Source organism: Acinetobacter sp. NRRL B-65365 (assembly GCF_001605865.1).
Lineage (GTDB): Bacteria > Pseudomonadota > Gammaproteobacteria > Pseudomonadales > Moraxellaceae > Acinetobacter > Acinetobacter vivianii.
The window spans coordinates 1-50,461 of record NZ_LRPD01000025.1; the positions used below are offsets into that span (position 1 = coordinate 1).

Below are 50,461 nucleotides of genomic sequence, written 5' to 3' on the forward strand. Positions count from 1 at the left end.
CTACTATGCAGTTAGAACCACTCAATTGAGCAATTTTGAAAATATTATTGTCAGCTACTATTCAATGATGAATAACAAGACTTATATTTATATATTGCTTGCTATTTTATACCTTTACCCTGTCATTTGTTTTTTCAAGAAGGTATTTGGCAGTACAAAATATTTCTATATTTTTATTTTTTGTCTATCACCACTTGGCTTATCAATCATAGCATTTGATTACTTTAGATGGTTAACATTAGCTTTCTTTAACCTAAGTATTTTAAGCTTTTATTTAATCATTTCTGAAAAAACTAACAACCTTGAAATTGGACACTACCTTATTGAAAGAAAAAATAAAATTCTAGCATACGGTCTAGTTTCCTTATTGATAGGTGCTCTAGGTGTAGTTAATTTTTTTCCTGGATTAAATAACACTGGGGGGTTCTCAACATCTCAGGTACCAACAAAAATTTTAAATAAGGTTAACTTCCCAACAGATACAAATAGCCAGTTATTTGAAGTAAATAGAAATATTAAAGGGTGGGAAATAGAAACAGATCTTAGTCAATATAAAAATATTGATTTAGCTTTACATTGGTACGAAATGGAAGTAAAAAAAGGGAATGCGTTAGCTAAAAACAATTTAGCAATGATTTATATTAGAGGCGGGGAAAAGGATATAAGTTATGAAAAAAGCTTTTCTTTATTCAGAGAGGCTAGCAAATCTAGTCCTGAAGCATTAAACAATTTAGGGGTTTTGTATGCAAATGGTCTTGGTGTAGATAAAAATTACAATAAAGCCTTGTCTTCTTATATACAAGCCGCAAAAAATGGTTCTGTCACAGCAATGTATAATATCGGTATTAGCTATTCAAAAGGTCTAAATGGATTAGACAAGGATAAAGTTAAAGCTAAATATTGGCTTGAAAAAGCTAAAGTCCATAATTTCTCACCAGCATTGCATGAGTTGAAGCATGGGAAATGGTAAATTATAAAAGCTCTAGAGTATATTATTTACTGAATAACTAGAACAATTTTGCTAAAGCCAATGATTCTAAAAACTGAATCATTGGCTTAATTATATAAAAAAGCTAAAACTATTCTGATCGTCTCGGTATAGAATATCGAAAATAACTATAAAAATTTTACGTGAACACTTAATTGGCGTCAGCGTACTGAACTTAGGCTACCTTGCCAGTGAATACGAGATCGACAAATCGACTCAAGCCATTTTAGAAGAAACTAAATATTCTCTGATTCCATTATCAGATGTGATTCAGGCGATTCATTTTATTATTTCAACCAACAAAGCAGCTTGCATCAAAGAAATACTCATGCCTGCCATGCTGGATAAAAATATCTAAATTCTTAGAACAACTTGAGTCTCGGAATAGAAACTACAACTGTTTCATCAAGGCGAATAAACGCGCCATATCGTATTTCCGACATCATCCGCAATCAACAGAGCACCAGTTTTATCTTCTGTGAGGCCGACTGGTGCACCGTATAAAGATTTTTCATCTTTGGAATAGAAACCATTGACTACAGTGACAGGCATGCCATTTGGTTTTCCATCTTTAAATGGAATAAAGATGACGTTATAGCCATTGAGAGGGTCTCTATTCCAACTGCCATGATTACTCACAAATGCGCCATTTTTAAACCGCTCAGATAGCTGAGTGGTATTTGAAGCAAACCATAAGCCTAAAGGTGCAACATGAGAGCTTAATGCATAATCAGGTTTAATCGCTTTGGCAACCAGATCTGGTCGTTGAGGCTGAACACGCTCATCGACATGCTGACCGAAATAGCTATACGGCCAGCCATAAAACCCTTTTTCCTGCACCGAGGTTAAATAATCAGGCACCAAGCTAGCGCCAATTTCATCACGCTCATTGACAATGGTCCATAACTTTCCAGTTTCTGGTTCCCATTGCAATCCGGTTGGATTTCGAATCCCGCTGGCAAAAATACGACTCGCCCCGGTGGCAACATCAACCTCTAAAACAGTTGCACGGCGATATTCGATCGCCAATCCATTTTCGGTAATATTACTGTTTGAGCCCACACCCACATATAATTTTTGCCCATCTTGACTCGCCAATAAAGCTTTCGTCCAATGATGATTCACCGTATCTGGCAAATCAGACAATTCAACACCTTGGTCGGTAATCTTGGTCGCATTCTCCTCGTAGTTGTATTTCATAATATTATTGGTATTTGCCACATATAGGTGATTACCAATTAATTGCACACCAAAAGGAGAATGTAAGTTTTCCAAGAATTTATATTTCTTCCAATGTCCATCTGCTTCCAGTCTAAGTAAAGTGATGCGATTCCCGCCTTTACCGCCTTTTCCTGATGATTTTTTAACAATACCAGCAATCGCCTGTTTCGGTGAGGTCAGTGGCGCCTCTCCTGGACTATTAGATTCAACAACGAGAATATCCCCATTTGGCAAGGTATATAGTTGACGCGGGTGCTCAAGCTGATCTGCGATCTTTTCAATTTTTAAACCCGCAGCAACCGTAGGTGTTTGCTGAGCTTTCCAACCTACTCCATTCGGTACTTTCATCGGGGGAACAAGGAAATTCTGGGCTTCAGGTAATTGTGGGTCTGGGCCATATTGTGTTTGAGGATCAAGCGGTTTCCCACCAGAACAGCCGAATAATCCAACGCTAACTAAAGCTGAAAAGAAAAATGTATTTGATATTTTCATATTTATTCTCCAATCAGCTTATTTTGTATATGAGTGGATTGATATAGATAATGCAGAGCAATAAGAAGGATCGTCAGCGTTGATAGAATAATATTTGCTGGAACGATGGCAAAAGCATCACGGCTATGTATAAAGGCATTAAAGGTCGCTGCAATAATCGCAAAACCATAAAGCCAGAACCCCACAACATCTGGCCTCCTTTGCTCTATCACTGGCCGAAACCAGACATAAAATAGATTGATAAAACGTGGAATAATACAAAATAGCAATCCAAACGTAATACACCATGCGGCTGCCTTTGCCCATAAGACCTCAGCAGTTTTATTATAAAAAATATCAAAAACCCAACCCGCAACAAAGAAACCAAAAGGCAATGGATTCAATAACATATAAATGGAATATAGAACGCCAGATCTTGGATTGTTTTTTTTCATTCAAACTTCTTCCTTTTAGATTATTTATAGGTGTTCAATAATGATTTAAGTGAAATGCGCTTATAATTTACTGAAACACCAGTCTGTATAATTTTCATCCACTATATGTATTCTATGAAATAGCTGTCAAAATTCATCAAATATTGATTCCCAAAAAACTTTTGGGAAATAAATAAAACTGCTTCCATCTCTATGGCGAAAACAGACATTTTTGAGTTTTTTACTTAACAATAGGTTTCAAAATAAAAATAGATTCTGGTTTTTTTATGCTTTCGTAATTTTGTTTTTATTTAGCGTTACAGCTGAAGGTGATTTGTTCTTATACGATTACCGAGTAATAAATTGTAAACTCTCTCATTATGTTAAATAAAAGAGACTATTTTGTAAGATTAAATAGTCACCTTCTTTCAAAACTTTCAATTTTTCTGATTGACCATGCATATGTGAAATATTTCATAATAAAAAAGGAAGCCTCAGCTTCCTTTTTTACATCTAAAACTTAGATGCCATATTTTTCGCGATAAGCCTGCATATTGGCTAGAGCTTCTTTCTCGCCTTTGGCATCCAGATAATCCATCAAATCTTTCATGGTAATTAATGCATGCACTGGGATTTCGAGTTCTTTTTGCACTTCCTGAATCGCAGAAAGTTCACCTTGACCACGTTCTTGGCGATCTAGAGCCACCAAGACACCTGCAATTTCAGCACCTGCATTTTTCAAGATAGTCACCACTTCACGAATCGCAGTTCCTGCCGTGATCACATCATCAATGATCCAGACTTTCTGACCTGCAACTGATGCACCAACCAACACACCGCCTTCACCATGATCTTTGGCTTCTTTACGGTTAAAGCCCCACGGTACACTTTTGCCATGCACTTGAGACAAAGCCACTGCTGTAGCAGCCACAAAAGGAATTCCTTTGTATGCTGGACCAAAAATCACACCAACATTGTCACACTGTACCAGTTTATCGGCATAGCCTTGTGCCAGCAAAGACAGTGCTTCACCATCGTTGAGTAAACCCGCGTTAAAGAAATAAGGACTGACACGGCCTGATTTTAAGGTAAACTCACCAAATTTAAGCACACCACGTGATAATGCGAGTTCGATAAAAGCTTGCGGATGAAATGACACAGGCGTTGTCATATAAGGTGCTCCAAATTCTTTAATTGAGGTTAAACAGACGTATGATACCAAAGGATAGCTATCCAAGTGATGTAAAAATTCTTCGAGTCGTTTCAATTAACGTAAATGGCCTGCGTGCTTCTGTCACCAAAGGCTTACTCGAATGGTTAGAACAGTCAGGTGCAGATGTGGTGTGTATGCAAGAAAGTCGCATTACACATGAGCAATGGACGGATAAATTTAAACCTGAAGGATGGTACACCCACTTATTCCCAGCTGAGCGTGCAGGTTATGCGGGCACAGCAATTTATAGCCGCCTGCCTTTCGTCTCCGTCACCAACGGCTTAGGCTTTGAACTGGCAGATACTCAAGGCCGTTTTATTTCGGCTGAATTTGATTTAGGCCTGTCACAAACCGTTCATATTGCCTCGTTATACTTGCCATCAGGATCAAGCGGTGATGAAGCACAAGCACGCAAAGATGTGTTCTTACAAGAGTACGCCCAAATACTAAAACAATGGCGTGACGAGAATAAATCAATCATCGTATGTGGGGATTATAATATCGTGCACAAACGCATCGATATTAAAAACTGGTCAGGTAACCAGAAGTCATCTGGCGTATTGCCACATGAACGTGCTTGGCTCGATCATATGTATGATGAGTTGGGCTATGTAGACACCTTCCGTGAGGTGCGACCAGAAGCAGAGTTGTACTCATGGTGGTCAAATCGTGGTCAGGCGCGTGCGAAAAATGTCGGGTGGCGTATCGACTATCATTCATGCTCTCCAGACTGGAAAGCGCGTACTGCGAATGCATGGGTCTATAAAGAACAATGGTTTAGCGATCATGCACCCGTCATTATTGACTACAAAATACACGAATAAGTGAACACTTGTTCACTTTACCCGCTTCTTTAGCTTACAGAACTTGTCGCTTTTGTGTATTTTTATTTACCAGCTAGAACGGCATTATAGCTTCACGGCACAGGGAAGCGGTCAGGATGACCAAAAAGGGATAGGACGCCGTAGGAAGATAAAATAAACTTGATTCAAGTTTATTTGCATGGATGAGACATTGGACGTTGAAATGAGACCCGCATAATCAGGAAGATTAAATGCGGGTTTTCTCTTTTCTAGATATTAGATATTTTCTCTTCATCTTGTCGTTAGCACTTTTGCTCAAAAAGTATGATCGTTTTGATCATTTCATTACCTCTTAAAACCCTCTACCGATTAACTTAATAAAAAATTTCAACTGGCACATCACCTGCTTTTTACGTTAGGCTTTGATCCATATTTTTCATTCTTTCTATGGTTTTTTCACATGTTTAAAATTTATGGTATTAAAAATTGTAATTCGATGAAAAAAGCCTTTGATGCATTACAGGCAAAAGGAATTGATTACGAGTTCCATGATTACAAGAAACAAGGTATTGATGCTGCAACGCTAGCAATCTGGCTAAAAGAGATTGGTGCAGATAAAGTCCTGAATAAAAAAGGCACAACATGGCGTAAATTGACTGCTGATGAGCAAGCGCATGCAACCAGCAATGAGCAAAACCTGATTGAAACACTGATTGCTCAACCAAGTCTGATTAAACGTCCTGTATTGCAAACGCCAAAAGGCTTTGTGATTGGCTTCGATGAAGCAACTTATCAAGATCTATCTGCTTAAATCTAAATAAATAGCAGATACAAAAAAACCGAGTCATCAGGCCCGGTTTTTTTATGTTTATCTTGTGCTTAGTTGGTACGAATCCAGGTTTGGTTACGACCTAAAGCTGCAACGCCAATATAACCGCGTAATTTCAGCTTTTTACCACCTTCGATAATTTCAGCTTTTAATTTGTAGGTTTTGCCATTTTTAGGATCGATAATTGAACCACCATCATAATTCACACCACCTACATTTTTAAGGCCATGTACAATGGTCACGCCTTTAAGTGGTTTGTTGTGATAAGTTCCTTCACATTTAGAGCATGCATTTTCCTGACCTGCTACTAAATATTTTTGAATAGACGCGGTGAGGGTTCCATCCTTTTGCTCAGTGAACTTCACAATCGCCTTCGGCTGTTTTGTTTCATCATCGATGGTTTGCCAAACACTGCCATTCAGCGCATCCGCTGCATTGGCAAAAGTTGTTAAACCGAGCAATCCAAATGCTAGAGCAATTTTCTTCATTTTTGTAATATCCTTAAGGGGTCTTTCAAACTGAAAGTATTGAGAAGTTCAATCAATATTGCAATTCTTGATTATGACTATTTGGTATAACCTGCGTAAGAGTGACATAGCGCACAATTTTTCAGTTTTTATCATGATGTCTAGGCGCTACTTATATTCAAGAATTTTCTTATCGGTATACTCATCTAACAATATGGAAAAATTATGAAATTTGCTACTGTTTGGAAATATTATTTTACTGAATCTTTACTTAAAGCGACGATTCGGACACCGAGCCAATTTAATTTGGCGCCCAATGCTTTACGGCCGTTACTGGATCAACTCTGTCGCATATTTCCACAAAATCCAACAGTACAAATTCGACCATTACGCTTAGCGGGTATCCGTGGTGAGGAAATTAAAGCTCAAGCTTCGGCAACACAATTAATTTTACATATTCACGGCGGTGCTTTTTTCTTGGGTAGTCTCAATACCCATCGTGCATTGATGACCGATATTGCGGCACGTACGCAAATGCAGGTGATTCATGTTGATTACCCACTCGCACCCGAACATCCTTTTCCTGAAGCCATTGATGCGATTTTTGATGTCTATCAAGCATTGCTGGTTCAAGGTATTAAGCCCAAAGATATCATTATCTCAGGTGACTCTTGTGGCGCGAACCTTGCCTTGGCATTGTGCTTACGCCTGAAACAACAACCTGAACTAATGCCAAGCGGCCTGATTTTGATGTCTCCTTATCTGGATTTAACCTTAACCAGTGAATCGTTACGTTTCAACCAAAAACATGATGCATTACTCTCCATTGAAGCTTTGCAGGCTGGTATCAACCATTATTTAACAGATGGTATTCAGACAGATGATCCCCGCGTTTCACCGCTATTTGATGATCTGACAGGCTTACCGCCTACTTTGGTACAAGTCGGTTCTAAAGAGATTTTGCTGGATGATTCAAAGCGCTTTAGAGAAAAAGCTGAAAAAGCCGATGTAGAGGTGAACTTTAAACTCTATACAGGCATGTGGCATAACTTCCAGATGTTTAATGCCTGGTTCCCTGAGGCTAAACAAGCCTTGGCAGATATTGCTGAATTCGCACATGCCTTAGATCGCGACTAAGCATCATCAAAATATGTGTAAAAAATGGTCAGCTTAGGCTGGCCATTGTCACTCTTCATTCAGTTTGGTCATCATCAAATAAAAATCATTGAATATTCTGATAACAGCTTATTTTTCAAAATATTTTTCCCGTCCTGATTTGCACTAAATCCTCCAGATGCAGACTTTTTCTCATTCTAAAGATGCTATTGTTATTTGAATAATCGTTCCTCCGTATTTTGATGACGGATATACAGTTCCTAGGAATCTCATTGCATAAAAGGATGCATGCCAATGGTGAAGATTCATTTTAATAGGTCAACTGACGCGAAAAGATGGGGCTTTCGGCTTTCTTGGGAACATCATATTGTCGTCAATTGGACCATGCTTAAAAAAAGCATTTTATTACTGATACTTGCTGCATTAATGAATCTGTTCTGGATCAGTTGGGACATTTTCGTACTCATGAATCCTGTTTATTCAGAATGGGTACATCTCAAGCTGGTCCGTTCACAATTATGGACCAGCCTGATTATGCTGGTGGTTTTGATCCTGTTGGTTATTCCCTGCCATCTGTTCAGGGAACAACACTGGGCACAGGAAGTCCTCCCGATCCTCAGTGTGCAGGTCTTTACCGCGATGCTGTGCCATAACAGCTATCTGGTCGGCAGCTTTAGTCCTGCCACCATGGTGGGCTATGTCAGTGTCGTGGGTGTCGGTCTGGTGCTTTTCGACCGCCGTATGGTGTATTGCGCTCTCATTCCTGCCACGCTGGCCTTGTTCTTTTGTAATTACCTGAGCATGGTCGGGATACTCACCTACGCGCCATTATTTAACATGCAACATCTGAATCAGGTCGCCATGCATCCATTTTGGGTAGGCAGCATGATGTTTTTTCTGGTGCCCATTTTGCTGGCCTGTTTATTTCTATTTGAAATCTTACTGACCCAATGGCGTACCCGTGAAATGACCATCCAGATTTTAAGTCGTCTCGATCCTCTGACCAATGTCCTGAACCGGCGCAGTATCGGGAGTTATTTAGAAAGATTGCATCAGCAGCCTGATCAGCAATATTCAATTGTGCTGCTCGACTTAGATCATTTTAAAAATATTAATGATCACTTCGGACATAGCATGGGAGATCAGGTACTGATTCAAGTCGCCCAATGTCTGGCAACCCATCTCAGAGAGCAGGATATTATTGGGCGCTTTGGTGGGGAGGAGTTTATTTTATTGCTGCCCAATACCAATACAGCTCAAGCACAAAAGGTTGCCGAGCGCTGCCGGCAAGCCGTATCACAATTGCGTTTTATCACCGAACATAAGCAAGAATTCAGTATTAGTGCCAGCTTCGGAATTAGCAGCTCACTCAGTGCCGATGAGCCACATCTGATTATCAGTCAGGCGGATCAGGCCCTGTATGCTGTAAAAGCAGCGGGACGCAATCAGGTAAAAATCTTTACCGATCTGATCACCCACTAGCAAAGTGAAGGCAGTGATTTGCCTTCACTTGAGCCCCAATCAGGCTTTTAAAAATTCTTCCCGATGTTGGCGATAAGGCTCATCAAAAAGCACAAACGTCTGTTCTTGCTTGGCTTCAGCAATCCATTGTTGTACTGAAGGCAAAGCCAATATTTTCTGCATATAGTTTTGGCTAGAAGCCGAGATGGGTAATTTATAACAGTCGAAACGCATCACCACAGGTGCGTAAAATGCATCAGCAATACTGAATTCGCCACACAAAAAACTGTTATCGTCTGGACGTTCTGACCAGATCTGATCAATTCGGGCAACATCAGCACGTAATTGGGTATGCTCTGCCCATAACTGCTTGCCAATATGTGTTAGCTCAGCTTCGACATTCATAGGACAAAGATTGCGTAATCCCTGAAAGCTACTGTGCATCTCGGCACTGATACAACGCGCTCTGGCACGCAGGGTTTTATCTTGCGGCCATAAGGCATGTTCAGGATGTTGTTCTGCCAGATATTCACAAATAGCCAGCGTATCCCAAACCACCAGATCACCATCCACAAGTGCAGGCACTTTCCCGGTTGGATTAAGCTTTAGAATTTCTGTTTTAAACTGGCTATCTGCTTCAAAGCTATCAAACTGAATCAGCTGTTCCTGAAATAGAATACCAGCCTGTTTCAATAAGATCCATGGACGCATTGACCAGGTCGAATAATTTTTATTGCCAATCAAGAGCTGATACATATTTATTATTTTCCTTTAAATAAGGCGAGTTGTTGTAATAGCTCGGCTTTCTGGAACGCACCAGTTAAACGTAGCGAGCGAATTTCTTGTTGTTGCTGATCGAGGAATAAATAGGTCGGTGGCCCCAAGATATCCCACTGCGCTAAAAGTGCCTGATGCGATGCATCATAGTGGCTTAAATCCAGTTTAATCAGATAATAACCCGATAACGCCTGCTGGACTTCGGCATCTTTTAAAATACGATGCTCAATCGGCTGGCAAGCGACACACCAATCTGCATAGACGTCAATCACGATACCGCGATCTTTGGGTGCATTGGCGAGAATATGCTGAAACTCATCCGCAGTTTGTGCCACATGCCATTCAGCAAGTTTATCTGCCTGAACCGAGCTGAGACTTTGAATATGCTGGTATTGATTAAAGGCCAAGGCCGGAATGACCAAAATCAGCAATATCGCATACAGCCATCGCAGCTTGGATTTCTGCCCAAACAGACGATAAACCGCATAGATAATAAATGCCAGACCCAGAATTAAACTCAGGATTTGAATCGCTAATTCTGGCAATAAAGGACGAATAAAATAAAGACTTAAGGCCAGCATTAAGAAGGCAAAAATCACCTTGATCTGATTCATCCAGTCGCCAGCTTTCGGTAAGGCTTTCGCGCCCAATACACTTGCCAAAAGCAAAGGTATACCCATACCAAAGCCAAGCGTAAAGAGTAATAATGCACCTTGCCATTGACTCTGTGTTTGCGAAATAAATAGCAAAACCCCAGCAAGTGGTGCAGTCATGCATGGCCCCACCAATAACGCTGAAATCATGCCCATTACACTGGCACCCACCAGCGTGCCGCCTTTTTGATTGGATTGCATCTGATCCAGTCGATTGACCCAACGCTGTGGCAATTTCAGTTCGAACAGGCCAAACAGATTGAGAGCAAACACCACAAACAATAAGCTAAATGCAATCAATGTGGCGGGTTGCTGTAACCAGCGCTGAAAATTCAAACCTGCTGCGGAAGCAATCAAACCCAGTACCGCATAGACCAGCGCCATACTGACCACAAAGGTCAGTGCAATTGACCATGCTTTAACACCTTTATTGTCACGTACGATCAACGAGGTCAGGATCGGTAACATCGGTAATGAACACGGCGTAAAAGCCAATAAAATCCCTAAACCTAAGAATAACAGGATGCTATAAGCCAGTGAATGCTGCTCAAGTGCACTCGACCATTTCTGGTCTTGGGCCATTACACCTGAATTGTCTTGTGAGGGTGATTCTACGCCTGCTTCAGCCTGTACTTCATCACTTGTGGGTTGTTGAGCATTGAATGTGCTAGATGAACGCGCCACGTCCAGAAAGCTTTTTTGGGTATTAGAACTGACATTTTGAGCACTCACCAAACCATCGGCGTCAGTCTGAAATTCAATATTTTGGGGTGGATAGCAAATTCGGTCTTTGGCACAACCCTGCCACGTCACACGATAGTGTTGTGATGCTTGAGTAGGAATACTGAATTCAGCTTGTTGATAATAAACCTGGCTATGGCCATAGTTTTCATCATATTGCTCAACTGCTTTAGGCAAATTTAACGTAACAGGCTGATTGCCCTGCTGGACTTCAAATTTATGCTGATATAAATAGTAATTGGGCTGAATCGACCAATGCAAACGTGCCTGATTCGCTTGCGTCGATTCAACCGTAAATGCAAATGCCTGTTCAGGACTGAGTAAAGGTGCCGATGAATTCTCTTGGGCATAGGTCAGTGACCCACATAACAACAATAACGTCCCAAGAAAATAACGCATCAATGCAAAACTTTCTCCATCTCGAACAGACATTTTCATTCTCATCTCACTATTTTCTCCCGAATCTCTCTCCCACTTATGCAGAAGTGAATTTAAGAGAATTCAGGAGCATTATTATTAGAATAAAACCGATACGCCGAAGCCACCGTTATAGCTTTTCTGATTGCCATTGAGATCCACCCCAATGCTAGCGTCCAGCTGTGTGCGGTTATTCAAGGCATAGACCAGACCCGTGCCGAGACCATATTCATAATCCTGACTTTCTGCTTTACGGTAAATAAATTCAGAGAAACCAGATAATTTACCCGCGATCTTATAATCAATGGTTGGTACAGCTGTAACTGCCCAATCGCTGTTTTGCGCTTCATAACGCATGGTAATAGAAGTACCAATCAGGTCGCTGAACTCATAAGCAACAGCTGAGGTTAAGCTATAGATATCATCATGGTTGGTGAACTCATCGTTACCTGTCGCAATGATTGCTTCTGCTAACAAAGCCATTGATAAGCGGTCATCTTTTAAATCAATCGCTTTTTTCAAACCAATGCTGACATCACCTAAACCATTGCTTTCTTTTTTCATGCCAGCACGCTTGTATTGCTGCCAGACTGGGCCTTGCCAACCCAATTGCAATTCAAGGCCATCTGCCAGACCTGTACGCAATAACATATCGCCATTTAAGGTCAGGGTTTTATCTTTTACTCCATCGACATTACCTTCTTGGTAGCTGATGCTCGGTAAGCTTTGTTCCCATGCCAATTTTCCAACAGGTGTAATACCTGTGCCCATGCCCGCTCCAGGACGGTCAAAAGAAAAATCAGCCGCAAAAGCGCTGCTTGCCATCATCGATACGGCAATCACGCTTAAAGTTTGAAAAGTTTTCATCATGTTCCTCTTTCTCTTGTATCGGCTGGGCTTATGCGCCTAGCTCTTTTGACATCTTTGCACCATGCTGACGTAACAATTCCAGTGTCGCACGTTCTTCTGGCAATGATTCTGACCAGTCAATTTCATCAAATTCACAATCAAAGAATAATTGGCTAATTGAAGATAAAACGGTTAAACCTTCTTCATCACGAGTATTTGGATCTACTTTTTCTTCGAGTAAACGTTGTACCACAGGTACACAAGCCGAACTTGCTGCATCCCAAAGCGGGCCATAAAATTCTTCAGCATCCCATAAGTGCAAATTGGCTTTGGCCTGAATCAGGGCATCTAAAATATCCAGATAAACTTGAAGCGATTGTTGCTTTTCTTCTTCGCTTAATGGCTGGCCTGCTTCATACGCTTCACAAATTGCTTCCCACCATGTGAATAAACCATCACAAATCACTGACACAGGCGGCCCTTGTTCAGGATCAATAAAATTCGGGTCGAGTCCTTCAGCAAGTAAAGATTGCACTTGGTCTAAATCGAGTTGTTGTATGGCTTGCACCAAGGCCTGCTGTTGCTTATTTAACATGACCAATTCTCACAATATTTTTTAATGAATGTATTATGCCGAATATCCTGACAGGATTTTATAAAACCATCTAAAAAATCATGTAGAAATTTGATACAGGCATAAAAAAAGCCCCAAATGAGGCTTTTTTTATGCGTTTATCTTTACGCTTCGTCATCTACTTTGACGTCTTCATCTGCATCGACATATTCTGGCAAACCACCACGGTGATGATCTTTTTTCTCATATAGATGCTCCAGACTGCGTTTTAATTTATCAATCGCACCATGAATCGAGTTATCAATATTTGTCGCTTTATGTGTCACTGCAACAGGTTTCATTCCTGCTGGACGAGCCTCAATCATACAACGTTTGTCGTGATCGCCCGTTTTATCCCCATTTTCATCACTAATATGAACCGAAAAGTGCGTAATACGCTCGCTATAACGTTGGAATTCCTGTGTAAGTTCTGCACGAACATAACTAATTAAACGTTCACTACCTTGAATGTTTTTATCTGTACGGATTTCAATATTCATAAATATCTTCCTCTCTTTTCTGTGAGACGGTGCTACAAAACTTTCTTATTCAGCACACTTTGAGCATGCGATCATTCAGTGCAGTTGTATATTTTGATTATGTAAATGCTTGTGGTCTCCTCGCTTAGCATCTGTTGATTTTCAGTATGTAAGAAGATCTTCTATAGTTCCAATATCTGTCTTTCGTTAGAAATATGCAAGCTGATTTTTGACATTTTTATTAAAACTTAAACAAAAACTACTTTAACTTTACACGACTTTATTTTTGGCCCGACCTCTACAATTATTTTGTACCTTTGGTCAAATTTGGCTTTATTTTTGCTTAATACCTTGTATGCTTTACACGCCTTTTTGGGGGGAGATTTTTAAATGCAATTGAAGCAACTTGCAGCAACATGTTTATTGGTATCTACAGCAGCTTTCGCTCAGGCAAAGCCAATCTGGCAGGACTTTAGCCTGACTGGTTTGTATGGGGAAAACTACGAAGTTGTTGATGAAAAACAAACAACTTTAACAGTTGAATATGCGGCAAAAGTGAAATATGCCGATGTGTTTTTCTTTATGGATCGTATGCGTGGCAACGAAGATCATAAAGTTACCTATTTCGAACTCTCTCCACGTTTAAGCTTGGGTGAGATTTCTGGTCAAAAACTTGCTTTTGGTCCAATTAAAGATGTGTTGATCTCAACAACATGGGAAAGCAACAATGATGACTTTTCTAGTTTTGACAACTTCTTATACGGCGTAGGTTTTGATCTCGCAGTTCCATATTTCCAATATGCAAATGTGAACTTCTACCGTGCCAACAACGAAAATACCTCTGATGACTATCAAATGACGATTGCCTATGCATTGCCATTTAAAGTATCAAATGAAGATTTCCTTGTAGATGGTTTCCTTGACTGGTCGACAGGTGAAAAAGATCACGCAAGTGAACTGAACTGGACGACACAGTACAAATGGAATGTCGGTAAACACATTTCACCAGATACACGCCTTTATTTAGGTGTTGAGCATTCAGTTTGGAATAACAAGTTCGGTATGAAAAACCGTGACGAAAACAACGTCAGCGCTTTGATCAAATATCACTTCTAAGCTTTTTAAAGATGTGAAAAAAACAGCAAGGAATTCCTTGCTGTTTTTGTGTGTATCACCGAATATAAATTTGAGATGAATGATCACTGTATTCAATATTCATCTCTAGTTTTTGCCTGATTTGATGACCTGTGCCCATGCCCGTAAATCTTCCACTTGCACCTTATACGCTCTCCCCCCATTTCCAGATTCGCTTTGCGACAGTCGATGATCTAGGCGCGATTCTTGCGATTTACAATGCTGAAATTCTCAATGGAACAGCCAACTGGAATGATGAGGCCGTTTCTTTGACGGAATATCAGCAACGCTTTCAGAGCATGCAACAGCAACACTTTCCAATGATCGTGGTGGAAGACCTGAATACCCATCAAGTTGCTGGTTATGCCTATTACGCAGCGTTTCGTACTATCAGTGGTTACCGTCAAAGTATCGAGCATTCTGTTTTTATTGATCCAAACTATGCACGCCAAGGTCTTGGCAAAGCCCTTATGCAACAACTCATTCATCTCGCCAAACAGCAAAACATGCATATTATGGTCGCTGCCATTGATAGTGAAAACAAAGGCTCTATCGTATTGCATGAACAACTGGGCTTCATTCAAACAGGCTATATGCCACACGTGGGACAAAAGTTTGGGCAATGGCGTGATCTTGTCTGGATGCAACTGCAACTCACAGAAGCCTAATAAAACATCACTTTTGTAATACGTTTCTAACGGCAATTTTTGATTTAAAATGAAAGATATACTTTATTTCAAAAATAGCCACAATGATTAAAACATCCCAACTCGGTCTATGCCTCACAATCGTACTTGCTTCAAGTGCCAGCTTTGCAGAACTTTCCTTCGAGCAAGAATTGCAACAGGGCTGCGCCAAAGTGAAACAATATGCGCAAGCTGGTAAAAATTTTTACGATCAAAAACAATATCTCAAAGCAGCCAAGCAATTCGAAGACCAAGCCGCATGGGCACATTTCTGTCAGGCCAATGCCGAAGAAAGCGGGATTCAGGTCAGTGATCGTGACCTTGAAATCGCCAATAATAATGTGGGGTTAAGTTATGCCAAACTCGGTAAGCCACAATGGGCCAGAGTCTGGTTTTTACGTGATAAAGACTCTAAAACCAGCCAATACAACTTAAAACAACTCCCGAAGCCCAAAGTAACTTCTGATTTACAAGGGACTTATGTTCGCGCCAATGGCTTTGGGCAATGGGACTACATCAATGTCAGCAAAAAACAGAATAAATATGCGATTGCTTTTGATGGCTATTACTTTGGGCTGCGCGGTCTGATCTATGGCCCCAATATGGGACAATTTGAAACCAGCATGCCAATCAAGTCAAAACAGGCTAACTATCGCAATGAAGACTGTGTGATTAAGCTTCAATTTGCCAATGATGCAAAACTTGGTCAAAAAATTGAAGTTGAACAAAAAAATGGTGAGTCCTCATGCGGCTTTGGACACAATGTCTATGCAGGCGGAACGTTCTATAAAGTGGAAAACAAATGAGTGATCTTTACACCAAAACTCAACAAAAAATTTAAGAAAAAGTATGAGACTCGGAAACGTCATTCACAACCTGCATGATCTTTGAAAGATATTGTTTCTGCGAAACAATAGAAAAAATCCAAGAATTGAACAGGTTTTGTGAATGACAATGCCTTTGGTTACTTTGGGCAAAACCAAAGTAACTCCAGCCGAAGGCTTATTTAGAAATTAGAAAACTACTTGGTATGACTCCGTAAAGATAATCATTTTTTTAATATCTACTTTTCTAAATAGTGATATGTAGAGATTAATACTAAATCGCCACCAACTCCCGAATCCCCTTCTCTGGCATCTCCTCACCCCGCCCTTGCGCAATCACCTGCCCACGCGCCATCACCGTATAAGCATCTGCCAACTCTTCGGCAAAGTCATAAAACTGCTCCACCAAAATAATCGCCATCTCGCCCTGATCAGCCAGTTTACGAATCACCCGACCAATATCTTTAATAATCGATGGCTGAATCCCTTCAGTCGGCTCATCTAGAATCAATACGCGTGGTTCAGAAGCCAACGCTCGGGCTATGGCAAGCTGCTGTTGCTGGCCACCGGATAAATCACCACCACGGCGATGTTTCATTTCATCCAGTACAGGGAAAATCTCATATAAATGGCTTGGCACCTTACGCGTCTTAGCCCCTGAGAATTTAGCCATGCCAATTAAAATATTTTCTTCTACCGTTAAAGTCGAAAAGATATCACGACCTTGCGGCACATAGGCCAAACCGGCACGTACCCGTTGTTCAGGGGACATTTTGGCAATATCTTTGCCATCGAGCAGGATTTTCCCTGATTTAATCGGTAGAATGCCCATCAAGCACTTCAGCAAGGTGGTTTTTCCCACTCCATTACGGCCCAATACCACACTACATTCACCGACAGGCGCATTAAAAGACACATCACGCAGAATATGACTGCCACCATAAAACTGATTAATTTGTTTCACTTCCAGCATGTGTCTCTCCTAACGCCCTAAATATTTTTCAATCACATCTTCATTGGCCTGAACTTCCGCCAATGTGCCTTCTGCCAAGATCGCACCTTGGGCCAATACCGTGACTTTTTCACTGATGGTGTCAATAAAACTCATGTCATGTTCGACCACCACAAGAGTGTGATTTTTTTTCAGTTCAAGGCAGAGTTCAGCAGTTCGCTCGGTTTCAGCATCGGTCATGCCAGCAACAGGCTCATCCAGCAAAATCAGTTTCGGTCGTTGCATCAATAGCATGCCGATTTCCAGCCACTGCTTTTGTCCATGCGACAGCAAACCTGCTGGCTTCTGTACAAATTCTTTTAAACGAATTTGTTCCAATGTTTCATCCAAAGCCAACTGCGCTTCTGGATCTAAACGAGAAAATAAGCTTTTTTTCACTCGTTTATCGCTTGGTGCAGCCAGTAGCAGATTTTCCATCACGCTAAAATTTTCAAATACTGTTGGTTTTTGAAATTTGCGACCGATGCCTGCTTCGGCAATTTGCTCGGTACTCATTTTGGCTAAATCATAGTTTTGTCCAAAAAATGCCGTTCCAGTAGTTGGACGGGTTTTACCTGTAATCACATCCATCAAGGTGGTTTTTCCTGCGCCATTCGGCCCGATAATACAACGTAGCTCACCCTCAGCAATATAGAGAGACAGATCATTCAAAGCCCGAAATGAATCAAACCAAACGCTGACTTTTTCCAGATATAAGGCAATGCCATGACTAAAGTCAGCCCCTTGTGGTTTGGCACGTCCATACCCTTCACCGAGTTGACCACCATGTTGAGCAGCGTCAATTAATACATCACTCATTTAGTCACGCTCCTTTTTAAAACGGTCAAATATGCCAATCACACCTTTCGGCAGGAATAAAGTCACCACAATGAAAAGTGCTCCCAAGATCAATAACCATGCTTCTGGTGCAGCCACAGTGAAATAAGTTTTCACGGCATTAATTAGACCTGCTCCAAGAATTGGCCCGATCAAAGTGCCACGTCCACCCGCAGCGACCCACACTGCCATTTCAATCGAATTGACGGGATTCATTTCACTCGGATTAATGATGCCTGCCTGCGGCACATACAGCGCGCCAGCAATACCCGCAATCACCGCAGACAAGACCCATGCCGACAGCTTGTACCACAGCGTGCGATAACCCAGATATTGCAAGCGATTTTCACTGTCGCGAATGGCTCCCAATACTCGACCATAAGGACGATTCATCAGTTGTCGTAAGCCAATAAAACACAGCATCAACACCAGTGCAGTGACAAAACACAGCGTGGCACGCATTGATGCAGAGGTAATGTCAAAACCGAAAATGGTCTTGAAACCAGTAAAGCCATTATTGCCCCCAAAGCCTGTTTCATTGCGGAAGAACAATAACGCTGCGGCAAAAGTCATGGCTTGGGTAATGATGGAAAAATACACACCTTTGATTTTGGAGCGAAAGGCAAAAAATCCAAAAATAAATGCGATCAAACCTGGGATTAGCACCACCAAGGCCAAAGCCCAAGCAAAATGCTCCGTCCCGACCCAATACCACGGCAATTCAGTCCAGCTCAGGAAGCGCATAAAATCAGGCAGCCCATCACCTGCAGATTGACGCATCAAATACATCCCAAAGGCATAACCACCCAAGGCAAAATACAAACCATGACCTAAACTCAGAATCCCTGCATAGCCCCACACCAGATCCAGCGCCAAGGCGACCAAAGCCAAACACATGATCTTGCCTATTAAAGTAATCCAATAAGCAGACAGGTAAAATGCAGAGTCTGGAGACAGCAAATGTAACCACGGCAACAACAGCAACACTGCAAAACAACAGGCAATTGCGACAGTGCTATACGGTTTATCTGCGAACACAGAAGTGATTTTCATTGGCTTACTCCACAAAACGGCCTTTGATGGCAAACAAACCTTGTGGACGCTTTTGGATAAACAAAATCACAAGAACCAAGAGAATAATTTTTGCTAAAACCGCACCTAAACCAATTTCCAGCACCGTTCCACTGATACCTAGTCCGAGTGCTGCAAGTACGGCACCCCACACTTGACCGACACCACCGACCACAACAACAAGGAAGGCATCAATAATGTAGTTTTGACCGAGATCAGGCCCGACATTACCGACTTGTGCCAAGGCACAGCCTGCTAGCCCTGCCAAGCCAGAACCGAGGCCAAACGCCATCATGTCAATCCGTGCAGATCGAATGCCAACAGCACGTGCCATTTGACGATTCTGTGTGACCGCACGAACGAATAGACCAAAGCGAGTTTTATTCAGTAAGAACACCAGCAGTAATAACACCGCAACGGTAAACGCAATGATGGCAATACGGTTATATGGCAGCATCAGGCTTGGCGTAACCGCAATCCCGCCACTCAACCAGCTCACATTTGAGACTTCGACATTCTGTGCACCAAAAACCATACGTACCAATTGCATCAGAATCAGACTCACCCCAAAAGTGGCAAGTAAGGTTTCCAATTGACGGCCATACAACGGACGAATAACGGTGCGCTCAATCAACATACCAATCAAGGCACTGACCAGAAAAGCCGCAGGAATCGCAGCGATGAGATACCAATCCACCAGTCCAGCAAAATGGGTTTTAAAAAAGCTCTGGATCACGTAAGTGGTATAAGCGCCAATCATGATGAGCTCGCCATGCGCCATGTTAATCACACCGAGCAGGCCATAGGTGATTGCGAGTCCCAGTGCAGCAAGCAATAAAATACTGGCGGTACTTAAACCTGAAAATACATGCCCCGACCATTCACTGATTTGTAAACGGGTTTTAATTTTATTTTGTGCATCCAGCAAAGCTGCCTTTAAAGTTGGATTCTGTTGCGGTTGTTCTAAAGTCTGGGTGATAAGCGCGAATACATCTGGACGATTTGAATCTGCCAATATTTTCACGGCTTCAAGCTTTGTAAACTCATCAGAACTATTAAAATCCAGACGTGCCTTAAGTTGCGCTAAACGGGCTTTGACCTGATCATTTTTTTCATTGACATAGAGTTGTTTCACGGTCGCCAGATCTAGCTCAGCCAGATTATTTTCTAAAATATCAACCGCGGCTAATCGCTGTGATGCATCATTGGAGCTGAGTTTAGCTTTGGCTTGCCCAAAATTCAGTGCCTTACGTAAAGTATTGACCAAAGTCACTTGGGATAAATCCGCAGGCCATTGCTCCAGTGCTTGCTGTGCAGGGTAGCTGAATAATTTGTCATCATTTTTCAGCAAATAGGTATTGCCCGCACTATCGGTATACAGCTCATTGTCATCGATATACGCCACCAATTGATCCAATTGTTCAATACTGGCAGGCCATTGATTGAGCATGGCACGACGTGTGGCAAAATCAGCTTTTACGAAAGTTTGAATGGCATCTTGAGAAGCTGTAGACGTCACGGTTGCTGTGGATGTGGCCTCTGCCCATGCTGGAGTAAATATCAGCTGCGCCATGATGCAGAGCAGTGCCAAAACATAATGCTTCGCCATAGAACTCCCCTTATTTTTACGGTTTAAATAGATCAAACAAAAACAGAATGAAAAAACCTGCTGCCAAGACAACAGGCCTTAAGATAATTATTTAGGGATATACGGACTCCAAGGCTCCGCCTTGATGGTTTGCGGTGTTTTGTAGACCACATCAAATTGGCCATCACCACGAATTTGCCCAATCATCACAGGCTTATGCAAATGGTGATTGCTTTCATCCATTTTGAGCGTGTAGCCAGATGGTGCAGCAAAGGTTTGACCTGCCATCGCATCACGGACTTTGTCGACCTCAGTCGTACCTGCTTTTTCAACCGCCTGCTTCCACATATTGATGCCCACATAAGTCGCTTCCATTGGATCATTGGTCACCACTTTGTCAGCATTTGGCAGTTTGTATTCGACCGCATATTGTTTGAATTTATTCACAAACTCAGTGTTTTTAGGATTCTTCACCGACATGAAATAGTTCCACGCGGCTAAATGCCCCACCAATGGTTTGGTGTCGATGCCACGCAACTCTTCCTCTCCTACCGAAAAGGCCATGACTGGAATATCGGAGGCCTTGATGCCTTGATTGCCCAGTTCACGATAGAACGGCACGTTAGAATCACCATTGATGGTCGAGATCACCGCAGTTTTTTTACCAGCAGAGAATTTTTTAATATTGGATACAATGGTTTGATAATTGCTGTGACCAAATGGCGTATATTCTTCCATGATGTCAGCATCAGCGACGCCTTTGGACTTCAAGAAGGCACGCAGAATTTTATTGGTGGTGCGTGGATACACATAATCGGTGCCAAGCAATACAAAGCGCTCAGCTTTACCACCTTCATCTCCCATTAAATATTCAACCGCAGGGATCGCTTGTTGGTTGGGTGCAGCACCGGTATAGAAGATATTTTTCGATTGTTCTTGGCCTTCATATTGCACTGGATAGAACAACAAACCATTCAGTTCTTCGACCACAGGGAGCACAGATTTACGCGAAACTGATGTCCAGCAACCAAAAATAACCGCGACTTTATCTTGGGTAATCAGCTGACGCGCTTTTTCTGCAAACAGTGGCCAATCTGAGGCTGGATCGACAATCACAGGTTCTAATTTTTTACCCAATACCCCGCCATTGGCATTAATTTCATTAATGGTCATCAGTGCGGTATCTTTCAGCGAAGTTTCAGAAATCGCCATCGTGCCTGAAAGCGAATGCAGAATGCCGACTTTAATGGTGTCGCCACTTGTTGCTGGCGCTGTTTTAGCTTCCGTTTTTGTTTGTTCTGTTTTTTCGGCTGGTTTTGAACATCCAACCAGACCAATCCCCATCATGGCTGCCATCAGTACAGACATCGACATTAATTTATTCTGCATCTTTATTCTCCACACCTTGAATATTGTGATTTCTACTAGGTGGGGTTATTCAATTTTTATGCCAACACGGCAAGCATATGTTTTTATTCTGTTTTAATAAATTTCACTGATGATTTTTTTGATCTTGTATACAACATTGCATACAAAAAACACCTCCTGACCTAAAATGATGCAAATTTGTTCAACCCAAATCCCCATACTTTAAACAAAGAAAAAGCCAAGCATTGGCTTGGCTTGGCTTTAATCTATAGATTTTTTCGGGAACTTAGACGCTAATATCGGCTAAATTACCTTTTTGCTCTAACCAGTGTTTACGGTCAGCTGAACGCTTTTTCGCAAGTAATTTATCCAGCAATCCAGCCGTTAAATGCGCATCATCCAGATCCAGTTGCACCAAACGACGGGTATTTGGGTCCATGGTCGTTTCACGTAACTGACTGGCATTCATCTCACCCAAACCTTTGAATCGGGTAATTTGTGGGTTTTTATTGCCCTTCACTTTCTTCAAAATCGATTCAAGTTCGTCATCGTCCAAGGCGTAATACACATCTTTTCCAATATCAATACGATACAGCGGTGGCATCGCGACAAATAGATGACCTTCCTCAACCAGTGTCGGGAAATGTTTTACGAACAATGCGCACAATAAAGTCGCAATATGCAGACCATCCGAGTCCGCATCGGCAAGGATACAGATTTTGCCATAGCGCAATTCAGACAAATCATCACTGCCCGGATCAACACCAATCGCAATGGCAATGTCATGTACTTCTTGCGAAGCCAAGACTTCATCTGAAGACACTTCCCACGTATTCAGGATTTTTCCACGAATCGGCATAATCGCTTGGAAATTCTTGTCACGTGCCTGCTTGGCGCTGCCGCCCGCAGAGTCCCCTTCCACAATAAACAGTTCACTGTCTTCACGGGTTAAACCAACACAATCGGCTAATTTTCCTGGTAAGGCTGGGCCTGCGACAATCTTCTTACGTTCTACTTTTTTCGCCGCTTTGAGACGACGCCCCGCTTTGGCAATCGCCATTTCAGCCAGTTGCGTCGCAATCTCGGCATGCTGGTTTAACCATAAAGCAAATGCATCTTTGGCAATGTTCAGCACAATATTTGATGCTTCACGGCTGGATAGACGTTCTTTGGTTTGTCCTGAGAATTGTGGTTCCTGAAATTTCAACGATAAAATGAAATTCACGCCATCCCAGACATCTTCCGCAGACAATTTCATATTACGTGGCAATAAATTGCGTAATTCACAGAATTCACGCAGTGCTTCAGTTACACCTGAACGCAAGCCATTCACATGCGTTCCGCCTTGTGCGGTTGGAATCAGGTTGACATAACTTTCCTGAATCTGTTCGCCACCTTCCACGTTCCAGCAAATCGCAAATTCACACGCTGCACGATCCGCTTGCCCACTACTCACAAAAGCAGGATCAGGTAAAATTTCGCGATCTTGCAGTTCATCCATTAAATAGTCGACCAGACCATTTTCAAACTGCCATTCAATTTTTTCTTTATTGATTTTATCGTCATAAATAATTTTCAAACCTGCTGCTAACACAGCTTTGGCTTTTAAATTATGTTTGAGAGCTTTCAGCGCAAATTTAGGACTATCAAAATATTTCGTTTCAGGCCAGAAACGAACGGTTGTCCCTGTCGCACGCTTTGCCACCTTGCCTTCCAAGACGGCTAATGGTGCAACTGGCTCGCCTTGTTCAAAGGCCATTTGATAGAGATTGCCTTGACGTTGGACAGCAACTTCAACACGGGTCGATAAGGCATTGACCACCGAAATCCCGACCCCATGCAAACCACCTGAGAACTGATAGTTGTCGGTACTGAATTTACCACCAGCATGTAACTTGGTCAGAATAATTTCGATACCGCTTTGCCCATATTCAGGGTGAATATCGACCGGCATCCCGCGTCCATTATCTTCAACTGACAACGAACCATCTTCATATACGGTCACACAAATCTGGTTGGCATGGCCTGCAAGTGCTTCATCGACTGCATTATCAATCACCTCTTGCGCCAAATGGTTTGGACGCGAGGTATCGGTATACATGCCTGGTCGACGACGCACTGGATCTAAACCAGAAAGAACTTCAAGGGATTGGGCCGTGTATTGTGTCACTTGGTCTGACTTCCTTATTGGAGGGCTGCCGATAAAAATTCGAGAACTAAAGGTAATTTTTCTTCAAAATCATCCATTGCATGATTACCACCAGCGTCAGTTAAAATCAATGAGGATGGATGAACTGCACTATAATAGCGTTGAGCCTGACGATAATCCAAGACTTCATCGCCTTGTTGCAAAAGCACGAGAATTTTATCAGCATGCTTTAACTTCGTGTCAGCAATCGATTGTAATTGCTGCAATTGATCTGTATCAAGTGTCCATGATTCAGTGACTTTGAGCGGGATTTGTTCAATGCCGAATAAATCTTGAAATAATTGCCATGGTTGCATAGCAGGATTAATCAGTACAGCAGGACAGCCATACTTTGCGACAAGGTATGTCGTATAAAAGCCACCAAGACTGCTTCCCACCAAAACCACTTTATCACGTGGTAAACTTTCGATAAGCTGAGAAAGCTGTGCAAGTACCTGATCAGGTGTCCGATTTAAATCAGGTAAATGCACCTGAACATGATCGAGTCCTGCACAATATTGTTGCAATAATTGCCCTTTTATCGACATCGGGCTACTTCGAAAACCATGTAAATAAATAATTTGCATATGCACCAAAAGAGACAGCGGCTTGACTTATAGTGAAATAAATCACATTATTTTGCTTAATCGTTATGCAAATAACAATATTAAATACAGATAAGCTCAATATTGTCGGACATAAAAAACGATACTGCACTCCGTTCATCAGTATTCTAAAAAAACTACTTATGAAAGATTTAAGATGTAAGCGTTTGTTGTAGTTTATCTAAATAGTATAACGTGAATCACTTCAAACCTTCGGTATATATCAAGGATGGGGAAATCAATATGCCAAGTTTAACACCTCTGCATGAAACCTACTGCAAGTGGGATCGTACGCCCCCGAGTCAGGCAGATGTTCTGGAGGGTTTAGCCCAGCTCGTCAGCACCAGCTTAAGCGGGGTACACGAATTGGTGCAACTGGTACAAACTGAGGTATTACGGACAACGCTCGGTTTAAGTGCACAAAAAGCCAAGAATTTACAAAAACACCCGCAACTGCAAAAGTTCTACCAGTTTTCCTATGTGGCTCTACAAAAATATGGCAGTCATTTTCTTGCCCCTAATTTACGCCGCATTATCGCCAAATTCCCTATTCTGCATGACAAGCCACTGACGCCGACATTACATTTTGCAGTAGGTGCATTGAACGGTATTTTCGGTGATTTCTTTTTAAAGCAACATAATCCAATGGCATTGCCAATGGTGCTTTACGACCACTATGGGTCTTTGCAGCAAGGAGAACTGACGGGCCGTGTCGTGATCCTGACACATGGTTTATGTATGAACCATCTAACTTGGTCTAACCATCGTTATGGTGGGATTGGGGAACGTCTGCTGGCTCAACGTGATAACAACACCATGTTGTATCTGAACTACAACACAGGGCGTCGGATTTCAGCCAATGGTCGTAGTTTTGCCAACACCTTAGAAGATCTGGTCCAGCGTAATCCACGTATTACCAGTATCGACCTGATTGGACACAGTATGGGTGGACTAGTTTCTCGCAGTGCCCTGTTTTATGGCAAGCAGAATCTATATCAATGGGTACATATGGTCGAGAACCTCGTCTGTATCGGCTCGCCACATCATGGTGCAGTACTGGAACGTTTTGGCTTTGTATTGCAGGATAAACTTGGTGCATTTCCATTTATCAGCCTGATTGGTCAGTTGGTCAATGTACGCAGTAACGGCATCCTAGATCTACGCCACGGCAGCGTTCGTGATGATGACTGGGAACATAATGATGCACGTATTGGTTTTGCAGATGACAATCGTAAGCCCGCACCACTCCCATCACATATTAATACTTTCCTGATTGCAGGAACTTTAGAATTTGAGAAACTTCGTAATAAAGCACTCTCTGTGATTGGGGATTATCTGGTCAGTGTCAAAAGTGCCTTGGGTGAACATCCAAATCCACGTTTTCAACTTAAGCTACCAGACACACATAAAGCGGTTTTTTATGGGCTGAACCATTTTGAAATTCAGTATCACTCCAGTGTCGCCGAGCAGATTACGCGTTGGTTATATCCTGATGCGAGAGAAAAAGTGGAAGCTGGGGTACAGACACATATGATCAATGTACCAAACAATTATACCTTTGATGATTTAGAAGGCATTGTTGAAACTTAAATAGATAAGCCCAGCTTTATAGCTGGGCTTTTGTCCTTAAATAAGCTAATTTTCAACAGATAGAGTGCATATATTTAAAAAATTTTTAAATAATTCAATCCTCATAACAATCTATATGATCGTTAGAAAATAACCCAATAGATTCTACCTTCTCATCTTGACCAACAGTATAAATATAATAAAATTTAGAATCCTGTGGAGCTAACTTATATTCATAATAAGCCTCACCTTCTTGATTATCTATTTTCTTTGTTTTATCAATAGCTTCTAATTTTGATAATTTACGTACATTTTCCCCAACGCTTATTCCATTCCCATCTATAACCTTTGGATTCGTTGTATTTATGGCCGTTAGAAAACCTTTATTATTAATATCTAAGTTCGTCTCATTATTATCAATAATAATATTTTTCCATTTTCACAACCTATTATACTACTAATATCTTTGTAGTTTTGAACAATAATATCATCTTTATATTTTTTTAAAATATCTTCCAAACTACTCCCTAAAGTAATTCCATTCAATTTATTAAAATTCAAACTATCTTTACCTAAAGCATGAACTTCGATTTTTGCACAACCAACTAATAAAAATAGTGAAAAAAATAACCCAGATTTTTTCAAAATTAAATATCCTCTATATAACTTCAACACCTATAAAAGTATAGTTACTCTTCACAATCCGACATAGAGAAATCTTTTTCCTGTAAATGAATTCCTTGTATTTCACTATTTACTATATCAAAAGCTAAAATATTATTCTTTTGCTCACTATCAAAAACCTGATAGTTAAAATCTTGCTGAGAATCCCCAGCACCTTCACTTTTAATTTTTATGACTTTATACCCTGCTTTATAATTATTATTTATATTCTCAGCAGTCATCCCATTACTAATACCTTTTGATGTATACACACTTTTATTTTCATACTTAATTAACATTTCAACTAACTTTTTAGAATGGAAAGTATATGAAATAGCTAAGTTAGGATTAAAAATAGTGGTACAACTCCCCATCTCACTCATTAAATTATCTTTTGAAGAAAAATTAATTTCAGAGTATTTATCACCAATAGAATAAACCTTTCCATTATAATATAAAGAATTAAAATCTATAACATTTTTCTTACTTTCAATTTCATTAGCATGATTACATGCCATCAATATTGAACATAATGACAACAACAAAAACCTATTCATAATAAGTATTTCAAAAAATTGGCTTTTAAAAAACACGATAAACACATAGCTTCACTCCTACTATTTATATTAATTATTATTCTAGGGTTTAGGTATTAAATAAAACCCTAGAATAAAATTTTAGTTATTTAGTTTCTTTTTCAGCTGCTAAAACACCTGTAGTTTCACAACCTAAGGTTGATGAAATACATTTTAGATTAACGTTCAAAGTAATCTTGAATGGCGAAGTTTTTCCATCTTTATAAGTTTTAACATTTGCAAGATACGTATACTGGCCTTTCTTAGCATCATATGTTACTTGGTCACCCATTAGTAGATCTGTTTTCTCACTACCATCTTCACTGTTAGAAAGAATTACGGGTATTTCGGTAAAATTATTATTTTTTATATTATAAAAATAAGTTGTGACCTGATTTTTTTTAAAAGGAACTCTCATGTAATCTACAGTACTAATTTCTCTCATTCTAAAAGCAACAATATCTTTATCATGATATAGCAAAGTAAAATCAACATTAGATTTCAAAGTAACTGTTGTTTCAAATACATTATACACATATTTTCCATTTAAAACTTGAACCCCATATTTCTTTAATGTGTAGTTAATATTTTTCTTTGTTTTATTAATATTACCAAAATCAGTTAATTTTATTTTAAAATTAGGACTAATAACAGAATATTTATTATATGTATCTATATATTCCACAGGTGATTTTACTTGAGTAGAATCTTGTAAATAATCATTCCAAGAAGAATTTTCTTTTGCATAACAAACATTAAAAGAAACACCACAGGCGATTATCATTGCAAAAGTGTTCATAAATTTCATAAAAACCTCAAAATCAATACGGTAAATTCGCATTTATAAATGGTATAGGGTCAATCCTTCCATCCAATCCAACGCCTAATAAAGGAGCGCTCCTTGCTTCAAAATGAAGATGAGCTCCATTGGAAATTGCCGTCATCTTATTCGCATTGCCAGTTGAACCTGTCTTTCCAATTTCCTCTCCTGTATCCACTGGATCATCTTTATCCACATTAATATCTGACAAATGAGCGTAAAAAAAGTAGACATATTGATTTTTTGTAAGTTTACTCTGAGCATATTTTTTTTGTTTTTCCGCTAAGTCATTTATATCAACCCTTAAAACAATAACTTTACCATACGCACCACCAGAGTCCTTAGCAAAAACAATCACCCCTCCACAGACAGCATATATTTTTGTGCCGGGATTAGCTTGTAAGTCAACGCCTTGGTGATTTTTGGTTCCATTATTTCTTACTTTACCAAAGGTTGCGCCTTTTGCGTTAGCTAAGCCAGCTGTCCGCAACTTACAATCACGTAAAGGATTATGCCAACCTTCATCCCCTCCCACAGTTTTCTCATCACTTTGAACTTGAGGTTTATTACTCTCACTCTTTGGTGCTGATTGTTGAGTATTAGTAGTTTGTGTCGCTACCGGTGAGGTTACTTTTTGCTCTTTAGAAATAGGGGATGGTACTGATTGTCCTTTTAATAGTTTAATTGTTTCCTCCATGCTTAGGTTTATTCCCGAAGTTTTACTCTTATCGACGACATACTGATAAATATTGATGTGCCCATCAATATAATTTCTTAGCCATGCTCCATAAGCTGCTTTCGCATCACCTTTATACCTTTTTAAGAATTCTTCAGCCTGTTTAGTGCCATTTTTACCAAATTGAATAAACAATAGTTTCTTAGCTCGTTCTGAGCTTAAAGTATTTAAGACGAAATTCTTTCCTCCTGAAGCCCCCTCATGGTGTAACAAATAAGCAAACTTTGCCATTGAACTTGGCTCAGTTAAATTCTGATAAGGAAGACCAGAAGTTTTAAAATTACTAACAGCATATGCAGCGGCAGCATCAATTGCCATTTCTGCATTGAACCTCAAATTTAATTTTTGCTCTTTAGTTAATTTTGGATTATTTTTTACATATTGCCCAACTAATGAATTCCTATCATTACACATAGCGAGCCATGTTCCATCTAAGAATTGAGTCAACCCAGCAGCAGAACTAGAATTTGCTTTACTATTCACATTCCACTCCCCAGTTTTTTTTATTTTTGCAGCTTCGGCATCGATAACAGCTGCTAATGAATGTGCAGTAAAACCATGTCGCTTAGCGGCGCTCACAATATAAGCTCTATATTTATTATTAACTGGCTTTAATAAAAAATTATCTTCTGTAAATTGTGCAGCAATTATATGTGTACTATTACCAGCATCTGTTCGTTTCTGTTCCTGTCTTTCTTCAGGTAATTGATTTTTTTCTTTAGATGCTACTCTTTGGGGCTGATGAGGATTTTTTGTAGTTGATAAACTTTCAAGCACTGAAGAGACTCCATCGACTATCGGCTTACCCACCCTTTTTAAACTATTTTTAATTTCAGATGCAGTCTCGTTAAGTAAGCCTTCTTTTACATAATGTGATCCTTCTACTTTAATTTTTCTTGAAGTTAATTTTAATACTTTCCGACCTAAGGGAAGCGTTTTATGGTCAGCAATTAAATCAAAGCTGCCATTTATATTTTTGAAGAATACTTTTAGCCCCTTAGAATGGTCTTCTATTCCTATATCATCAAATATACCATTAGTTGTATTCTTTATGATTTTCTTGCCATCAAAATCCAATTGAATTGTAGCTTTTAAGATTGATTTGAAAGAAAGATCCATTAAAACTATTTTTAATTGGGTTTCATATTTATGACCGCTACTAGACTCATCTTTTAAATGAATTTTCTGCCCTATTTTCAAGTTATGAATCATTCTGCCTGATAATGAGTTAATTCTCGCAAGCTCTTTTACTGTAATACGATGTTTTTTTGAGATTCCCCAAAGAGTATCACCAGATTTAACTATATAAACATTTGACATATAGACTTACCTATTGTTCCAAATCTTTTTTTTCAGCTTGCAAACCATGCTCACCAATTTCAAATTCATCTTCATTTTCTTCTTCGAATTTATCCTCATCATCAAAGATACTTGACCATTCATCAAAACCAATCAATGCTTCGTATCGTTTTGATTCTTCTTGCATTGATAAATCGCTTTTCCCTGTTGAATTCGTTACCCCTTCCCAAATAATTTCTTTTTTATCTGGCTCATACATCTGTATTTTTGCATTTTCTATCCCCGTACCTGCTAAACTTGAGAATAAGAAATCAACAGCATACGGTCCTATTTTTGGTAATTCAGGAACCTCGTATGAAACCTTAGCCCCACTCACAAACAAATGCTGCCCAGCCTTACTTTCAAACTTACCACCTGTGGTTGAAAACACCCCATTGGCATTAATCTTGAGTTGAGATCCACCGGCTGTCAGTACAATCTCTTTCGGACTGGTGATTTCAATCTTATCTTCTGTAGAAATTAACTTAATGACCCTCTTGGCAATCGCTTCAATCGCATCATCCTGCGCCTGCAACTCCAATTTCCCTTTTGCGGCATAAGCTCTAAAGCCTTTCTGTGCTGCAAATAGGCTAATCTTGTCTTGTGCGTGTCCAATAATATTCTTCTGTGCGCTTAGGTTAATTGAACCGCTGGCACTCTCGGCAATATCCTGAGAGGCCTGCAAAATAATATTTTCAGGCGTGGTTAACGCAATTCCATTCGGCGATGCCAACAACATCAGCGCCTGCCTGAAAATCTTACCTTGCTCTTGTTGCTTGGCATCGGAACTACTTTCCAAACCTTGGGTATATCCCTCCATAAAGCCCTGTAACGAGCCCAATGCTTTAGATGGCGTGATTTCTAACTTGCTACCTTTACTAAAGGTCCCACAGGCACTCATTAGCTCAAAGTCTTTAATATCGACATTGGCTAAAACCTTTCCAACCTCTTTAATACTCTCAAACGGGTTCTGCTGAATCCGATCTTTGATACTGGCAAGTTTGCCTTTGATCATATCAGCGCCATGCTCTTCAATATTTTCAATAAATGCCTTAAGGTTCTCTACAGCATCTTTGGCATCACCAAAGAACGCATTAAACTCTTCTACGGCGCCTTTAGCATCGCCGCCGAGTGCCCCAATATCCTCAATAAAACCACCGCAATCTTTTAAGGCATGGATCGGATCACTATTCATTCCTTCTTTAAACAGATTCAAGGTACTATCCAGTGCCTGTCCTGTGGTTTTAAGTTCTAAAGACTGAATAAACTTCGGTAAACGGTTAATCACATTCAGTGCATCGGTCTGCTGTTTCGCAGCAACTTCACTAAGCATTTTCATACTGTCATAGCCTTGGGACAGTAAAGATTGTGCTTGAGCAGCTTCCAGATGATCAGCAATCGCCTGTTCTTGGGAATACGTACTAATCAGCATACCCTTACCTGCCCGCACCGCACCCCAAGCATCAGTTCTAAGCTCAAAACCTTCACCACGGCCATCACTGGTCTCTTGTGTTTTAGGATGACTTAAATTACCAAGATTGAGCTGTGTTGCTGCATGGCTACTTTGTAACTGCGTGCTGATTTGCCCAGTCGTATCGTCAAATCGTAACTGGTTAAATCCACTTCCATTGACTTCCTGACTACGAATACCACTGAGTTTTTTGGTATCTGGAAGCTGGCCTTTAATATCGAACTTGGTTGGAGAACGTTGTGCTTCATGGATGCGTCCTGTAACAAAAGGACGATCGATATTGCCATCAAAAAAGTCGATGACCACTACCTCACCAATACGTGGCAGAAAACGTGCGCCATAACCTTCGCCTGCCCATGGCGTCAACACATCAACCCATGCCGAGTCAGTGTCGTTGTCATTGCTACCCGCACCGCCATCATGCCCATTGTCATCGCTACGAGTGAATAAAAACCGGACCTTGATCCGTCCCCACTCATCCACATGAATAGCTTCACCTTCTGGACCAACAACTTTAGCGCGTTGCGGATAGGCAATCGGACGATACTGTTCTGGATCATACTCAGGTGTGGTCTTAATTTGACGGCGAATCAAGGTCAGTTCATTTCCTTGCCGTTCAGAATCCTCAAGACTGTGTTTATCCCAGCGACTGAGCATCAATAGCTGGCTCACCTGTTGTTGAAGGTCTTTGGGTAAATTATTCTGGTTATAGAATTTTTTGGCAGTGATTAAAAACTCCTGATCAGCACCCTCATGCTGATTAATTTCAGGATGTTCTCTTAAACTAAACCAATAACCGACCTGACTATCACGCACAGTACTGTAAGCCTTAAAATACTTGGCCTGACTGGCATACATATCATTCAACTGCTGATTTAATTTTTCTAACTGGTTCCCACCTGAAGCAGTGGCCTGATCGTCACCCTTTAAATCCTGCATCCAGGCTGGACTGACATGCCATGCCTGCTCAAGACTTAAACTAGCTGAGTCAAAACTTTCTGAATGCTGATGCGTCGTCACAACGGAACCTGCACCTTCTTCCTGCGTTAATGCATCTGGCTGCCAACGCTGGACATGAACTGCGGTCGGTTGCAAGCTTCTCACCGCAATAAAGCCAGTAATACTATCTTGATATTCTGTTGCGCTGCTTCGATGAAAACGAATACTACGACGGTCTAAAGCCCGATATTGGCTGTTATCATCAATCAATCTGAGTTTCTGCGGCTGCACAGGCACAGTAGCATGTAAAACAAAAAGTTCCGCTTCATCAACTAACCAGCTGATTCCTTCACTGCGCCATAAACGTGTAAGAAAATCATAGTCAGATTCATTGTGCTGCATAATGAAGGGGCGAATATCATAATTCTGACTTAATCCATCAAGATCGAGTCCTAAACTTGCTGCAAAAAGTGGGCTTTTCTGTTGCCATTCCTTGAATAAAACTTCAGTGACTTCCACGATGCTTTTATTCATGAAAACACGGCTGTTACGGCGCTGATGCCATAAACTGGTCGCGTCTTTTATAGTTAATTTATAGAGCGTTAAGGCACCATCACTTTGCCCGTAACTGGCTTCCGTTACGATTCCCGTGGTTCGGAACAATTGCCCCGAATCAGTCACCTGATCAACTGCAACCTGAACGCCGATAAATTGTTTTAGAGGAATTTGGGCATTGGTGGACAGGCAAATCAAATCAGCCTCTAAACCCGCATTCAGCTGATGTTGGCCTTCGATACGCTGTAAAAAAATTTGGTTATTGAGGAGTTGATTAGAAAATTGTACGTGGATGGCACGCTTTTGTGCATTTAACCCTATTTTTTCTAATACATTAAATATATTAAAAGGCATTTTTTATAATCAGATCGTACGGGGAATCGCCAGAACTTTATAAAAAACAGAACGCACTGTCTACAAAAAAACGACCTTTTTTAGCAAAAAGTTACACTTTTGTTAGTGTATGACAAAACAAAACCCGAAATATAAATCCTATATTTCGGGTTTTAGGGAAACTAAATAGTTGTCTCTTATTTTTTAACCACACTATAATTTCTAAATAACTGCCATAAGCAGATCAATAAAATTAAACTGAAATACAATAAAGACCACACTGGAAGTGATTGTCCCAAGAAAGTCCAGTCCACCACCGCACATTCGCCCGAACCCGAAAGTACTTCTTGCAGTACAGTTTTCATTGGTAAGGCATCAACTAGATAATCCAGACCCGGACCACAGCTTGGTACTTTATCTGGTGGTAAACTTTGCAACCAGACATGACGTGCCGCCACGCCAACTGACCAGCCAATCGATAAGGTCGCCAAGAACGCATAAAAACGTTTGAAAGCACTTGAAACAGGGTTATGAATAAATGCAACCAGTGCAATTAATCCCATTCCAATCAAGCCAAGGCGCTGGAAAATGCAAAGTGGGCAAGGATCCAAACCTTGCACATGTTCTAAATACAACGCAAATGAGATACCAATGATGCTCGTCAGTACCAACAACGCACTCACTAAGCGGTAATTCCAACGCATGGGAAATCCTCTAAAATATTAGGGTCTGTTGACCTGTTGCTCGTTCAACAGGCCCTAGCGATATTGTGCAAGATATTGTTCAAAACTCATGTCGTTATCTTGTTCAAGTTGCGCCTGTTTTTGCAATGAAGTTTGCGCTAATTGCGCAAAGTAATGTTTGGTTTCTTCACTCAGTGGATGCTGGTCATAGTGATCGACGTGTTGCTGGGCCATCACACTACCAAAGTTCCAGGTTCCGCCATGTTGTAAGGTATCTGCAATCACATGGGCTGAAAGTGTCTCTTCAACATGGTCCAAACGCTGCTGCATAATCTGGATCGCATCCTGATAAAGATGCGTATCTTCCATTTGATCTAATAAAATCGCGCAACCTTGAATTGCATTTAAATGACGTTGTGCCCAGTCTTTTAACGCAATCGAATTTGAGCCTTCTTCAATCTGTGCATCTCCTGCACGACCACGATTGACCACTTCAAGTTGATTACGATCAATCTGTTCCTGCTCTTCCGCAAACAGATCTGGGCTGTCATTCAATAAACAGTAGAGCGCTAGACTTTCCAGAAAACCAGCCGAAATCTCGTCAATACCAATCGCGCTATATGGGTTCACATCCACAGCACGCAATTCTACATATCCAACACCACGGTTTTTCAGTGCCTGAGATGGTGTTTCACCTGCTTGAGGCACCTGTTTTGGACGAACCAGACTATAGTATTCATTTTCAATCTGGAGCACATGGTCATTGATCTGAATTGGCTCACCCTGCTCATCATTTAAACCTAAATCGGTAAATGCAGGATAAGGGGTATGCACGGCTTTCTGTAATCCATCCAGATAATCATGCAAGTCATTGTAGTGAATCCCCAGTTCTTTCTGTGCCGAGTTCTGATAACCCAAGCGTCCCATCCGCAAGGCGGTCGCTTCTGGTAAATATAAAGTTCCTTTTACCAAAGGCTGCAAATGATGTTCACGACCTGTCAGGAAACAGCGACATACCGATGGACTCGCGCCTAACATATACATGACCAGAGGAATTAAGCGGATAAAATTCCGGATCAAGCCAAAATAGCGATGACTACGATAATCTTGCAGGCTGAGCTGTTTTAATTGTTCATCTTGCTCATGCTGCTGTAAGGCAATAAATAACTGGTCTGGAAAAGATAAATTATAGTGAACCCCTGAAATGGTCTGCATACGGCGACCATAACGCACGCCCAAGCCACGGCGGTAAAGCGTTTTAAAACGGCCAATATTGGAAGAACCATATTGAGCCAGTTTAATATTTTCTTCGTTATCATCCAGCATACAAGGCATGGATAAAGGCCACAGTCGTTCGCCTTCTTCCAGTTGCTGATGCACGACACTATGAATATCACTTAACTCATTTAAAGCTGCGGCAATCGTCGTTTGAGGAGTGGTAATAAACTCCATCAAGGCTTCTGAATAATCGGTGGTGATATGTGGATGTGTCAGTGCCGAACCCAAAGCTTCTGGATGATTTTTTTGTGATAAAAATCCATTACTTTGCATACGTAAACTTTCACGCTCAATCCCGCGTAACATCCCTTTTAATAGCGATGCATCTACCCAAGTTGGTATCACAGAGGAAGTAAGTGTGCTGGGTTGATTCATATTATAGGCTCGCTTATTCAAGATCAGCCGACCACATAAAAGGTAGCGACTTCGTCGACCATACAGACATCATGACAATGCCAATCCCTTCGACTCAGCCAATTATAACGACAATTATGATCTAGTCATCTAGGCTCTGTTAACATTTCATAAATGCTTGTGACAGAAATCCCTGTTTAGTTTGGCAATTTTTATCACAATCTTGTTACATAAGACACGCTGAAATTGTGATTTTATTGAAAAATAAATCTTCTAGAGGAGGCTCGCCCATGCAAGCGCAAGACATTCTGAATTTTTGGTTTGACCCTGACCACCGCTCACTCTGGTTTGCCAAAAGCGATGATTTTGATGCAAAAATTCGCGAGTCATTTCAAGAGATTCATCATAAGGCAGCTCAGGCGGAACTTTGGTCATGGCGCAAAACTCCTGAAGGCCGTTTAGCTGAAATTATTGTACTTGACCAGTTCTCCCGAAACTTATATCGAGATCAGGCACAGGCCTTTGCTTACGACAGTCTGGCCTTGGCACTGTCACAAGAAGCGATTAGCTTACAATTAGATGCTCAACTCAGTCCTGATCAGCGCTCATTTTTATATATGCCCTTTATGCATAGCGAATCCAAACATATCCATGAATTTGCATTAAAATTATTCCAGCGCTTAGGCAATGAAATTAATTTAAATTTCGAGAAAAAGCATAAAGTGATTATTGATCGCTTTGGACGTTATCCACATCGAAATAAAATTTTAGGGCGTGACTCGACACCAGAAGAACTGGAATTTTTAACACAACCGAATAGTAGCTTTTAAGTCGATCGCCCTCGACACTGAACATAGGAAAAGCATATGAAATCTTTATTAATATGCACACCGCTCCTTGTCGCACTGACATTTGCAGGATGTGCAACGGTTCCTTCCAAACCCAGAACATTTGACCAACTCGGTCAATTCACCGCTTATCCGTTAAATAACAAAACTTACCGTGTCGGTTTTCAGGCGGATAACAATTTGAGTTATGGTACAGCAGAGGAAATTACCTTGCTCAAAGCAGCGCAAACCACCGTTAAAAATGGTTTCCGTTATTTTAGTGTGGTGGATGACCCAAGTAATGCCCGTCATAAAGCACCACGTCAGGCTGTGATTTATCCGACACCATCGTATTATCCTTATGGTTACTATCGTCGTCACCCAGCCTTTTGGCCTGATCCATTCTACGATACCCCACAAGTGGTCAATATTGATCCAATTCAAGTGTCGTATACTATCGAGTGTTTCAAGACTCAGCAGCAATCGCCAGATGCCTTTGATGCACAACTGATTTTGCAATCTTTGGGGCCAAAATACGGTTTGAGTCCAACAGGAGAAGTGTTGCAGCCACCTGCACCACCTCAAAATAAAAAGTAAGTTAAAAGGATGGCTCAATGAGTTCAGTCGAAGAAATCCACGTACCTAGCCTACAAAGAAGTAAATACTTCGCCACCATGGCCCTGATTATTGCCGTGGTGTCATGGATTGCTTTAATGGTTGCGGCGCATTTTCTCCCTGAATATAAATGGCTCATCCATATCTTTATGCTGGGCGCAGAAGCAGGCGTGGTGGGTGGCTTAGCCGATTGGTATGCGGTCACAGTATTGTTCCGTAATCCTTTTGGCAGAATGCCTCTACCCAAATTATTGCGTGACCACACCGAAATTATCCCACGGAACAAAGCCCGTATTGCCGAGTCGATGGGACGTTTTGTGCAGGAAAACTTCCTGTCGCCGCAAATTGTCGAACGCAGTTTACAAAATGCCGATATTAGTTTGGCCGTTGGACAATGGTTAGCCAATCCAAAAAATAATCAGCATGTAGTGCAAATGATTCAGCACACTGTGCCAAGAATTTTTGAATTTGTTAGTCAGGATCAAATTGCACACTTTGTTCAGAATAACAGTGTGCAATGGGTCAGAAGCACCAAGGTCAATAAGCTGGCCAGTGAAATGCTACGGGCAGTACTGGAAAATGATTTCCATCAGGATGTATTACAACGCGGACTGGATCTGGCACATGAATGGATGGTATCTCATCCTGAAGAAGCACGCGATTTATCACGTAAACTATTTCAAGAGCTTGGTGTCTGGAAACTAGCCAAAGGCGCTAGCTGGATCGGGATTGATGTCCAGCAACGTACCATCGATTCGCTGATAGAAAAAGTTGAGTCGATGCTGGCCAATCCTGATCATCCGTGGCGTCAGGATATTGAAACAACCACACACAATCTGATGCTGGAACTGGCAGATACCGAAAGCGAAGCCAGCCAACGTTTAAACCGTGGCAAAGATGCGTTACTCGATAGCCCGCAAGTATTGAACTTTATTAGTGGTGCGGTCGCGATTCTATGTGATGCAATCAAGACCGATTTAATGCAGGAAGATTCAGGGATTGCGACTAACTTACAGGCGGCGATACAGCAACTAGGTGAAAGCCTGATTCAAAATGAAAAAGTACGTCATGTGTTAAATGAAAAAATGATCGGCTTAGCGACCAATTTCAGTGAGCAATACAGCGACAAGATCATTCGCTATATCAGTGAACGTATCCATGAGTGGGATTCTCGTGAAATGATTGCCAAAATCGAAAGCGAGGTTGGCGGTGATTTGCATATGATCCGTGTTAACGGCGTGATTGTCGGGGCTTTTATCGGTTTAGCACTCGGTGTTATACGTGCTATTGTGGAAAATGTTTTGTAAATAAATCAAATCGTAAAGTTCTCTAGCTCAATTTAAGTTGGGATCAACTATCGTGACGGCGGCATGGATGCCGCCCGTAGTGCTGCGGCCTCAAGGATGGACCGTCAGCACTACAAAGGATTTTTGTTACTTTTCATCCTTGAAAAGTAAAACATGCCTATGCAAATTACATATAATTTCTCACAGCATATGAGGCTGTGCAGAGTCATCGTAAAAAAGAAATTAGATATTAAAAAGGACATCCGATGTTGCAACTTCAGTCAAAACTCCCAAGCCAAGGCATTACCATCTTTAGCGTAATGACTGAACTCGCACACCGCCTCAATGCCCTCAACCTGTCACAAGGCTTTCCCGATTTCCCAGCTCCACCAGCATTACTTGAAGCGCTTAGCCAAGCGACGCTCTCAGGCCATAACCAATATCCAGCAGGTGATGGTGTGCTGGCTTTACGAGAACAACTCGCCACACAATTTTTACAACGCGATCAAATACAACTTAATCCTGCCACTGAAATCACCATCACGTCAGGCGCAACCATTGCGATCTTTTGCGCCATTCAAGCCTGCATCCATGCAGATGATGAAGTGATCATTTTTGATCCCAGCTATGACAGCTACGCCCCAGCAGTTCAACTGGCTGGTGGAAAATCCATTCATATCAACTTGGAAGCACCCTCTTTTCAGGTGGATTGGCAAAAAGTCAAAGACCGTATCAATGCGAAAACCCGCATGATTATTGTGAATACGCCGCATAACCCAACGGGTGCAATCTGGTCAGAACAAGACTGGCGACAACTGATTGAACTAATTCAAGATAAAAATATCGTGGTGCTGTCAGATGAAGTCTATGAACATCTGGTATTTGATGGACAAAAGCACTTTAGCGCACTGCAATTTCCTGAATTACGCGAACGCAGTTTTGTGATTGGTTCTTTCGGTAAAACCTACCATGTCACAGGCTGGAAAACTGGTTATTGTGTTGCCTCTCCGCAGCTGATGCGTCTGTTCCGCCAGATCTATCAGTTTGCCAATTTCTGTGGCAATACCCCTTGCCAGTTAGCCCTTGCCCATTACATGCAACAGCACCCTGAACATATCCAAGAGCTACCTCATTTTTATCAGGCAAAACGCGATCTGTTTAATACACACATTCAAGATTCACGTTTTCAATTCCTGCCTTCCCAAGGCACCTATTTCCAGAATCTGGATTACAGCAACATTCGTCCAGATCTAAATGATGTTGAGATGTGCCAGTTCCTTGCGGAGCAACACAAAATCGTGGCGATTCCCATTTCAGTATTTTACCGACAAGCGCCAGAATCACTGCGCTTGATCCGATTCTGCTTCGCCAAGACTGATCAGACACTACAACGTGCAGGTGAAATCCTCCTACAGTGTTGATCAACAAAAAATAAACCGAACGATAAAGTTCCCAGCATCGCTTATGATGGTATGTTGAAAAAAATAGATACGCTTCAGGATGAAGGGTGAAGGAAACTGAATGACTCCACGTCAACCTCTGGTGATGCAACCAAATCTCTGGAAAACATTTTTTGTGTTTCTGGTGCCTTTGATTGCCACCAATATTTTACAAAACCTATCGGGAACGATTAATACCATCTTTGTCGGTCAAATGATGGGCGTAGATGCGATTGCGGCTGTTTCCGTATTCTTCCCGATCCTGTTCTTTTTGCTTGCCTTCGTGATCGGTATTTCTGCTGGGACAACCGTACTGGTGGGACAGGCATGGGGCGCACAAAACCTTGAAAAAGTCCGCTGTGTAATTGGTTCGACCTTATTTATGACCATGATCGGCGGATGCATTATCGCGGTGCTCGGTCTAGTATTTGCCAAGCATATTCTGGAATTATTGGGTACAGATCCAAAGGTGATGCACCTCTCCTTGCCTTATGTGCAATGGATGCTGGTCGGTAGTCCGCTGTTGTTTGTTTATATTATTTATACTTCGATTCTTCGCGGTGTCGGTGATAGCGTCACACCTCTGATTGCCTTAAGTCTGACCAGCCTGATTGGTCTAGCCGTAACGCCAGTTTTACTGAAAGGTTATTTTGGTTTCCCTGCATTGGGAATTGTCGCGCCCGCGATTGCAACCATTATGGGCTATGCCTTTGTGCTGATTTTTTTAGCCGTTTATCTGAACCATAAAAATCATCCATTAAAGATAGATCGTCAATTGTTGCAACATATCCGCCACGATGCCGAGCTCAGTAAATTAATTCTAAAACTTGGGATTCCAACAGGCATTCAGATGGTCACGACGTCACTGGCGGGACTGGTGATTATTGGTCTCATTAACCATTACGGCGCGCATGCCACCGCTGCCTATGGTGCCGTGAATCAGGTGCTGAACTATATTCAGTTTCCAGCCTTGTCGATTTCGATTGCGGCCTCGATTTTTGCGGCTCAAGCAATTGGTGCAGGTAAACCTGATTTATTGGCCAAAGTGACTCGTACAGCTTTGGGCATGAATTTCTTGTTTACGGGAACATTGATTGTTCTGGCCTATTTATTCTCAAAATATTTAATGGCGCTGTTTATTACCGATCACAGCGTAATTGTATTGGGACAACAATTGCTGTTTATTGTGTTGTGGTCAATTTTATTTTTTGGCGCCAGTGCAATTTTTGCCTCGATCATGCGTGCCAGCGGTACAGTCAATATCCCGATGCTGATCAATATTTTTACCATTATCCTGATCGAAGTACCGTGTGCCTATTGGTTCAGTTCATTGTGGGGCTTAACGGGTATCTGGATTGCCTATGCGCTGTCCTTCGTGAGTCTGTGCATCTTCCAAGGTTTTTATTATCAATTCTTCTGGAAGAAATCAAAAATCAAAGTCCTTATTTAACCTGAGTTCGAGGCTGAATATGGTACTTGGAAACGTCATCTACAACCTGCGTGGTGTAAACAAGGTAATGTTTTTGCGATATATTTTAATAAATCCACGAATAGAACAGGTTTTGTAGATGGCCATGGTTTTGCCTACTTTTGCCAAAACAAAAGTAGGGCGAGCCGCAGGCTGATCCTAAAATTGGGTGAGAACATGGTAAGATTCCACCAAGCTAATTATTTTCAATAGCTTAGAGGGTAGTCAAACCGAACTCAGATTGTTTAATATCTGCTTGTTCTGACACAAATAAAAAAGCCATTCACAGAGAATGGCTTTTTTATGCTGTAATGACTTACATCATCTTGGTTGCAAAGGCGGCAATACGTTGATAACCCGTTGGGAATAAACGCTGGAAAGAATCCACAATACGTGCATCTGTACCAATTAACAGACGGCGTTTATCTTTCTGCACTGCATTCAGAATTTGACGTGCAGCTTCTTCTGGCGGCGTACGCAAGAACTTATCAAATTGTTTGATTGATTTGCTCGGATCCATGCCCAAACTCTTCAAGCTGTCATTCATTTTCGCTGCTTTGGCAATATTGGTACGAATCCCGCCAGGATGTACACAAAGAGAGCTGACACCGCCCTTCTCAATATCCAGCTCCTGACGTAATGATTCAGTGAAACCACGTACTGCAAATTTGGTTGCGTTATATGCAGATTGGGTTGGCTGCGAGGTTAAACCAAAGATACTTGAAATATTGATGATATGACCATCTTTGGTTTGTTTGATAAATGGCAGGAATTCTTTGGTGCCATACACCACGCCCCAGAAGTTGATGCCTACGATCCACTCCAAATCTTCATAGCTTGCACCTTCCACAGTTGAGCCAAGTGCTACACCTGCGTTATTGAAGATCATATTAACCGAACCATGATCCTGTACCGTCTCTTGCGCCCACTGTTTCACCGCATCACGGTTTGACACATCAAGTACTTTCGTCGTCACTGTTACAGGGTATTGCTTCAATAATTCAACAGTTTGTGCCAAACCTTTTTCATTGATATCACTTAAAGATAAATGACAGCCTTGTTTCGCTAACAAGATCGCCAGTTGTTGTCCAATCCCAGAACCAGCACCCGTGATCGCTGCGACTTTATTTTTAAAATTTTTCATTGCCTATCCTTTGTGTTGCGAATGATATGCACAATATTCGCCCCAATCATGCGTTGTCATGTGCTGTTTAACCTGTAACCAATATAATTTTGACAATACAGGTTGTCAATATAGTACACTCAAGCTTTAAGACAAATGGCAATAACCGACACCTAACATGTCATAATAGGCCTATTTACATTCTTGATCGAAGATGTTTAAAAGAGACAATGCATATTTTCAAAATTTAGTTATGCTAGATCAACAGCACATAGTAGCTATGTAAAAAAGCACGAGATATACGATTTAGAGAATTTTAGGGAACGGTTTTTCAATGGCAACTCAAGAGCAAGCGACAGACAAGAAAAAAAAGACAGCAGTGAAAGAGCGACAATTCAAGGGTCTTTCTTTAACTGAGCGCAAAGAAGCACGTCGTGAAAAACTGATTGAAGCGGGTATTGCGACTTACGGTACACATGGCTTTTTCTCGGTGACCGTTAAAGATGTCTGCAATGAAGCCAAGCTGACTGAACGCTACTTTTATGAATCATTTAAGAAAAGTGAAGATCTGTTCCAGACTGTGTTTCTGAAAATGATCGAAAAAATGCAAACCTGTCTGACTCAGGCTGTACTCATGGCAGCGCCTGAACCTAAAAACATGGTGAATGCAGGCTTATCAGCACTCCTGAACGCCATTAAAGATGATCCGCGTATGGCACGGATTATTTATATCGATGCCATGCTGGTTCAGGACCTGCATAATCAAGCCACGATTCAGGAAACCTTGACCCAGTTTGACCGTATTATTCAAGGCTTTGTGATGATTACCATGCCCAATGCGCCGCAAAGCACCGAAGAAGTGTCTTTAATGGCAACGGGCTTAAATGGTTATGTGACCCATATTATTATTCGATGGGTCTCAGAGGGCTTTAAACAGCCGCTTGCAGATGTGCTTTCAGCTTGTTGTGCTGTCTTTTTGTCCTTTATCGAAACAACATCTCAAAAAAATTAAAATCGTTTTACAGTTTTGTGACATGAAAAGCAGTTCCATGACAAATTGATTAACTCAATGAATTTATTTGCTTTATGCCTAGGCAAGCTGTCATCATTTGGTCATTGCGCTGCCCCACAATTGTCACAATTTATTGCTAAATTCGACTTTATTCCCTCTTTTGCAATGATATTGTCATAATTAATCTTTGTAATAAGCCTGTCATAACAACAAAACGGTTAAACCGTTACGGAATTTAAGGGTATTGCGCTGTGAAAGATGACTATATTTTAATTGTCGATGATGAGTTACCGATCCGCGAAATGATCCATACCTCTTTGGATATGGCAGGCTTCCAATGTTTACAAGCTGAGGATGCTAAACAAGCGCATCAGATTATTGTTGATCAGCGTCCTGCACTTATCTTGCTGGATTGGATGTTACCAGGTGGTGTGAGTGGTGTAGACTTATGCCGTCGCCTTAAACGCGACGAGAACCTGTCTGAAATTCCTGTAATCATGCTGACGGCACGAGGTGAAGAAGACCATAAAGTTCAGGGTCTTGACGCAGGTGCAGATGATTACATGACCAAACCCTTCTCGACACGCGAACTGGTTTCCCGTATCAAGGCGGTATTACGTCGTGCCAATGCACTGAGCGGTGAAAAAGTGATTGATGCCAATGGCTTATTGCTGGATCCTGTCAGTCAGCGTGTTAGCTTTGGCAATAGTATTTTAGATATGGGTCCAACAGAATATCGTTTACTGGCCTTCTTTATGACTCACCCAGAACGCGCTTATACACGCGCCCAATTACTTGATCAGGTGTGGGGTGGCAATGTCTATATCGAAGACCGTACCATTGACGTGCACATCCGTCGTTTACGCAAAGTGTTAGAGCCTTTTGGCGTTGACCGCTTTGTCCAAACGGTTCGTGGCACAGGTTATCGCTTCTCGACACGAGCAGATTTAGCAGTAGGTTAAAAATCTTTTATGTATGAACCTTATCCCGTCCCTGAACTGGCACGTGAACACCAGCGTTTTCGCTACAGCAGTTTATGGACGTTTGCAAAACAAGATTTAAGACTGTTACTTTTTTTCTTATTGATTGCAAGCTTAGTTGGATTTGGGGTTGGATACTTTTGGAGCTGTATTTTTATTGCTTTTGTGGTGTTTTTCGCCCTGCAGCTCCGCTCGCTTTATCTGGTCAATGAATGGATTTCAAACCGCCCCTATGATGTCCCGCCCAACTTAAACGGGATCTGGGGTGCATTACTGTTCAATGTTTATCGTGCACAACGTCAGGAACGCATTGTTCAAGCGGAAATGGTTGGTCTCATTGACCGAGCCCAGTCTTCTCTGGTTGCTCTGGCAGAAGCCGTGGTTCTGATTGATGACCAACATCAAATCGAATGGTGGAACCCCGCAGCCGAAAAGCTATTGAGTATTAGTCCTCTCGACCGCGGACGTAACTTATTGTCGATTTTACGCCAACCAAGTTTCATTGAATATTTTAACAACCCGGATCAATCTCCTGATGGGATTCGTCTGCAAGCGCAGATGGAAGAAGAGCGTTATGTGCACGTCAAACTCACCCGTTTTGGGGGAGAAAGTCGTTTATTGGTCGCACATGACACCACGCGCGTCCATAATCTGGAACAAATGCGTAAAGACTTTGTCGATAATATTTCACATGAATTGCGTACGCCGCTGACCGTACTCAGTGGTTATATCGAAACCTTTACCGATCAAGATGACATTACACCGCGCTGGAAACGTGCTTTTACGCAAATGCAGTCCCAGACCAAACGTATGAATGCCTTGGTCAATGATTTATTGTTGTTATCGAATTTAGAAAATAATAAGAAAGTCGCAAAAAATCAGATTATTGATATGGCAAATCTGATGAACCAGATTTTTGATGATGCGCGTGCTTACAATCTTGATTATGGTCATACTTTAAATCTGGATATTGATAGCCATTGCGACCTGATTGGCTCGGATATTGAAATTGCCAGTGCTTTCAGTAATTTAATTACCAATGCAATTAAATATACGCCGCCTGGTGGCATCATTACCATTGGTTGGCATGAAGCAGGTGACCATGCCTCCTTTACGGTACAGGACAACGGCATCGGGATTGATCCAAAACATTTACCACGCTTGACTGAACGCTTCTATCGTGTCGATAGCGCGCGTAGCCGTCAAACTGGTGGTACAGGTTTAGGACTTGCCATTGTAAAACATGTACTCATGCAACATGGCGCTCATCTAGAAATCACTTCTAAAGAAAATGAAGGCTCAACCTTTACTGCGATCTTCCCTAAAGAACGCCTTTATCGAATGCTGTAAAAGTTTAGCTTCAATAAAAAAGCCGATCCTTCTCGATCGGCTTTTTAAATTCTGGATCATTCCAATCAACTACTTGCTTTCGCATTGAGCTCTGTCGACTCGACCAAATGACTTGGCAAGCCAAAGATATGGTCAAAGAAGTAATTATAAACAAAGGTATAACATGGGATCAGTACCATCAAACTGAAGTCCAGCAAGAATGCTTTGACTAAACTGATTTGCATCCACCATGCGATCAATGGAATCAAAATCATGACCAGCACAATCTGGAATCCAATCGCATGCGCAACACGTCTCAACACGGTACGCTTTTTCGACGTTTGAGTTTTTTCCCACATCTCAAACACGTAGTTATAAAAAAAGTTCACTGTTACGGCGATGACCGCAATTAAAATCGACAAAGGCCCTGTATGGCTAATGGTGGTACCTGAAAGTACTGCCAGCACCATTGCACAGATAAAAAAGCTAAAAACTTCATAGAAAAAGACGTAGGTGACTCTTCTCTTGGTTCCTTGCATTACAACACCTTGAAATAAATAATGAGTGGATTTTACGCTTTAATTTTGATAAAAAAAGTCAATCGTTATCAGTACATCTGACAAGTGAATTAAGATGAAATTGACCAGTGAACAACTTGAACTGATTCTTGAAATTATTGATCGTGGTAATTTTTCGGCGGCTGCCCGAGCACTGAATCGGGTTCCTTCCGCAGTCAGTATGGCGATTGCTAACTTAGAGGCAGAATTAAATTTAAAATTATTTGAACGCAGTAAAAACCATCTTGCTCCCACTGAAATTGCTTTGTCCATCGAACCCCATGCCCGATTGATTGTGACTAAATTGCGCCAGCTGGAAATGCATTTAACTGAACTTTCAACAGGACTGGAAACCCGTATTGCGATTGGGATCGCTGCGGATATCAACCAGAAGCTGCTCTTGGCTGGTATTGAACATTTGATGCAGCGTTATCCGCTTCTGGATATTGAAATGGTCAGTGCGCCACAACAAGAATTAAAAGCACGTTTACATCAAAATGAAATTGATCTTTATATTGCCTATAGCTCATCCGAACTCGACCTGAATGAACGATTCCGACTGCTCGGAACTGAAAAATTTGTCGCGGCGGTTTCCCCTAAAGATGCGCAACAGCTTAAGGACAATAATAAAAATGAACTCACCATGCTCTCTGAACTCAGACAGATTATTGTGGCAAGCAAACACTATCCCCTTCCAGATAGTCGCGTTCTGGTTTCTGATTCCTGCTGGTATACCGATAGTTTATTTATGGCGATTAATATGGTGGAACAAGGCTTCGGATGGGGAAATTTTCCGCTCTCGATCGTGCAAGAGCATTTTGCGAAAGGCAGTTTGATTCGACTCGAATTTCGTGACACAACAAATCGACTGGATATGCCGATTCATGCAATCTGGCCGAGTCACAAACCTTTAAGTCAAACAACTCAGATGCTCATCGAACTCTGGACAAAAGAAATCAATATTGAATAAAAAAAGCCCGACATCCTGTCGGGCTTTTTCGTATTCCTTTCACTAGGTACAACTCCTGTCATACCTCACATCCTGATGCCTGAACTTATCATTTTTGTTTTATGTTCTGGAACTTCCTGTTCCTGATGTGTTCATATTAGGCAATTCAACCTAGGTTGAAAATGGGACATTTCCGTTAGTAAATGTAAGTAAAAGCGTACACAATTTTTATGTTATTCATTAAATGAAATCTGCTTAAATACAATAGTAATACTTCAAAATACGCAGTCCTATTAGTTTATTTAATGATAAAGTAATTAAACGTAGAGGGATTTTCTTATCTCATTTTACTCAAGATATGAAATAGATTATTTTTTCTTCTTAGGGTTTATTAAAAATATAGCGGAAAAGAGGGTTAATTTGCGTGTTAACTGAAATAGCTATTGCAGATGCATATGGTGCAGGATTTGAGTTTTGTGCCACAGAAAAAATTAATGCTCATAATAACTTAGTGTCATATTGCCAACATGAGTTATATGATATTTCAGGTCAATATACAGATGATACTCAAATGTCGATTGCTATAGCTGAATTTATCTTGTCTGGAGCAGAATGGAATAAAGAAAATATAGCCACAAAATTTATAGAATGTTTTCAAAGAGATATAAGGGTTGGATATTCTGAAGGTTTCTACAATTTGTTAACTCAAGTTGGATCTGGGAAAGAGTTACTTAATAAGCTGATCTCAACCAGTGAAAGAAATGGTGCAGCTATGCGTTCAGTACCTATCGGTTTTTTAAAGAATAGGAGTGATGTTATTACGTTTGCTACATTACAAGCACAAATAACACATGACACTAAACTAGGGATAGCATCTAGTTGTTCAGTAAGTTTAGCAGCATATTTTGGCTTACAAGAGAAAGGTAGATTAGCAGAGTTAAAGAGTTTCTTAGAATGTGAAGGCTTGGATGAATGGGATTTTAATTGGCAAGAAAGAGTTTCTTTAAGTGCATATGATACCGTTAGTGCGGCTTTTACCTGTTTATTAAAACATGACTCAATGAGTTCACTTTTGAAAGCATGCATTCAATTAGGTGGAGATACTGATAGTGTTGCTTCTATAGCTATAGGTCTAGCCACATGCTTTACAGAATATAAGAATGATTTACCAAATCATCTTTTTAAAATGCTAAAAGAAAATGACTATGGAATCCCTTTTCTAAAGAGCTTGGATAATGATTTAATTAATTTACTAAATTCTACTGATGATCATTAAAAAAGCCCGACATCCTGTCGGGCTTTTTCGTATTCCTTTCACTAGGTACAACTCCTGTCATACCTCACGTCCTGATGCCTGAACTTATCATTTTTGTTTTATGTTCTGGAACTTCCTGTTCCTGATGTGTTCATATTAGGCAATTCAACCTAGGTTGAAAATGGGACATTTCCTCTAATCAGTGTAAGCAAAAACGTACATCAGCATGCCCTCATCTCATTTTTCCAATTAGTCATAATATAAAAGATAATACGAGCACTTCTCTAATCGCCAGCTAAATCAGCCTGCTGCGATATCACCTGCACTCCCATATAGCTGTCATAACTTTGCGCCAATAGACAAATCATCACAAAGGCAACTAAGGTCAAAATCTGCTTTTTCATTCTCATCATTTGCTACCTCATTCAAGCATCTATGAAAAAGGTATAAGATTTTTTCCATCTCATCTAATATAGAAAAAACCAGCACTGATCTAATTTTGAGATATGTGGACATTAAAACAATTTAATTATCTAATCACGATTGTAGAAACGGGCGGTTTCATTGCCGCCTCAGAAAAGCTGTTTATTGCCCAATCCGCCTTAAGCAGGCAAATTAAAAATTTAGAAGAAGAACTAGGCTTTGAAATTTTTGATCGTTCCGAGAAAAAAATTAAACTGACCACTGCGGGAGAAGCACTCTATAAAAGTTTAAAAACCAATATTGATCATTTAAAAAGTTCAATTGTCAGCGCCCAAAGTATTAGTCGTGGTGAAGGTCGGATTATTAAGATTGCCCATTCCAGCAGTATTGTACTTGATCAAAACAAACTCGAAATCTTTGAGCAGTTATGTGATAGCCATACCATTGATATTGAAATGAATACTTTATCATCTGAGTTACAACTCGAATATTTATTGAATGGCACAATTGATCTGGGTTTTATCCGGCCGCCGATTTATCACAATTTAGATGAGGTCAATTCGATCAGCCTATATACCGCCCCATTATATGTGGCTGCCCATATTGCCGATCCGGTTTTAAGTGAAAAAGAAAATATTTCGATACGCGAATTAGCCTCATTAAATTTTGTTTCTGTACCGCATAAAGCGCGTGGTGGTCTCAGCTATCTGGCCGCCAACTTATGTCTGGTCAATGGTTTTTCTCCGAAAAGAACCCGAATTTATTCAAGGAAAAGGTCTCAACTGGAACTGGTCGCCAATGGCTTTGGTATTTGTATTGTGCCTGAAGAATTTAAAGTGATTCTGCCGAGTAATGTCAGGCTTATTCCAATTCAGGACGAGAATACACTCAGTGAAGTGAAACTGATCTGGAAAAAGGATGAAGACCTGCTGATTGACCGCTGTGCCGCCTCAATTCATGCGTATTACAATGCCAAGCCAATCAATTAAACAGCACTCTAAAAAAATAAAATGAAAAAAGCCCGACATCCTGTCGGGCTTTTTCGTATTCCTTTCACTAG

At 41.0% G+C, this 50,461-nt stretch carries 46 protein-coding genes and 1 pseudogene; 21 read left to right on the forward strand and 26 right to left on the reverse strand.

Annotated elements, in window-relative coordinates; genetic code table 11:
* Positions 1–970: tetratricopeptide repeat protein (locus AWW72_RS10570; protein ID WP_171254714.1), on the forward strand; the 970-nt coding region annotated here is incomplete at its 5' end.
* A gap of 151 nt (positions 971–1,121) precedes the next feature.
* Positions 1,122–1,346: pseudogene (locus tag AWW72_RS19650) on the forward strand (short-chain dehydrogenase); the annotation flags it as partial.
* 47 nt (positions 1,347–1,393) lie between these two features.
* Here AWW72_RS19650 and AWW72_RS10575 read toward each other — a convergent pair.
* From AWW72_RS10575 to pyrE, 3 genes are all read right to left on the reverse strand, one after another.
* Entirely contained in the window at positions 1,394–2,701 is a 1,308-nt protein-coding gene (locus tag AWW72_RS10575) for a PQQ-dependent sugar dehydrogenase (protein ID WP_062847299.1), read from the reverse strand.
* Between the two features lie 2 nt (positions 2,702–2,703).
* Positions 2,704–3,135, reverse strand: coding sequence for a DUF2231 domain-containing protein (locus AWW72_RS10580; RefSeq protein WP_062847300.1), 432 nt, complete (start codon positions 3,133–3,135; stop codon positions 2,704–2,706).
* A 499-nt stretch (positions 3,136–3,634) separates the two neighbouring features.
* Entirely contained in the window at positions 3,635–4,285 is a 651-nt protein-coding gene (gene pyrE, locus AWW72_RS10585) for an orotate phosphoribosyltransferase (RefSeq protein ID WP_004776276.1), read from the reverse strand.
* Positions 4,286–4,326: 41 nt separating this feature from the next.
* Here pyrE and AWW72_RS10590 point away from each other — a divergent pair, with 41 nt between their 5' ends.
* Complete coding sequence (locus AWW72_RS10590) at positions 4,327–5,151, forward strand: exodeoxyribonuclease III (protein WP_004776279.1); 825 nt, start codon at positions 4,327–4,329, stop codon at positions 5,149–5,151.
* A 439-nt stretch (positions 5,152–5,590) separates the two neighbouring features.
* The gene (locus AWW72_RS10595; protein ID WP_004776281.1) at positions 5,591–5,941 is read left to right on the forward strand and encodes an arsenate reductase; all 351 of its coding nucleotides are present in this window, start codon (positions 5,591–5,593) and stop codon (positions 5,939–5,941) included.
* A gap of 68 nt (positions 5,942–6,009) precedes the next feature.
* Here AWW72_RS10595 and AWW72_RS10600 read toward each other — a convergent pair whose 3' ends face one another.
* Entirely contained in the window at positions 6,010–6,447 is a 438-nt protein-coding gene (locus tag AWW72_RS10600) for a DUF2147 domain-containing protein (RefSeq protein ID WP_004657126.1), read from the reverse strand.
* 204 nt (positions 6,448–6,651) lie between these two features.
* On the opposite strand from AWW72_RS10600, the gene AWW72_RS10605 reads away from it, so the two are divergent.
* Both AWW72_RS10605 and AWW72_RS10610 read left to right on the forward strand, forming a co-directional pair.
* Positions 6,652–7,563 carry an alpha/beta hydrolase gene (locus AWW72_RS10605; RefSeq protein WP_005260193.1) on the forward strand — a complete coding sequence of 304 codons (912 nt, stop codon included), beginning with the start codon at positions 6,652–6,654 and terminating at the stop codon, positions 7,561–7,563.
* 273 nt (positions 7,564–7,836) lie between these two features.
* On the forward strand, positions 7,837–9,024 hold the full coding sequence (locus AWW72_RS10610) for a GGDEF domain-containing protein (protein ID WP_062847301.1): 1,188 nt from the start codon (positions 7,837–7,839) through the stop codon (positions 9,022–9,024).
* Positions 9,025–9,063: 39 nt separating this feature from the next.
* Here the strand turns inward: AWW72_RS10610 and AWW72_RS10615 are convergent, their stop codons facing one another.
* From AWW72_RS10615 to AWW72_RS10635, 5 genes are all read right to left on the reverse strand, one after another.
* The gene (locus AWW72_RS10615) at positions 9,064–9,759 is read right to left on the reverse strand and encodes a glutathione S-transferase family protein (protein WP_062847302.1); all 696 of its coding nucleotides are present in this window, start codon (positions 9,757–9,759) and stop codon (positions 9,064–9,066) included.
* A gap of 5 nt (positions 9,760–9,764) precedes the next feature.
* Complete coding sequence (gene dsbD, locus AWW72_RS10620) at positions 9,765–11,612, reverse strand: protein-disulfide reductase DsbD (RefSeq protein ID WP_062847303.1); 1,848 nt, start codon at positions 11,610–11,612, stop codon at positions 9,765–9,767.
* A 78-nt stretch (positions 11,613–11,690) separates the two neighbouring features.
* Entirely contained in the window at positions 11,691–12,458 is a 768-nt protein-coding gene (locus AWW72_RS10625) for a transporter (RefSeq protein ID WP_171254715.1), read from the reverse strand.
* Between the two features lie 31 nt (positions 12,459–12,489).
* A complete protein-coding gene (locus tag AWW72_RS10630) occupies positions 12,490–13,035 on the reverse strand; it encodes an ankyrin repeat domain-containing protein (RefSeq protein ID WP_004776291.1) in 546 nt (181 codons plus the stop codon).
* 143 nt (positions 13,036–13,178) lie between these two features.
* The gene (locus tag AWW72_RS10635; RefSeq protein ID WP_004776293.1) at positions 13,179–13,553 is read right to left on the reverse strand and encodes an HPF/RaiA family ribosome-associated protein; all 375 of its coding nucleotides are present in this window, start codon (positions 13,551–13,553) and stop codon (positions 13,179–13,181) included.
* A gap of 369 nt (positions 13,554–13,922) precedes the next feature.
* Here AWW72_RS10635 and AWW72_RS10640 point away from each other — a divergent pair, with 369 nt between their 5' ends.
* The 3 genes from AWW72_RS10640 (at position 13,923) to AWW72_RS10650 (ending at position 16,158) form a co-directional block, all read left to right on the forward strand.
* Complete coding sequence (locus tag AWW72_RS10640; RefSeq protein WP_062847305.1) at positions 13,923–14,648, forward strand: outer membrane protein OmpK; 726 nt, start codon at positions 13,923–13,925, stop codon at positions 14,646–14,648.
* A 137-nt stretch (positions 14,649–14,785) separates the two neighbouring features.
* Positions 14,786–15,334: a GNAT family N-acetyltransferase gene (locus AWW72_RS10645; RefSeq protein ID WP_062847306.1), complete on the forward strand. Its 549-nt coding sequence runs from the start codon at positions 14,786–14,788 to the stop codon at positions 15,332–15,334.
* Between the two features lie 83 nt (positions 15,335–15,417).
* On the forward strand, positions 15,418–16,158 hold the full coding sequence (locus AWW72_RS10650) for a hypothetical protein (protein ID WP_062847307.1): 741 nt from the start codon (positions 15,418–15,420) through the stop codon (positions 16,156–16,158).
* A gap of 292 nt (positions 16,159–16,450) precedes the next feature.
* Here AWW72_RS10650 and urtE read toward each other — a convergent pair whose 3' ends face one another.
* The 7 genes from urtE to AWW72_RS10685 form a co-directional block, all read right to left on the reverse strand.
* On the reverse strand, positions 16,451–17,149 hold the full coding sequence (gene urtE, locus AWW72_RS10655; protein ID WP_062847308.1) for an urea ABC transporter ATP-binding subunit UrtE: 699 nt from the start codon (positions 17,147–17,149) through the stop codon (positions 16,451–16,453).
* A 9-nt stretch (positions 17,150–17,158) separates the two neighbouring features.
* Positions 17,159–17,986: an urea ABC transporter ATP-binding protein UrtD gene (urtD, locus tag AWW72_RS10660; RefSeq protein WP_062847309.1), complete on the reverse strand. Its 828-nt coding sequence runs from the start codon at positions 17,984–17,986 to the stop codon at positions 17,159–17,161.
* Positions 17,987–19,057 (reverse strand): urea ABC transporter permease subunit UrtC, encoded by a 1,071-nt coding sequence (gene urtC, locus AWW72_RS10665; RefSeq protein WP_062847310.1) that lies wholly within the window; start codon positions 19,055–19,057, stop codon positions 17,987–17,989.
* Positions 19,058–19,061: 4 nt separating this feature from the next.
* The gene (urtB, locus tag AWW72_RS10670) at positions 19,062–20,684 is read right to left on the reverse strand and encodes an urea ABC transporter permease subunit UrtB (protein ID WP_062847311.1); all 1,623 of its coding nucleotides are present in this window, start codon (positions 20,682–20,684) and stop codon (positions 19,062–19,064) included.
* An 87-nt stretch (positions 20,685–20,771) separates the two neighbouring features.
* The gene (gene urtA / locus AWW72_RS10675) at positions 20,772–22,052 is read right to left on the reverse strand and encodes an urea ABC transporter substrate-binding protein (RefSeq protein WP_062847312.1); all 1,281 of its coding nucleotides are present in this window, start codon (positions 22,050–22,052) and stop codon (positions 20,772–20,774) included.
* 265 nt (positions 22,053–22,317) lie between these two features.
* Positions 22,318–24,201, reverse strand: a complete 1,884-nt coding sequence (gene parE, locus AWW72_RS10680; RefSeq protein WP_047429965.1) for a DNA topoisomerase IV subunit B — start codon at positions 24,199–24,201, stop codon at positions 22,318–22,320.
* A 14-nt stretch (positions 24,202–24,215) separates the two neighbouring features.
* Positions 24,216–24,806 (reverse strand): YqiA/YcfP family alpha/beta fold hydrolase, encoded by a 591-nt coding sequence (locus AWW72_RS10685; RefSeq protein WP_005260215.1) that lies wholly within the window; start codon positions 24,804–24,806, stop codon positions 24,216–24,218.
* A 261-nt stretch (positions 24,807–25,067) separates the two neighbouring features.
* Here AWW72_RS10685 and AWW72_RS10690 point away from each other — a divergent pair, with 261 nt between their 5' ends.
* Complete coding sequence (locus tag AWW72_RS10690) at positions 25,068–26,414, forward strand: PGAP1-like alpha/beta domain-containing protein (RefSeq protein WP_004776311.1); 1,347 nt, start codon at positions 25,068–25,070, stop codon at positions 26,412–26,414.
* Positions 26,415–26,789: 375 nt separating this feature from the next.
* On the opposite strand, the gene AWW72_RS19655 is transcribed toward AWW72_RS10690, so the two are convergent.
* From AWW72_RS19655 to gshA, 7 genes are all read right to left on the reverse strand, one after another.
* Positions 26,790–27,038, reverse strand: a complete 249-nt coding sequence (locus tag AWW72_RS19655) for a hypothetical protein (RefSeq protein ID WP_249409164.1) — start codon at positions 27,036–27,038, stop codon at positions 26,790–26,792.
* A 44-nt stretch (positions 27,039–27,082) separates the two neighbouring features.
* Positions 27,083–27,658: a hypothetical protein gene (locus AWW72_RS10700; RefSeq protein WP_249409166.1), complete on the reverse strand. Its 576-nt coding sequence runs from the start codon at positions 27,656–27,658 to the stop codon at positions 27,083–27,085.
* A 79-nt stretch (positions 27,659–27,737) separates the two neighbouring features.
* The gene (locus tag AWW72_RS10705; protein ID WP_062847325.1) at positions 27,738–28,439 is read right to left on the reverse strand and encodes a hypothetical protein; all 702 of its coding nucleotides are present in this window, start codon (positions 28,437–28,439) and stop codon (positions 27,738–27,740) included.
* A 13-nt stretch (positions 28,440–28,452) separates the two neighbouring features.
* Entirely contained in the window at positions 28,453–30,507 is a 2,055-nt protein-coding gene (locus AWW72_RS10710) for a peptidoglycan DD-metalloendopeptidase family protein (RefSeq protein ID WP_062847314.1), read from the reverse strand.
* 10 nt (positions 30,508–30,517) lie between these two features.
* Positions 30,518–33,844 carry a type VI secretion system Vgr family protein gene (locus tag AWW72_RS10715; protein ID WP_062847315.1) on the reverse strand — a complete coding sequence of 1,109 codons (3,327 nt, stop codon included), beginning with the start codon at positions 33,842–33,844 and terminating at the stop codon, positions 30,518–30,520.
* 176 nt (positions 33,845–34,020) lie between these two features.
* Positions 34,021–34,527 (reverse strand): disulfide bond formation protein B, encoded by a 507-nt coding sequence (locus AWW72_RS10720; protein ID WP_062847316.1) that lies wholly within the window; start codon positions 34,525–34,527, stop codon positions 34,021–34,023.
* Between the two features lie 54 nt (positions 34,528–34,581).
* Positions 34,582–36,159: a glutamate--cysteine ligase gene (gene gshA, locus AWW72_RS10725; protein WP_062847317.1), complete on the reverse strand. Its 1,578-nt coding sequence runs from the start codon at positions 36,157–36,159 to the stop codon at positions 34,582–34,584.
* A 269-nt stretch (positions 36,160–36,428) separates the two neighbouring features.
* Between gshA and AWW72_RS10730 the strand changes: the two genes are divergently transcribed.
* From AWW72_RS10730 to AWW72_RS10750, 5 genes are all read left to right on the forward strand, one after another.
* Positions 36,429–36,968, forward strand: coding sequence for a DUF924 family protein (locus AWW72_RS10730; protein WP_062847318.1), 540 nt, complete (start codon positions 36,429–36,431; stop codon positions 36,966–36,968).
* Between the two features lie 36 nt (positions 36,969–37,004).
* Positions 37,005–37,562, forward strand: coding sequence for a CC0125/CC1285 family lipoprotein (locus AWW72_RS10735; RefSeq protein WP_004776316.1), 558 nt, complete (start codon positions 37,005–37,007; stop codon positions 37,560–37,562).
* 17 nt (positions 37,563–37,579) lie between these two features.
* On the forward strand, positions 37,580–38,887 hold the full coding sequence (locus AWW72_RS10740; protein WP_062847319.1) for a DUF445 domain-containing protein: 1,308 nt from the start codon (positions 37,580–37,582) through the stop codon (positions 38,885–38,887).
* Between the two features lie 245 nt (positions 38,888–39,132).
* Entirely contained in the window at positions 39,133–40,287 is a 1,155-nt protein-coding gene (locus AWW72_RS10745; protein WP_062847320.1) for a pyridoxal phosphate-dependent aminotransferase, read from the forward strand.
* Between the two features lie 100 nt (positions 40,288–40,387).
* Positions 40,388–41,755, forward strand: coding sequence for an MATE family efflux transporter (locus AWW72_RS10750; RefSeq protein ID WP_004776321.1), 1,368 nt, complete (start codon positions 40,388–40,390; stop codon positions 41,753–41,755).
* Positions 41,756–42,089: 334 nt separating this feature from the next.
* Here AWW72_RS10750 and AWW72_RS10755 read toward each other — a convergent pair whose 3' ends face one another.
* A complete protein-coding gene (locus AWW72_RS10755) occupies positions 42,090–42,917 on the reverse strand; it encodes an SDR family NAD(P)-dependent oxidoreductase (protein ID WP_004776323.1) in 828 nt (275 codons plus the stop codon).
* Between the two features lie 313 nt (positions 42,918–43,230).
* On the opposite strand from AWW72_RS10755, the gene AWW72_RS10760 reads away from it, so the two are divergent.
* The 3 genes from AWW72_RS10760 to phoR all read left to right on the forward strand — a co-directional run bounded on the left by AWW72_RS10760 (position 43,231) and on the right by phoR (position 46,238).
* On the forward strand, positions 43,231–43,908 hold the full coding sequence (locus AWW72_RS10760) for a TetR/AcrR family transcriptional regulator (protein WP_004776325.1): 678 nt from the start codon (positions 43,231–43,233) through the stop codon (positions 43,906–43,908).
* Between the two features lie 251 nt (positions 43,909–44,159).
* On the forward strand, positions 44,160–44,870 hold the full coding sequence (phoB, locus tag AWW72_RS10765; RefSeq protein WP_004776327.1) for a phosphate regulon transcriptional regulator PhoB: 711 nt from the start codon (positions 44,160–44,162) through the stop codon (positions 44,868–44,870).
* Positions 44,871–44,879: 9 nt separating this feature from the next.
* Positions 44,880–46,238, forward strand: coding sequence for a phosphate regulon sensor histidine kinase PhoR (gene phoR / locus AWW72_RS10770; RefSeq protein WP_062847321.1), 1,359 nt, complete (start codon positions 44,880–44,882; stop codon positions 46,236–46,238).
* 65 nt (positions 46,239–46,303) lie between these two features.
* Here the strand turns inward: phoR and AWW72_RS10775 are convergent, their stop codons facing one another.
* The gene (locus AWW72_RS10775) at positions 46,304–46,756 is read right to left on the reverse strand and encodes a PACE efflux transporter (protein WP_004776331.1); all 453 of its coding nucleotides are present in this window, start codon (positions 46,754–46,756) and stop codon (positions 46,304–46,306) included.
* 94 nt (positions 46,757–46,850) lie between these two features.
* On the opposite strand from AWW72_RS10775, the gene AWW72_RS10780 reads away from it, so the two are divergent.
* Positions 46,851–47,744 (forward strand): LysR family transcriptional regulator, encoded by an 894-nt coding sequence (locus tag AWW72_RS10780; RefSeq protein ID WP_062847322.1) that lies wholly within the window; start codon positions 46,851–46,853, stop codon positions 47,742–47,744.
* Positions 47,745–48,147: 403 nt separating this feature from the next.
* The gene (locus AWW72_RS10785) at positions 48,148–48,999 is read left to right on the forward strand and encodes an ADP-ribosylglycohydrolase family protein (RefSeq protein ID WP_062847323.1); all 852 of its coding nucleotides are present in this window, start codon (positions 48,148–48,150) and stop codon (positions 48,997–48,999) included.
* A 263-nt stretch (positions 49,000–49,262) separates the two neighbouring features.
* On the opposite strand, the gene AWW72_RS19780 is transcribed toward AWW72_RS10785, so the two are convergent.
* Positions 49,263–49,391, reverse strand: a complete 129-nt coding sequence (locus AWW72_RS19780) for a hypothetical protein (RefSeq protein ID WP_265936685.1) — start codon at positions 49,389–49,391, stop codon at positions 49,263–49,265.
* A 93-nt stretch (positions 49,392–49,484) separates the two neighbouring features.
* Here AWW72_RS19780 and AWW72_RS10790 point away from each other — a divergent pair, with 93 nt between their 5' ends.
* Entirely contained in the window at positions 49,485–50,390 is a 906-nt protein-coding gene (locus AWW72_RS10790) for a LysR family transcriptional regulator (protein ID WP_062847324.1), read from the forward strand.
* The last annotated feature ends 71 nt before the right edge of the window (positions 50,391–50,461 follow it).

Bases quoted from the DNA above. Each gene is read 5' to 3' on its own strand.
- AWW72_RS10575 (WP_062847299.1), bottom strand. From the start codon at position 2,701: ATGAAAATATCAAATACATTTTTCTTTTCAGCTTTAGTTAGCGTTGGA.
- AWW72_RS10580 (WP_062847300.1), bottom strand. From the start codon at position 3,135: ATGAAAAAAAACAATCCAAGATCTGGCGTTCTATATTCCATTTATATG.
- pyrE (WP_004776276.1), bottom strand. From the start codon at position 4,285: ATGACAACGCCTGTGTCATTTCATCCGCAAGCTTTTATCGAACTCGCA.
- AWW72_RS10590 (WP_004776279.1), top strand. From the start codon at position 4,327: ATGATACCAAAGGATAGCTATCCAAGTGATGTAAAAATTCTTCGAGTC.
- AWW72_RS10595 (WP_004776281.1), top strand. From the start codon at position 5,591: ATGTTTAAAATTTATGGTATTAAAAATTGTAATTCGATGAAAAAAGCC.
- AWW72_RS10600 (WP_004657126.1), bottom strand. From the start codon at position 6,447: ATGAAGAAAATTGCTCTAGCATTTGGATTGCTCGGTTTAACAACTTTT.
- AWW72_RS10605 (WP_005260193.1), top strand. From the start codon at position 6,652: ATGAAATTTGCTACTGTTTGGAAATATTATTTTACTGAATCTTTACTT.
- AWW72_RS10610 (WP_062847301.1), top strand. From the start codon at position 7,837: ATGGTGAAGATTCATTTTAATAGGTCAACTGACGCGAAAAGATGGGGC.
- AWW72_RS10615 (WP_062847302.1), bottom strand. From the start codon at position 9,759: ATGTATCAGCTCTTGATTGGCAATAAAAATTATTCGACCTGGTCAATG.
- dsbD (WP_062847303.1), bottom strand. From the start codon at position 11,612: ATGAAAATGTCTGTTCGAGATGGAGAAAGTTTTGCATTGATGCGTTAT.
- AWW72_RS10625 (WP_171254715.1), bottom strand. From the start codon at position 12,458: ATGAAAACTTTTCAAACTTTAAGCGTGATTGCCGTATCGATGATGGCA.
- AWW72_RS10630 (WP_004776291.1), bottom strand. From the start codon at position 13,035: ATGTTAAATAAGCAACAGCAGGCCTTGGTGCAAGCCATACAACAACTC.
- AWW72_RS10635 (WP_004776293.1), bottom strand. From the start codon at position 13,553: ATGAATATTGAAATCCGTACAGATAAAAACATTCAAGGTAGTGAACGT.
- AWW72_RS10640 (WP_062847305.1), top strand. From the start codon at position 13,923: ATGCAATTGAAGCAACTTGCAGCAACATGTTTATTGGTATCTACAGCA.
- AWW72_RS10645 (WP_062847306.1), top strand. From the start codon at position 14,786: ATGCCCGTAAATCTTCCACTTGCACCTTATACGCTCTCCCCCCATTTC.
- AWW72_RS10650 (WP_062847307.1), top strand. From the start codon at position 15,418: ATGATTAAAACATCCCAACTCGGTCTATGCCTCACAATCGTACTTGCT.
- urtE (WP_062847308.1), bottom strand. From the start codon at position 17,149: ATGCTGGAAGTGAAACAAATTAATCAGTTTTATGGTGGCAGTCATATT.
- urtD (WP_062847309.1), bottom strand. From the start codon at position 17,986: ATGAGTGATGTATTAATTGACGCTGCTCAACATGGTGGTCAACTCGGT.
- urtC (WP_062847310.1), bottom strand. From the start codon at position 19,057: ATGAAAATCACTTCTGTGTTCGCAGATAAACCGTATAGCACTGTCGCA.
- urtB (WP_062847311.1), bottom strand. From the start codon at position 20,684: ATGGCGAAGCATTATGTTTTGGCACTGCTCTGCATCATGGCGCAGCTG.
- urtA (WP_062847312.1), bottom strand. From the start codon at position 22,052: ATGCAGAATAAATTAATGTCGATGTCTGTACTGATGGCAGCCATGATG.
- AWW72_RS10685 (WP_005260215.1), bottom strand. From the start codon at position 24,806: ATGCAAATTATTTATTTACATGGTTTTCGAAGTAGCCCGATGTCGATA.
- AWW72_RS10690 (WP_004776311.1), top strand. From the start codon at position 25,068: ATGCCAAGTTTAACACCTCTGCATGAAACCTACTGCAAGTGGGATCGT.
- AWW72_RS10705 (WP_062847325.1), bottom strand. From the start codon at position 28,439: ATGAAATTTATGAACACTTTTGCAATGATAATCGCCTGTGGTGTTTCT.
- AWW72_RS10710 (WP_062847314.1), bottom strand. From the start codon at position 30,507: ATGTCAAATGTTTATATAGTTAAATCTGGTGATACTCTTTGGGGAATC.
- AWW72_RS10715 (WP_062847315.1), bottom strand. From the start codon at position 33,844: ATGCCTTTTAATATATTTAATGTATTAGAAAAAATAGGGTTAAATGCA.
- AWW72_RS10720 (WP_062847316.1), bottom strand. From the start codon at position 34,527: ATGCGTTGGAATTACCGCTTAGTGAGTGCGTTGTTGGTACTGACGAGC.
- gshA (WP_062847317.1), bottom strand. From the start codon at position 36,159: ATGAATCAACCCAGCACACTTACTTCCTCTGTGATACCAACTTGGGTA.
- AWW72_RS10730 (WP_062847318.1), top strand. From the start codon at position 36,429: ATGCAAGCGCAAGACATTCTGAATTTTTGGTTTGACCCTGACCACCGC.
- AWW72_RS10735 (WP_004776316.1), top strand. From the start codon at position 37,005: ATGAAATCTTTATTAATATGCACACCGCTCCTTGTCGCACTGACATTT.
- AWW72_RS10740 (WP_062847319.1), top strand. From the start codon at position 37,580: ATGAGTTCAGTCGAAGAAATCCACGTACCTAGCCTACAAAGAAGTAAA.
- AWW72_RS10745 (WP_062847320.1), top strand. From the start codon at position 39,133: ATGTTGCAACTTCAGTCAAAACTCCCAAGCCAAGGCATTACCATCTTT.
- AWW72_RS10750 (WP_004776321.1), top strand. From the start codon at position 40,388: ATGACTCCACGTCAACCTCTGGTGATGCAACCAAATCTCTGGAAAACA.
- AWW72_RS10755 (WP_004776323.1), bottom strand. From the start codon at position 42,917: ATGAAAAATTTTAAAAATAAAGTCGCAGCGATCACGGGTGCTGGTTCT.
- AWW72_RS10760 (WP_004776325.1), top strand. From the start codon at position 43,231: ATGGCAACTCAAGAGCAAGCGACAGACAAGAAAAAAAAGACAGCAGTG.
- phoR (WP_062847321.1), top strand. From the start codon at position 44,880: ATGTATGAACCTTATCCCGTCCCTGAACTGGCACGTGAACACCAGCGT.
- AWW72_RS10775 (WP_004776331.1), bottom strand. From the start codon at position 46,756: ATGCAAGGAACCAAGAGAAGAGTCACCTACGTCTTTTTCTATGAAGTT.
- AWW72_RS10780 (WP_062847322.1), top strand. From the start codon at position 46,851: ATGAAATTGACCAGTGAACAACTTGAACTGATTCTTGAAATTATTGAT.
- AWW72_RS19780 (WP_265936685.1), bottom strand. From the start codon at position 49,391: ATGATGAGAATGAAAAAGCAGATTTTGACCTTAGTTGCCTTTGTGATG.
- AWW72_RS10790 (WP_062847324.1), top strand. From the start codon at position 49,485: ATGTGGACATTAAAACAATTTAATTATCTAATCACGATTGTAGAAACG.